At 72.6% G+C, this 55,348-nt stretch carries 53 protein-coding genes and 1 tRNA gene (2 of these 54 running past the window's edge); 26 read left to right on the forward strand and 28 right to left on the reverse strand.

Translation table 11 applies throughout. The features are described 5' to 3' along the window. Positions 1-113 carry the 5' end (the start) of a zinc metalloprotease gene (locus AB0C04_RS01370; RefSeq protein ID WP_357046769.1) on the reverse strand. The gene continues 865 nt to the left of window position 1, outside the view, so 113 of the gene's 978 nt are visible here — the first part of the coding sequence; its start codon is at positions 111-113; its stop codon lies off the left edge, out of view. 268 nt (positions 114-381) lie between these two features. Between AB0C04_RS01370 and AB0C04_RS01375 the strand changes: the two genes are divergently transcribed. Continuing rightward, a tRNA-Gly gene (locus tag AB0C04_RS01375) sits at positions 382-455 on the forward strand. A 302-nt stretch (positions 456-757) separates the two neighbouring features. Then, entirely contained in the window at positions 758-1,453 is a 696-nt protein-coding gene (locus AB0C04_RS01380; protein ID WP_357046771.1) for a HEAT repeat domain-containing protein, read from the forward strand. A gap of 102 nt (positions 1,454-1,555) precedes the next feature. Here AB0C04_RS01380 and AB0C04_RS01385 read toward each other — a convergent pair whose 3' ends face one another. The 5 genes from AB0C04_RS01385 to AB0C04_RS01405 form a co-directional block, all read right to left on the reverse strand. Next, positions 1,556-1,861, reverse strand: a complete 306-nt coding sequence (locus AB0C04_RS01385) for a hypothetical protein (protein WP_357046773.1) — start codon at positions 1,859-1,861, stop codon at positions 1,556-1,558. A 202-nt stretch (positions 1,862-2,063) separates the two neighbouring features. Next, positions 2,064-3,353 carry an MFS transporter gene (locus tag AB0C04_RS01390; protein ID WP_357046775.1) on the reverse strand — a complete coding sequence of 430 codons (1,290 nt, stop codon included), beginning with the start codon at positions 3,351-3,353 and terminating at the stop codon, positions 2,064-2,066. A 90-nt stretch (positions 3,354-3,443) separates the two neighbouring features. Continuing rightward, positions 3,444-4,223, reverse strand: a complete 780-nt coding sequence (locus tag AB0C04_RS01395) for an aminoglycoside adenylyltransferase domain-containing protein (protein ID WP_357046777.1) — start codon at positions 4,221-4,223, stop codon at positions 3,444-3,446. A gap of 58 nt (positions 4,224-4,281) precedes the next feature. After that, on the reverse strand, positions 4,282-5,040 hold the full coding sequence (locus AB0C04_RS01400; RefSeq protein WP_357046779.1) for a Stf0 family sulfotransferase: 759 nt from the start codon (positions 5,038-5,040) through the stop codon (positions 4,282-4,284). Between the two features lie 99 nt (positions 5,041-5,139). After that, positions 5,140-7,446 carry a FlgD immunoglobulin-like domain containing protein gene (locus AB0C04_RS01405; protein ID WP_357046781.1) on the reverse strand — a complete coding sequence of 769 codons (2,307 nt, stop codon included), beginning with the start codon at positions 7,444-7,446 and terminating at the stop codon, positions 5,140-5,142. 342 nt (positions 7,447-7,788) lie between these two features. On the opposite strand from AB0C04_RS01405, the gene AB0C04_RS01410 reads away from it, so the two are divergent. Continuing rightward, positions 7,789-10,263 (forward strand): choice-of-anchor D domain-containing protein, encoded by a 2,475-nt coding sequence (locus AB0C04_RS01410; RefSeq protein ID WP_357046783.1) that lies wholly within the window; start codon positions 7,789-7,791, stop codon positions 10,261-10,263. A 72-nt stretch (positions 10,264-10,335) separates the two neighbouring features. Here the strand turns inward: AB0C04_RS01410 and AB0C04_RS01415 are convergent, their stop codons facing one another. The 4 genes from AB0C04_RS01415 to AB0C04_RS01430 all read right to left on the reverse strand — a co-directional run bounded on the left by AB0C04_RS01415 (position 10,336) and on the right by AB0C04_RS01430 (position 12,803). Further along, positions 10,336-10,710, reverse strand: a complete 375-nt coding sequence (locus AB0C04_RS01415; RefSeq protein ID WP_357046785.1) for a VOC family protein — start codon at positions 10,708-10,710, stop codon at positions 10,336-10,338. A 44-nt stretch (positions 10,711-10,754) separates the two neighbouring features. Further along, positions 10,755-11,240 carry a GNAT family N-acetyltransferase gene (locus AB0C04_RS01420; protein WP_357046787.1) on the reverse strand — a complete coding sequence of 162 codons (486 nt, stop codon included), beginning with the start codon at positions 11,238-11,240 and terminating at the stop codon, positions 10,755-10,757. Positions 11,241-11,354: 114 nt separating this feature from the next. Next, positions 11,355-12,452 carry a hypothetical protein gene (locus AB0C04_RS01425; RefSeq protein WP_357046790.1) on the reverse strand — a complete coding sequence of 366 codons (1,098 nt, stop codon included), beginning with the start codon at positions 12,450-12,452 and terminating at the stop codon, positions 11,355-11,357. A gap of 30 nt (positions 12,453-12,482) precedes the next feature. After that, positions 12,483-12,803, reverse strand: a complete 321-nt coding sequence (locus tag AB0C04_RS01430; RefSeq protein ID WP_357049034.1) for a helix-turn-helix transcriptional regulator — start codon at positions 12,801-12,803, stop codon at positions 12,483-12,485. A gap of 80 nt (positions 12,804-12,883) precedes the next feature. Between AB0C04_RS01430 and AB0C04_RS01435 the strand changes: the two genes are divergently transcribed. Continuing rightward, a complete protein-coding gene (locus tag AB0C04_RS01435) occupies positions 12,884-13,762 on the forward strand; it encodes an LLM class flavin-dependent oxidoreductase (RefSeq protein ID WP_357046792.1) in 879 nt (292 codons plus the stop codon). A gap of 51 nt (positions 13,763-13,813) precedes the next feature. Here AB0C04_RS01435 and AB0C04_RS01440 read toward each other — a convergent pair whose 3' ends face one another. Next, positions 13,814-14,245, reverse strand: coding sequence for an ASCH domain-containing protein (locus AB0C04_RS01440; protein ID WP_357046794.1), 432 nt, complete (start codon positions 14,243-14,245; stop codon positions 13,814-13,816). Positions 14,246-14,359: 114 nt separating this feature from the next. Here AB0C04_RS01440 and AB0C04_RS01445 point away from each other — a divergent pair, with 114 nt between their 5' ends. Continuing rightward, on the forward strand, positions 14,360-14,887 hold the full coding sequence (locus AB0C04_RS01445; protein WP_357046796.1) for an alpha/beta hydrolase: 528 nt from the start codon (positions 14,360-14,362) through the stop codon (positions 14,885-14,887). Between the two features lie 29 nt (positions 14,888-14,916). Here the strand turns inward: AB0C04_RS01445 and AB0C04_RS01450 are convergent, their stop codons facing one another. Further along, entirely contained in the window at positions 14,917-15,468 is a 552-nt protein-coding gene (locus tag AB0C04_RS01450) for a phosphoribosyltransferase family protein (RefSeq protein WP_357046798.1), read from the reverse strand. A gap of 188 nt (positions 15,469-15,656) precedes the next feature. Between AB0C04_RS01450 and AB0C04_RS01455 the strand changes: the two genes are divergently transcribed. From AB0C04_RS01455 to AB0C04_RS01470, 4 genes are all read left to right on the forward strand, one after another. Then, positions 15,657-16,280: a septal ring lytic transglycosylase RlpA family protein gene (locus AB0C04_RS01455; RefSeq protein ID WP_357046800.1), complete on the forward strand. Its 624-nt coding sequence runs from the start codon at positions 15,657-15,659 to the stop codon at positions 16,278-16,280. 100 nt (positions 16,281-16,380) lie between these two features. Beyond that, positions 16,381-17,508, forward strand: coding sequence for a PP2C family protein-serine/threonine phosphatase (locus tag AB0C04_RS01460; protein WP_357046802.1), 1,128 nt, complete (start codon positions 16,381-16,383; stop codon positions 17,506-17,508). Positions 17,509-17,660: 152 nt separating this feature from the next. After that, the gene (locus AB0C04_RS01465; protein ID WP_357046803.1) at positions 17,661-19,517 is read left to right on the forward strand and encodes an acyl-CoA dehydrogenase; all 1,857 of its coding nucleotides are present in this window, start codon (positions 17,661-17,663) and stop codon (positions 19,515-19,517) included. Positions 19,518-20,232: 715 nt separating this feature from the next. Continuing rightward, positions 20,233-20,502: a DUF6458 family protein gene (locus AB0C04_RS01470; protein ID WP_013730795.1), complete on the forward strand. Its 270-nt coding sequence runs from the start codon at positions 20,233-20,235 to the stop codon at positions 20,500-20,502. Between the two features lie 39 nt (positions 20,503-20,541). On the opposite strand, the gene AB0C04_RS01475 is transcribed toward AB0C04_RS01470, so the two are convergent. Next, positions 20,542-21,078: a histidine phosphatase family protein gene (locus tag AB0C04_RS01475; RefSeq protein WP_357046804.1), complete on the reverse strand. Its 537-nt coding sequence runs from the start codon at positions 21,076-21,078 to the stop codon at positions 20,542-20,544. A gap of 113 nt (positions 21,079-21,191) precedes the next feature. Here AB0C04_RS01475 and AB0C04_RS01480 point away from each other — a divergent pair, with 113 nt between their 5' ends. After that, complete coding sequence (locus AB0C04_RS01480) at positions 21,192-21,482, forward strand: DUF6458 family protein (RefSeq protein ID WP_357046806.1); 291 nt, start codon at positions 21,192-21,194, stop codon at positions 21,480-21,482. 57 nt (positions 21,483-21,539) lie between these two features. Here AB0C04_RS01480 and AB0C04_RS01485 read toward each other — a convergent pair whose 3' ends face one another. Then, positions 21,540-22,217 carry a hemolysin III family protein gene (locus tag AB0C04_RS01485; RefSeq protein WP_357046808.1) on the reverse strand — a complete coding sequence of 226 codons (678 nt, stop codon included), beginning with the start codon at positions 22,215-22,217 and terminating at the stop codon, positions 21,540-21,542. 109 nt (positions 22,218-22,326) lie between these two features. On the opposite strand from AB0C04_RS01485, the gene AB0C04_RS01490 reads away from it, so the two are divergent. Genes AB0C04_RS01490 through AB0C04_RS01500 form a run of 3 tightly spaced genes read left to right on the forward strand, consistent with a single transcriptional unit; the run spans position 22,327 to position 24,573 of the window. Continuing rightward, a complete protein-coding gene (locus AB0C04_RS01490) occupies positions 22,327-22,983 on the forward strand; it encodes an allophanate hydrolase subunit 1 (protein ID WP_357046810.1) in 657 nt (218 codons plus the stop codon). Continuing rightward, on the forward strand, positions 22,980-23,837 hold the full coding sequence (locus AB0C04_RS01495) for a biotin-dependent carboxyltransferase family protein (RefSeq protein WP_357046812.1): 858 nt from the start codon (positions 22,980-22,982) through the stop codon (positions 23,835-23,837). The genes AB0C04_RS01490 and AB0C04_RS01495 overlap by 4 nt, the downstream gene beginning before the upstream one ends. Continuing rightward, positions 23,821-24,573 carry a 5-oxoprolinase subunit PxpA gene (locus tag AB0C04_RS01500; protein ID WP_357046814.1) on the forward strand — a complete coding sequence of 251 codons (753 nt, stop codon included), beginning with the start codon at positions 23,821-23,823 and terminating at the stop codon, positions 24,571-24,573. Before AB0C04_RS01495 ends, AB0C04_RS01500 begins: the two co-directional genes overlap by 17 nt. A 42-nt stretch (positions 24,574-24,615) precedes the next feature. Here the strand turns inward: AB0C04_RS01500 and AB0C04_RS01505 are convergent, their stop codons facing one another. The 6 genes from AB0C04_RS01505 to pdhA form a co-directional block, all read right to left on the reverse strand. Further along, complete coding sequence (locus tag AB0C04_RS01505) at positions 24,616-26,448, reverse strand: NHL domain-containing thioredoxin family protein (protein ID WP_357046816.1); 1,833 nt, start codon at positions 26,446-26,448, stop codon at positions 24,616-24,618. A 133-nt stretch (positions 26,449-26,581) separates the two neighbouring features. Continuing rightward, on the reverse strand, positions 26,582-29,251 hold the full coding sequence (locus AB0C04_RS01510; protein ID WP_357046818.1) for a hypothetical protein: 2,670 nt from the start codon (positions 29,249-29,251) through the stop codon (positions 26,582-26,584). Between the two features lie 343 nt (positions 29,252-29,594). Continuing rightward, on the reverse strand, positions 29,595-29,732 hold the full coding sequence (locus AB0C04_RS01515; RefSeq protein ID WP_350868483.1) for a hypothetical protein: 138 nt from the start codon (positions 29,730-29,732) through the stop codon (positions 29,595-29,597). Positions 29,733-29,953: 221 nt separating this feature from the next. Beyond that, positions 29,954-31,426, reverse strand: a complete 1,473-nt coding sequence (locus tag AB0C04_RS01520) for a dihydrolipoamide acetyltransferase family protein (protein ID WP_357049038.1) — start codon at positions 31,424-31,426, stop codon at positions 29,954-29,956. A 5-nt stretch (positions 31,427-31,431) separates the two neighbouring features. Further along, the gene (locus tag AB0C04_RS01525; RefSeq protein WP_357046820.1) at positions 31,432-32,421 is read right to left on the reverse strand and encodes an alpha-ketoacid dehydrogenase subunit beta; all 990 of its coding nucleotides are present in this window, start codon (positions 32,419-32,421) and stop codon (positions 31,432-31,434) included. Then, positions 32,421-33,596, reverse strand: a complete 1,176-nt coding sequence (pdhA, locus tag AB0C04_RS01530) for a pyruvate dehydrogenase (acetyl-transferring) E1 component subunit alpha (protein WP_357046822.1) — start codon at positions 33,594-33,596, stop codon at positions 32,421-32,423. The genes AB0C04_RS01525 and pdhA overlap by 1 nt, the downstream gene beginning before the upstream one ends. Positions 33,597-34,120: 524 nt before the next feature. Here pdhA and AB0C04_RS01535 point away from each other — a divergent pair. Next, positions 34,121-34,918: a hypothetical protein gene (locus tag AB0C04_RS01535; RefSeq protein WP_357046824.1), complete on the forward strand. Its 798-nt coding sequence runs from the start codon at positions 34,121-34,123 to the stop codon at positions 34,916-34,918. Positions 34,919-34,981: 63 nt separating this feature from the next. Beyond that, complete coding sequence (locus AB0C04_RS01540) at positions 34,982-35,608, forward strand: phosphatase PAP2 family protein (RefSeq protein WP_357046826.1); 627 nt, start codon at positions 34,982-34,984, stop codon at positions 35,606-35,608. Positions 35,609-35,739: 131 nt separating this feature from the next. Here the strand turns inward: AB0C04_RS01540 and AB0C04_RS01545 are convergent, their stop codons facing one another. The 3 genes from AB0C04_RS01545 to AB0C04_RS01555 all read right to left on the reverse strand — a co-directional run bounded on the left by AB0C04_RS01545 (position 35,740) and on the right by AB0C04_RS01555 (position 40,560). Further along, entirely contained in the window at positions 35,740-36,954 is a 1,215-nt protein-coding gene (locus tag AB0C04_RS01545; RefSeq protein WP_357046828.1) for a hypothetical protein, read from the reverse strand. A gap of 53 nt (positions 36,955-37,007) precedes the next feature. Continuing rightward, positions 37,008-38,672 carry a GTPase gene (locus tag AB0C04_RS01550; RefSeq protein WP_357046830.1) on the reverse strand — a complete coding sequence of 555 codons (1,665 nt, stop codon included), beginning with the start codon at positions 38,670-38,672 and terminating at the stop codon, positions 37,008-37,010. 73 nt (positions 38,673-38,745) lie between these two features. Further along, entirely contained in the window at positions 38,746-40,560 is a 1,815-nt protein-coding gene (locus AB0C04_RS01555) for an ABC transporter (protein ID WP_357046832.1), read from the reverse strand. A gap of 222 nt (positions 40,561-40,782) precedes the next feature. On the opposite strand from AB0C04_RS01555, the gene dnaK reads away from it, so the two are divergent. The 5 genes from dnaK to AB0C04_RS01580 all read left to right on the forward strand — a co-directional run bounded on the left by dnaK (position 40,783) and on the right by AB0C04_RS01580 (position 45,517). Beyond that, a complete protein-coding gene (gene dnaK / locus AB0C04_RS01560) occupies positions 40,783-42,645 on the forward strand; it encodes a molecular chaperone DnaK (protein ID WP_350868472.1) in 1,863 nt (620 codons plus the stop codon). Positions 42,646-42,692: 47 nt separating this feature from the next. Next, entirely contained in the window at positions 42,693-43,448 is a 756-nt protein-coding gene (gene grpE, locus AB0C04_RS01565; protein WP_357046834.1) for a nucleotide exchange factor GrpE, read from the forward strand. Between the two features lie 85 nt (positions 43,449-43,533). Beyond that, complete coding sequence (dnaJ, locus tag AB0C04_RS01570) at positions 43,534-44,721, forward strand: molecular chaperone DnaJ (RefSeq protein WP_357046836.1); 1,188 nt, start codon at positions 43,534-43,536, stop codon at positions 44,719-44,721. A gap of 28 nt (positions 44,722-44,749) precedes the next feature. Beyond that, the gene (locus AB0C04_RS01575) at positions 44,750-45,193 is read left to right on the forward strand and encodes a MerR family transcriptional regulator (RefSeq protein ID WP_357046838.1); all 444 of its coding nucleotides are present in this window, start codon (positions 44,750-44,752) and stop codon (positions 45,191-45,193) included. Between the two features lie 132 nt (positions 45,194-45,325). Continuing rightward, complete coding sequence (locus AB0C04_RS01580) at positions 45,326-45,517, forward strand: hypothetical protein (protein ID WP_357046840.1); 192 nt, start codon at positions 45,326-45,328, stop codon at positions 45,515-45,517. Between the two features lie 141 nt (positions 45,518-45,658). On the opposite strand, the gene AB0C04_RS01585 is transcribed toward AB0C04_RS01580, so the two are convergent. From AB0C04_RS01585 to AB0C04_RS01600, 4 genes are all read right to left on the reverse strand, one after another. Further along, positions 45,659-46,090, reverse strand: coding sequence for a hypothetical protein (locus AB0C04_RS01585; protein WP_350868464.1), 432 nt, complete (start codon positions 46,088-46,090; stop codon positions 45,659-45,661). A gap of 179 nt (positions 46,091-46,269) precedes the next feature. Beyond that, complete coding sequence (locus AB0C04_RS01590; protein WP_357046842.1) at positions 46,270-47,475, reverse strand: cation:proton antiporter; 1,206 nt, start codon at positions 47,473-47,475, stop codon at positions 46,270-46,272. Positions 47,476-47,480: 5 nt separating this feature from the next. Next, entirely contained in the window at positions 47,481-47,981 is a 501-nt protein-coding gene (locus AB0C04_RS01595) for a TrkA C-terminal domain-containing protein (RefSeq protein WP_357046844.1), read from the reverse strand. A 78-nt stretch (positions 47,982-48,059) separates the two neighbouring features. Beyond that, positions 48,060-48,281, reverse strand: coding sequence for a winged helix-turn-helix domain-containing protein (locus tag AB0C04_RS01600; protein WP_357046845.1), 222 nt, complete (start codon positions 48,279-48,281; stop codon positions 48,060-48,062). Between the two features lie 281 nt (positions 48,282-48,562). Here AB0C04_RS01600 and AB0C04_RS01605 point away from each other — a divergent pair, with 281 nt between their 5' ends. Continuing rightward, positions 48,563-48,826: a hypothetical protein gene (locus AB0C04_RS01605; RefSeq protein WP_357046847.1), complete on the forward strand. Its 264-nt coding sequence runs from the start codon at positions 48,563-48,565 to the stop codon at positions 48,824-48,826. A gap of 69 nt (positions 48,827-48,895) precedes the next feature. Here the strand turns inward: AB0C04_RS01605 and AB0C04_RS01610 are convergent, their stop codons facing one another. Further along, the gene (locus AB0C04_RS01610; protein WP_357046849.1) at positions 48,896-50,032 is read right to left on the reverse strand and encodes an epoxide hydrolase family protein; all 1,137 of its coding nucleotides are present in this window, start codon (positions 50,030-50,032) and stop codon (positions 48,896-48,898) included. An 85-nt stretch (positions 50,033-50,117) separates the two neighbouring features. On the opposite strand from AB0C04_RS01610, the gene AB0C04_RS01615 reads away from it, so the two are divergent. From AB0C04_RS01615 to AB0C04_RS01635, 5 genes are all read left to right on the forward strand, one after another. Further along, entirely contained in the window at positions 50,118-50,771 is a 654-nt protein-coding gene (locus tag AB0C04_RS01615; protein ID WP_357046851.1) for a helix-turn-helix domain-containing protein, read from the forward strand. Positions 50,772-50,857: 86 nt separating this feature from the next. Next, positions 50,858-53,449 carry an ATP-dependent chaperone ClpB gene (gene clpB / locus AB0C04_RS01620; RefSeq protein ID WP_357046853.1) on the forward strand — a complete coding sequence of 864 codons (2,592 nt, stop codon included), beginning with the start codon at positions 50,858-50,860 and terminating at the stop codon, positions 53,447-53,449. Positions 53,450-53,596: 147 nt separating this feature from the next. After that, positions 53,597-53,977 carry a hypothetical protein gene (locus tag AB0C04_RS01625; RefSeq protein WP_357046855.1) on the forward strand — a complete coding sequence of 127 codons (381 nt, stop codon included), beginning with the start codon at positions 53,597-53,599 and terminating at the stop codon, positions 53,975-53,977. A 71-nt stretch (positions 53,978-54,048) separates the two neighbouring features. Continuing rightward, positions 54,049-54,984, forward strand: coding sequence for a hypothetical protein (locus AB0C04_RS01630; protein WP_357046857.1), 936 nt, complete (start codon positions 54,049-54,051; stop codon positions 54,982-54,984). Positions 54,985-55,065: 81 nt separating this feature from the next. After that, positions 55,066-55,348, forward strand: the 5' end (the start) of a protein-coding gene (locus tag AB0C04_RS01635; protein ID WP_357046859.1) for a DUF4178 domain-containing protein. The gene runs 341 nt beyond the window's last position; 283 of the gene's 624 nt are visible here — the first part of the coding sequence; the start codon lies at positions 55,066-55,068; its stop codon lies beyond the right edge, outside the window.

Below are 55,348 nucleotides of genomic sequence, written 5' to 3' on the forward strand. Positions count from 1 at the left end.
AAGGCCGAAGCGGCCGGAACGACGCCCACCGCGGCGGTGCTGAGCAGCAGCGCGAGGGTCGTCGACGCGACGCCGGCGGCACGCCGGGTCAGCAGGTTGGGACGGAGTCCCATGGGCCCACCTCTTTCTGTCGGCGCGGCAGGGGGTGTGTCACGCCGTGGCTGAAACGTGTGGCCGACGTTACAACCGATCGACAGATTTGAGAACGGCTATGCCTTGTCGCGGGGAAACTTTTCCCTGCCCAACGCGCGCCGGTGACCGGCCCGGCCGGCAACCGACCCGCCTCCGCCGCCCGCCTCGCCGAACGGGCGTCCGGCGCGCCTCGCGCCGAGGGGTACCTGGGTGCACGGGGCTGGTGACTCAGGTACAGTGGTCCCGCTTGCGGGTGTAGTTCAATGGCAGAACATCAGCTTCCCAAGCTGACAGTGCGGGTTCGATTCCCGTCACCCGCTCCACGCGAAAGGCCCTGGTCAGGACGCGAGTCCCGGCCGGGGCCTTCGACGTTCTCGAGCCGCGAGCAGCGGCCGGGTCATCCACGGGCCACCAGGCACGCTTCCTACCTGTCGTCCTGCCCTGGGCCTTCGGCCTGTCCGAGGTGTCAGCCCCGCCTTCTCGCTGCTCTAGATTGTCTTCTATGCGTGACCGATCCTGGGAGCTGACTCACCGTGACCGTGAGATTCGGTTGGACGCACTGCATGCCCTCTTGACTGGGGCAGAGAGAGGGGACGCGGCTGCGAAGCAGGTCCTCAAGGAGATCGTGACCGGGTACCGGAACTTCGACCCCGAGATCTACTCCCGCGCGTTGAATCTCCTTGTGCTGTTCGGTGACGAGTCGCTGGCCGATGCGCTCCTTGCTGCGCTTGCCGACGAGGAGTACGGATGCCAGGCGTGGGCGGCGACCGGCTGCGGGATCCTGCGCCTTCAGGCGGCCGCCCCGGTGTTGATCGACCTACTTCGCCACCCGGATGCTTTCGCCCGCGAGAGCGCCTGCGAAGCCCTGGGAGAAATACGCGATCCCACTGCGGTCACGCCCCTCGCGCAGGTGCTCGATGACCCAGCTGAGCACGTCAGAGCCGCCGCCGCGTACGCCCTGGCTGACATCGGCGACGACGAGGCGATCGAGCAATTGTGGACTGCGCTGGAGTCGCCCCGCCGGCCCGTGCGTGCCGGCTACCTGTCGGCCGCACTGGCGCGCCCTGCCACCAAAACGCTCAACCGCCTGATCCAGGCGACCTCACACGACGATCCGGAAGTGCGCTTCTGGGCAGCACGAGCACTCGGCGCTACCGGCGACGATCGAGCCGAGGAACTGTTGACGCACCTTGCGGCCGAGGACCACGCCAGGGTGCGAACCGGCGCGCACGTCAGTACCGCCGCGAAGAAGGCGCTGAAGACGCTGCGGAACATCCGCGAACACCGGCGGAAAGCACGCGCCCGAGCGCCGCGCGGATGATCTCGGTTTGGTGTTGCGGGTTAGCGGTGCCGACGGCACCGCAGGCGTTTCGGGCATCGCGGTCGGTTCAGCGCGTCCTGCCAAACCGACGGTTCGGGCCGATCAAGGCTCCCGCGGCAGGGAAGCTGCGGCGGCGATAACCTCCGCGACGCACTCGTAGTCCTTCACCAGGGGGCCGACCATGCGCGGTTCGGGCTCGACCGCCTCGACTAGCCCACGCACCAGATCGTGAATCCTGGCCTCGTGCGGCGGTTGGCGGATGCGAGGGTGTCGCCGATGGAAGCTGTCCCAGCGGCGGAAGCCGATGTCGACGAGGCGCTCGCGGTCATCGGGTGAGGCGATGGGACATCCCTGATCCCACAGCTTCGCCAGCGCCACCAGTGCGGCTGCGCGAGCAGGGTTGGCCATCTCGCCGCTCCGTTACTTTCGGTGATCTCTTGCGACCGTACAGCCATCCGTACAGCCAAGCCGGCCATCAGTCAGGCGCAATAGGCGGCTACAGCCGACAGGTCGAGCAGGTCAGCAGCAGCGCTCCGCGATCAAGGCCCGGGCCAGGAAACGAGGCCCAGCCAGAGCCTTCGACGTTTTCCGTGACCTCGGCTTGCTCGCCTCAGCGGGCAGCGGCGGTCGTTTCGTCGCCGCCGGGGTGTGCCGCCGGCACCGCGGGGACGGATGCGGGCCGGGCACGGTGCCGCCACGCGTCGACGGCTAGCACCCCGAGCGCGGCCAGGGTGAGGAGCCCACCGATCAGCGCGAGCAGCCGCGGGCCCGGACCGGGCAGCAGGATGCCGCCGAGCAGCGACCCGGCGGCGATTCCCGCGTTGAAGGCGGTGCTGACGCCGGCCGAGGCGAGATCGGTGCTGCCGGGGGCGAGCTGCAGCATCCGGTTCTGCACGGCGGTGGCGAACGCCGCGTAGGCGATGCCGACGCCGGCGAGTAGGACGACCGTGGCGGGTTTTAGCGCGCCGAGCGCGTACAGGCCGAGCAGGGCGGCGGTGCCGATGCTCAGCGGTGTCAGCAGCGACGCGGTCGGGTGGGTGTCGAGGGTGCGGGCCACGACGACCGTGCCGACCACGCCCGCCGCGCCGGAGACGAAGAGCAGGGGCGCCAGCGCGGCGTCGGTGAAGCCGCTGACGTCGAGCAGGAGCGGCGTGACGTAGGTCTGCAGAATCAGGAAGCCGCCGACACCGACGGCGGTCGCGATCAGGAGCATCAGGAAGCGCCGCGCGTCGGGCGAGGTGCCCCGGGCGGCACCGCCGGACTCCGGCGAGTAGGACGGGATCAGGACGACGACCACGGCGGCAGCCACCACGCCGACCCCGGCCATCACCGCGAACGCGGTCCGCCAGCCGGCCTGCTGCCCGAGCCAGGTGCCGGCTGGAACCCCGAGCACCGGGGCGAGCGCCGCCCCGGTCGAGAACAGCGCCACCACCCGACCGCGCACGGCGACCGGGAAGAGGCCGGTCACGGCGGGCGAGACGACGGACCAGAACAGCGCCTGGGTGAGCGCGGTGACGAGACGGGCGCCGGCCAGCACGGCGTACGTCGAGGCGAGCGCGGCCACCGCGTTCGCGGCGGCGAACAGAACCATGGTGACGCCGAGCAACTGGCGGCGAGGAATCCGTTGGGTCAACCGGGCCAGCGGCACGGATGCCAGCACGACCACCACCGCGTACCCGCTGACCAGCAGGCCCACCTGCGAGCGTGAACGGTCGAGATCGGGCGCGATGAGGGTGAGCAGACCGATCGGCAACAGCTCGGTCGTGATGAACGCGAACGCGGTGAGGGACAGGACGACAAGGGCCGCCGAGGCCCTGCGCGGCGAAACCTTCGGTGCCAACTTCTGCCTTCCGGTCGCCGAGCTGGGCAGCAACTCGGTGGAACGTTCATCCAATCCCATGGCCGCCCATCTCGACCAGAGACGCTCAGCACGTGGGCGATGACCGGCGCGCGTCCAGTCCGCAAGGGTGTCAGGCGGCGGGCCAGCCTGTCACGACGACGCGAAGCGGCGCCAGGCGTCGTCGGCAACCGCGTTGACGCTGTCGGCTGCGGCGGCGAGGTCTGCGGCGGTGAACCGCTCCGCCTCGCCCGTACGCCAGCGGACCGCGCGATGGGCGAGATCCGCGTACTCCGGGAACAGTTGCGCGAGGTAGTCGCCTGCCGTGGCCTTCGAGATGATGTCACCGTGGGCCAGCGTGTAGTGCGACCGTGCGGGCCCGAGCACGAACCAGCTCACCGTCCCGGCGTCCATGGCCGCGTCGGGAGCCACGTCGGCGAGCGCTGACGGGATCGTCGCCGCTGTCGACTGCCAGTACCCCCGCAGGTTGTCGAGGTTGTAGAGGCGTAGCTGCTCCGGGTCGATCCGTAGCTCCAGCTCCGCGACAGCCGGGCCACGGACCGGGATGCCGTATCGCTGCAGGGTCAGCCACAGCACCGGCGTCAGTTCACCGCAGGGCTTGTCGGTCTTGAACTCGCCGTCGACCACGAACGGGACGCTTCGCCGGTCACTCGGCCAGGACCGTGCCAGCGCGGGCTCCAGGTAGACACCGTCGAGATGGGGCGGGCGAGGCAGCTCGGCATGGATCTGCGCGAGCTGGGCGAGGTCGTCGACTGTCGCCGGGCGCGAGGTCATGACCACCATGTCGACGTCGCTGGCCCCGGGCTGCCAGGCGCCGAGCGCGGCGGACCCGACGAGGTAGAGGCCACGCACGTAACCCGGCAGTGCCTGATCGACTGCTCGGAGATAACCCTGCGTCAGCTGCTCGACCACGGGGTGACCGTAGCAACGAGGGACCGGCCGACGTTCCGTCCAGAGGCTTCCCACGGAGTCATGGCTCCTGGTTTCGGTACCGGTCGATCCACTGCTGGTTGAGGTCGTCGGCCTGGCGTTGGTGTCGGGCGGCGATCGTGCTTCCGGCCGGCATGGCGAGCCCGAGGAAGTCGAGGATGCGGTTCGTCGTGGTGACCATGTCCGCGTCCAGCTGCTCGTATCGCACGACGTGCGGCTGAATTCCCCACGAGGCGAACCAGGCCTCCCACGCCGCGTTGTGTTCGGTGATCACTTCGACGAAGTGGCGGATGCCGTCCGCGTCGAAGCGGGGCGCCTGCCCGTTGCCGGCGCTGCCGCTGATCTCACCGTTGCCACCGACGAACCACTTGGCGGTCTGCTCCGCGCGTAGCCAGGACACCGCCTGGGCAACCAGGTCCTCGCGGCGCAGGAAGACGAAACGGGTACGGCCGAAAGCTCTTTCCAATAGCGCGACGTCGTTGCCGTTCAGGTGCGGGTGGACCGCCGCGAGCTTGCCGACGAGTTCGTCCAGGGTGCCCCACATCAGCTTCGCGCCGAACACGCCGTTGTCGGTGCGCCCGGTGGCCAGCGCGGCTCGGACGTAGTCCGCATAGTCGAACCCGCCTTCGGCGGTGCGGGCGAGCTGCCACCGGTCGGCCCACATCGGCTCGTCGGGTGAGCGGAAGTAGGCCTGCGGTTGACCGGCGACCCCGCTGGACTCCAGCAGCCCCAGCAGCAGCGAACTCCCGGTGCGCGGAGTGGCGCAGACGAAGTACGAGTCGGTGGATCCCGAAGGCATGACCGCAGGTAAATGCAGCGGGGCGGCGGCCCGCAACTCAATTGTCAGCCGCCGACGCCGGGGCCCCTCCTTTCGGAGCGGGCCCCGGCTCGACGCGGATCAGCTCGCGTGCGGTGACGAGTGGGCCATCGAGTTCACCCGGAAGCGGTTCCGGCCCGGCCAGTCGCGGCCGAGTCGCACGGTCCCGGAGGTGGTGAGGGCCTCGCCCTGACCGTCGGCTGGCGTTGCGGTCAGCGTCCAGGCGTAGGCGCCGTTGGGCACCACCTGTCCGGAGCCGTCCGTGCCGTTCCACGCAGTGGCCACCAGGCCGCGCGCCAGACCGCCGGAGAGGGTACGGACGGTCGCGCCGGTGCCCTGGTTCCTGATCACGAGCGTCCAGGAGGCGGCCGGCTTGGACAGCCACCACTTCGGGGTCCACTGCCGGGCGCCGCCCCGGACGTCCACCGACGTGGCGACGGTGGCGTCGAGCTGCGAGAGGGGCGGGACCGGGATGCCGCTCGGTACCAGATGGATGCCGCCGTCGGCGCCGAGGTGGGCGATCACCCCGGTGTACGGGTCGACGTCCCAGGGACGCCACGACGCGAACTCCCCGGCGGTGTGCGGCACCGGCATTCCGCTGCGCACGTCGGTCACCGTCAGCTTCCCGTTCGACTCGAACGCGACGAAGCCGTCACCCAGTTTCGCCGGCCTCCAGTTGGGCCCGGAGAAGAGGGTCACTTTCATCCTCCGGACCGTGTCGTAGGCGCCCTGGCCCGCCGCCGGGCCCACACAGGTCCAGAGCAGCCACCGCCCGACGGCCTGGAGATCCTCCAGGAGACAACCCGGCCCGAACCACACCCCGGCGCCCCGCTGCCCGGTCAACAGGTCGATCGGGGCGACGCCATCGTTGCCATCCCTGACCCACATGGTGGTGCCCCAGATGGCCTCGACGTCGAGCGCCGTGGTGAACACCGCCTGCCCGGTGTCGAGGTCGACGATCCGGGTTTCAGCCGCGCCGCCGGACGGCATCGTGAGCGCCGCGAACCGGCCGCTGGTGGCCGGCACCGACTGGTAGCTGCGGGTGCTGTCGATCCGGGTGCCGGGCAGCGACTGGGCCGGCTCCAGGAGGTGGGGCTGCTGGTCGACGGGAGTGAAGCCCTGGCCTGCGCCCGAGACGACCGTCCGGCCGTCGCCGGTGTCGTGCAGGGCGGGACAGGCCGTGCCGGAGCAGCTTTCGGGGGCGCCACCGCGGGCGACGCGCGCCCCGACAGTGAGAGAACCGCTCACCCCGATGTCCCGGGTGTGCAGGTAGCGCCGGTCCTGCCAGGGTTCGTACTCGAGAGTGTTCAACCGGCCCTGGGTGAAGGTCAGCCCGTCGACCGCCTGGATCCGCTGCGGGTACGCATTGGCGATCTTGCGGACGGTGACCGCGCCGCCGTCGGCGGACTCGACGAGGGAAACCCCCCACTGGTCTGCGGCGGGGCCGCCGGTCACCAGGAGCCCGCCGTCCGGGGTCGGCATGGCGATCCCCTGCGACCTGGGCAGCAGCACCTTCGTGGTGGAGCCGTCGAGGGCGACGGCGTCGACCCGCCAGACCGGCATCCCGAAGTTGAGCGTGCCCAGGGCGGCGTCGTGTCGGGCCACCACGAGCGTCTCGCCGACCAGGCCCAGCAGTTGCGCGTCGCCGGTCAGCGGCACCGTCCGGGGCGTGGCGGCCAGATCGTCGCGCGAGTGGATGAAGACGGTGCCGTCCTGCCACCACAGCAAATGGCTGGCGGTGAGCACGATCCGACCAGGGTACGTACTCATTCGGTATGGCAGCGGGACGAAGCGGCCCTGTTCGGCGTCGAGCCAACCGGTGTGCGACCCCGCATCCGTCCGATACTGCACGACCTGCCCGTGCGCGTCCGCGAGCGGAGCGTGAGTGACGAACGTGCCGGCAACGTCGTCAGGGACGCCCTGCACGGCCCGGGTCGTGAAGGAGCCGTCGTCGTGAGCATCGAGCAGATGCCACGTGAAGTCAGCGTCGGAGACGGTTCCCGTCCTCGTCACGACCGTCCACCCCAGGGCGCTCACGTATGAGTGGCCGGTGGGCGGCACGACCGTACGGCTCTGCCCGGTCGCCATGTTCCGCAACCGTACGGTCCGGCTGGTCTGGTCGTAGTGGGCCACGACATCCGAGCCGGCACCGAATTGCGGGACGGAGGAGGTCTCCGTGGCGGACGCGTCGACGACCGTGTCGGCGCCGGTGTACGTCGTCCACAGGTGGCCGCGTCCGTACTCGTAGCGGAGGAAACCCGAGGGACCGGCGCTCAGCAGGGCCGTCTGGGGGCGCAGGGCGATGACGGCCGGGACGATTACCTCGCCGGCGACCGGATTGGCGTGCGCGGGGCCGGCGGTCAGCGGGACCAGGCCCGCAGCCAGCATGATCGACATTGCGGCGGCGACACTGGCGCGTATGGGCGCACGTCTGGCCACGCTCGTCCTTTCTGAAGACAGCAGGTTGAGGCTGCGAAAGGCTGTCCGCGCGGCACACCGACACGCCACCAGGGACTGAGCGGCGACTCAGGTCCGGCGGCTGCGGACAAGTTGCCGGAGCCTAGCAGCCAACTCGGCGCCACCTTGGACACCGTCGCAGCTCGCCGTAATCGGGCTCGATCGCTGCCCAGGTTCGTCCGGTCGGCCATTGTCGGAGATCGTTTCGGCTCTCTACGCTCCCGAGGCCCGGCACCTGTCCGGGCCTCAAACCCTGACCGTCATGGGGGATTCGTGCGTACCCTTCGCGGTGCCCTGGTGGGCGCCATCGCACTTCTCGTCATCACCACAGCATCGGCCGGGCCGGCACAGGCGGCGGACGTCACGCCGCCGTCGGCTCCCCATACCGCCCTGACCATGAACTTCGAGGGCCTGGGCTACATCGACGGGAGCTTCTCGTACGAGGCGTCCCGGAACACGCTGGAGCTCTACCAGCAGAACGCCAATGGCTACGCGCTCGTGATGCGCGGCTTCGCTGCGAGCCACTGGCACTACCTCGACGTGACACCGCCCATCGGCACCCGCTTCGTGGCGGGACAGACCTATCAGACAACGGCGAACTTCTCTCCCCAGCAGTCGACCACCGTCCTGAACGTCAGCGGGGACGGCCAGAGCTGCGACTGGAGCAGCACCCCGGGAACCCTCGACGTCACCCAGGCAGAGTACGGCGACGACGGGAAGTTCACCGCCTTCGCCGCCACCTACTCCGCCCCCTGTGGCACGAGCGGCCGGGCGAAGGGTGAGATCCGCTTCCAGTCCAGCATCGGCTACCGGGCGACGGACAGCTGGGAGTACCGGCTCCAGGCGGGGCAGCAGCCGGCCGGTATGCCCGGCACACCGAAGGCCGTCACGGTCGAGGTCAACGGAAGCGAGCCGACCACGTTCGGCGCCGCCTCCCTCTCCGGCGCGGACCCGGGCGCCTTCGAGATCACGGCCAACACCTGCTCCGGCAACACCCTGACGTACGGGCAGACCTGCCAGCTGACCGTCACACCGAAGGCCTCGGTCCTCGGTGAGCAGACCGCCCTGCTCACGCTGGTCGAGAACTCGGTCGCCGGCAAGGTCAGGCGGCTGCTGTCGCTCACCGGCTACGACCCCCGTGACACCACCGCCTCTCCGCCGTACGTGAGCTTCGGTTACGTGCCCGCGTACGACACGTCGGCGCCGCAGACCGTGACGCTCACCGGGGCCACCGATCTGCCGATCACCTTCGGCAAGGCCAGCGTCCAAGGCGACAACGCCGGCATGTTCAAGATCACCAGCGACGGTTGCTCGCAGAAGACCCTGAACAAGGGGCAGACCTGCTCGATGAGCGCGGTGGCGCGCCCGTCGACGGAGCAGGTCGGGGCGATGCTGACGCTTCCGGACAACAGCTTCACCGGCAAGACCGAGGTGTCGCTGGGCGTCAGTGGCTACTCCGACGACCGCGGCACCTACTACCCGGTTTCGCCGTACCGCATCATGGACACCCGGTACGGCAAGGGCGCTCCGAAGCGCCCGATCGGGCCCGGCTCGGTGGTCGGACTCCAGGTGACCGGCTCGGGCGGCGTGACGACCGAGGCCGGGACGGTGGTGCTGAACGTGACGGTCACCGGCCCGACCACCGATGGATTCGTCACCGTCTACCCGGCCGGTCTGTCGCGCCCGACCGCCTCCTCGGTGAACTTCACCAAGGGGTGGACCGGCGCGAACTCGGTCACGGTGAAGGTCGGCACCGGCGGCAAGGTGAACGTCTACAACAACACCGGCTCGTCGCACGTCATCGTCGACGTCGTCGGCTACTACTCCAAGGGCCACGAGTGCTGCTCGGGGTACATGGGCGGCCAGTACCATCCGCTGGCCAAGCCGGTCCGCCTGACCGACACCCGGACCTGGGGTGACGGCCGCATCCCCGGCAGGCACTACATCAACTCGGCGGCGAACTGGGGAACGATCAACTCGAAGATCCGGGCGTTCGCGGTGAACATCACGGCGACCCAGCCGTCGTCGGCGGGCTTCCTGACCGCGTGGAACGGTTACGCGGACGGCCAGCCCGACACGTCGACGCTGAACTACACCACCGGCGCCACCGTGCCGAACTTCGCGATCGTGCCGACGAGCCCGTGTGACCGGTGCGGCAGCGCGACCGGTTGGCCCTCCATCGGGGTGTACACACACGCGCCGGCGCACATCGTGGTCGACATCGTCGGGTTCTACGACGACGGCTCGCTCCCCGACGGCCTGCGGTTCCAGTCGACCGCGCCGACCCGGATCGCGGACACGCGTAGTGGTCAGGGCTGGCCGTCGCGGCTCGGCCCGGGCGGCGTCGCGACGATCCCGACGCCGGCGACGATCGCGGGCACCGACACCTGGGCTCTGGCGACGAACGTGACGGCGGTCAAGCCCACCTCGACGACCGTCCTCACGGTGTGGCCGTCGGGCGCGACCCGACCGGGCACGTCGAACATGAACCCCCGGGCGGGCTCGCTGGTGTCCAACGCCGTGCAGACGATGATCGGTGCGGACAACAAGTTCAACGTCCACAACCTCTCCGGATACTCGAACGTCGTGGTCGACGTCGTCGGCACGTTCTACCTCTATCCGCCGACGCCGCCCGCAGGCTGGGGTACCGGGCTCAGGTCCGTCGCCCCATCGTCAGGCGCCCGGACCGCGACCCCCGGAGCCGCCGCGCCGGAGGTGTCGACAGTTCCACTGGTGAAGCGGTCCTAGCGACCGCGACACCGCAACGGTAGGAGAGCGGATGGCCTGCGGCAGCATCGCCGCAGGCCATCCGCGTTCCGTTCAGAGGTAGAGGCAGAACGGGTGGCCGGCCGGGTCGAGATGCACCCGTACGTCGTCCTGGGGCTGGAAGTCGGCCAGGGCGGCACCCGCGGCCACCGCGTGGGCCGAGGCCGCCGCCAGATCGTCGACCTTGATGTCGAGGTGGGCCATCATCTGCGGATCGTGCGGACCGGCCGGCCAGACCGGTCGTACGTAAGCCGGTTCGCTCTGGAAGGCCAGGCCGGCGCCGCCGTCCGGCGCGCGCAGCGTCACCCAGTCCGGCTCGTCCTCATGCCGCGACCACCCCAGCAGGCGTTCGTAGAACGCGGCGAGTTCCCGGGCGTCGGGCGCATCCAGCACGGTGGTGGTCAGACTCAGCCGAGGTCGATCTGCCATGCCACCGTCCGTACCCACATCCGGGCAGGTCGCAACCACCCCGACTAGTTCGCCAACTCGCGGAGGTGGCGCAGCCCGGGGCGACCGTCGAGCACGACGTCGCCGATCGGGGTGAACCCGGTCCGCCGGAGCACTCCGAGCGAACCGGCGTTCTCCAACGCGGCCGACGCGACCAGCCGGCGCAGTCCGTACTCATCGCGGGCCAGTTCGCAGACGCGGCGGACGCCACCGGTTGCGACCCCACGCCCGGTGGCCCGCTCGGCCACCCGGAAGCCCAGCTCGGCGCCGCCGTCGGCGACGTCGACCAGGTTGAACCGGCCGAGCACGGCCCCGTCGTCGTCGACCAGGACGTGGAAGTGGATCAGGCCGGCCGACTGCTCCGCGAGCAGCGCCGCGTGCCGGGCGGCGAAGCCGGTGAAGTAGTCGTCGCCGCGGTCCGGCACCGATCGTGCGAAGAAGGCCCGGTTCTCCCGCTCGAAGCGGAGCAGTGCGGGGGCGTGCCGTGCGTCGAGCCGCTGGAGTTCGGGCATCGCGTGACGGTAGCAACCGGTGCGGCCCGCCCGCCGTCCGATCGGGGCGACGGACGCTCTGCTGGACGTGGTCGACGAGATGCTCGGCCCCAGGTGACCGGATCGGTGATCCGCTCAGCCGGTGGCGGTGGTGGTCAGCGGGCCGGGATCTCGTCGCGGCAGGGTGGCGAGCGCCAACCCGCAGAGGGCGCAGCCGGCGCCGACCACGAAGAAGAGCGAGAGCGCGGGCTGGCCGAGCCACTCCCAGAGCGGGTGCCACACCGGGTGCGGTTCGTCGCGATGGTGCTGTAGCAGCTGCGGCGCGGCCAGCACCGCCGGCGACCACCAGAGCAGCAGGGTGATCGTGTGCAGGACGGTGACCGCGTCGGCGGCGAAGTGGGGTCGTTCGGTGCGGCGGCTGGCCCAGCCGAACACCAGCCAGCCGGCGACGGCGCCAATCAGTCCACCGAGGACACCGGCGGGCAGGACGGCGGGCGGGGTCGCCCGACGCAGGGCCACCGTGACGGGGGTGCTGTCGACGGAGGGCCGGGCGGGCAACCGCAGGTCGAGGCCGGTGTCACCCCGACGGGCGAAGATCGTGGTGTCGCGGGCCGCCGGGTCGCAGCTGATGCCCGTGCACGTCGGGCCGGGCACGACGTATGGCGGGTACACCCGCCAGCCGGTCTCCCGGAGCCGGCGCTGCGCGAGCGCGAGGGTCTCCTGCTGCGAGGCGGGGGGTACGGCGGTCACGACCGCCACGACGGCCCCCTGCTGGTACTCGCCGCCGTCGCCGAGCAGCAGGGAATCGAGGTTCTCCAGCCGCAACGGCTGGCTGTAGTAGGTGAAGAGCGCGGTCGGGGCATCGACCTCCTTGGCGTCGTACCCCGGCAGCACCTCGGCGACGAGCGCGGTGGTCTCGGCCCGGTCAGGCAGCGGCCGGGCGGTCTGCCAGGCGACCCAGCTGGCCAGCGCGGCGCTGAAGAGCCCGCAGATCACGGCGGTGAGCACGGCGCAGGCGACGACGCTGTAGCTGGCCGGCCGGCCGAGTCGGCTGCGCAGGCCGTGCCGGAGCAGGTTGACCGTCTCACGCGGCGTCGGCCGCGTCCGCCCCGGCGTGGCGGACGCCAGCAGCACCGCCACCATCTCCTCGCCGCGCAGCCGCCGCCACTTCCGGGGATAGCAGAGCAGCAGCCTCCGGTAGCGGTTGGCGAGGGGGTCGCCGGTCGGCGGCATGGCCGTCCCTTCGTCTCGGGTGGCGCGAGGTCAGGCGGTATGGGGCCGGAGGGTACGCAGCCGGGCCTCGGCGGCGTTGGTGAGCTGCCGGAGCCGGGCGGTCTCGACGTCGAGGGCCTGGAGCCCCTGCTGGGTGAGCCGGTAGTAGCGACGCAGCCGCCCCTCGACCTGCTCGTCCCGATCGTGCGCGACGAGCCCCTGCGCGACGAGCCGGTCCAGTGCGGTGTAGAGCGTCCCGGGCAGCAGGTGGACGCGGGCCTCGGAGATCGCGGCGACGTCCTGGATGATGCCGTAGCCGTGCCGGGACCCGCCGGCGAGCGCGGTGAGGATGAGGAAGGTCGGCTCGCGCATGGAGGCCACGGGCTGACGATAGATAGTTGATCGATACATGGTCAAGGCCCGTCCCCGGCCATCCGGCTAGGCTGGCGATCATGCGGATTGGCATCGTGATCCTTCCCGACCAGCGTTGGTCCGAGTCGCAGCGGCGCTGGCGGCAGGCGGACGAGTGGGGCTTCGACCACGCCTGGACGTACGACCACCTGGGCTGGCGGGACCTCGTCGACGGGCCCTGGTTCGACTCGATCACCACCCTGACCGCGGCAGCGACGGTCACCTCCCGGATCCGCCTCGGCACCCTCGTCGCCTCGCCCAACTTCCGGCACCCGGCCGCCTTCGCCCGGCAGATCACCGCGCTCGACGACGTCTCCGACGGGCGGCTGCTGCTCGGCATCGGCGCCGGCGGCATCGGCTTCGACGCCACCGTGCTCGGCGGCGAGACCCTGCCCCCACGGCAGCGGGTGGACCGGTTCGCCGAGTTCACCGAGCTGCTCGACCTGGTGCTGCGGCAGGACGGCACCACCTGGCGCGGCGAGTGGTTCGCCGCGGTGGACGCCCGCAGCAACCCGGGCTGCGTGCAGACCCCACGGGTGCCGTTCGTGCTGGCCGCGAACGGTCCGCGTTCGATGCGGCTGGTGGCCCGCTTCGGTCAGGGCTGGGTCACCACCGGCACCGATGCCGACGACCTGGCGGCCTGGTGGGACGGGGTCGCCGAACTCTCGGCGCGACTCGACCGGACGCTGGACGAGGCCGGCCGCGACCCGGCCACCCTGGACCGGTACCTCTCACTGGACGCGGCCCCGGTCTTCTCGCTGAGCAGCGCCGACTTCTTCGCCAGCCAGGTCGAGCGGGCGGCCGACCTGGGCTTCACCGACGTGGTCACCCACTGGCCCCGGGCCAGCAGTTGGTACGCGGGGGACGAGGAGATCCTGGCGGACGTGGCCACCCGCCTCCTGCCGGAGCTGCGCGGCTGAGACGCGCGGGCGGCCCCGCGACCTACCTCCCCAGGTTCCCGCGCGGGTTGCTCAGGTGCCGAGGTCGCCGGTGCCGATGCCGCCCTCGTCGGCGGAGGTGAGCCGGAAGCGCAGGCAGGCTATCTCCGTGTCCTCGGTGACCCTCGTGCCGAGACGTGCCCAGTAGGCGGCGTGGCCGGATCGCCAGTCCTCGATCGAGCGGTCCCCCTCGCCCTCCGACCGGGCGAAGTCCCAGCTGACGTCGGCGAAGCGGACCACCTCGACGCCGGTGATCTGCACGACCCCCACCAACTGGTCGTCGTCGTCGACCAGGACCAGCCGCTCGCCGACCTGCTCCAGCTCCTCGCCCTCCGCGGTGTACTCGGTGAGCAGCCCGGCGGTCGCGGTCTTCACCCCGGCGAGCACCAGGGCGTTCAGGTTCGTCCGCAGCTCACCGGGGGTGCCGAGAGCGAGGGTGCGCAGTCCGCCGATCCGAGGCCACATCCTGCCGAGGCTAGGCGAGAGCCCTCGCCCTCGCCGCCGGTTTTCGTCCACCCCCGCGCCGCCGCCCCGCGGCGTACGGTGACGGAGCGGCAGTCGGAGGATGTGGAGGCGGTCATGGCGGATCGGCGGGCGGTGCTCATACCTGGGCAGGCCTACGACACCCAGGCCCCGCTCTTCGCCTACATCGGCGAGGCGCTCCGGCGCTCCGACTTCGACCTGCACGAGATCTCGTGGCAGGTGCCCGAAACGCTCGGCCAGGACCAGATCGGCGCCTGGGTGGCCGAGCAGGTCGCCCCGAGCCTGGCCGAACCGACCGACCTGGTGGTCGGCAAGTCGCTCGGCAGCCTCGCCGCGCCGCTCGCCGCCGAGCGGCAGGTGCCGGCTGTCTGGCTCACCCCGCTGCTGCAGATGCCGGGGGTGGTGACGGCGTTGGAGCGGGCCAGCGAACCGTTCCTGCTCATCGGTGGGGGCGCGGATCCGTTGTGGGACGGCCCGCTGGCCAGCCGGCTCACCCGACACGTGCTGGAGATCCTGGACGCCGACCACTCGCTGCTGGTACCCGGCCCGATGGCCGCCTCGGCCGACGCGCTCGGCCGGGTCTGCACGGCGGTCGAGGAGTTCGTCCGGATCACCTCGGTCTAGCGGGCGCCGCCACGGCGACCGGGAAAGCCTCAGTCGGGCAGGTCGGTGGCGGTGACCAGGGCGCGGACCCGCAGCTCCGCGGCTACCTCGGGCGGGCAGTCGACGGCGACGGCGGCGGTGCCGACCGGCTCGGCCCCGCGGGCCGCGCAGATCTCGTAGAGGGCGCGTACCTGGGCGCCGGTGGCCACCCAGTCGTCCACGACCAGCACCCGGTCGCCCGGCGCGAGGTGCCGGTCCCGGATGGCCAGGTCGACCCGGCGGCCCCGGAAGTCCGGTGGGCTCTGCGCCCAGGTCAGCGGGCCGGCCGGCAGTCGACCGTCGCCCGGTTTGTGCGCGGCCACGAATCCCACTCCGAGCGCGGTCGCGGCCAGCGGGCCGACCAGCAGACCGGTGACCGCGGGAGAGACCACCACGGTCGGTCGGGCGGCGCGGAACGGGGCCACCAGGGCCGGCCCCAGCGCGGCCAGCACCGTCGGGTCCCGCCACCAGCCGGACACGTCGCTGACCAGGTGGCTGGCACCGGGGCCGGGGTCGATCCAGCGGATTAGTTGGGCCAGACGTTCGGTCAGCTCGGCGGGCATCTGTCCATCTTCGGCCACCGGCCGGGCGCGGGCGGGGAGCGGGGGCCGGCCGGCCGACGGTGGGTCGGATGATCGGCTACACGTATCCCTGCATATCCGGGCATACCACCATGATCACGTTGACTTCGGAAGTACTTCTCTCGTTACGGTCCGACCCGGCTTGTTGGCATGACGAAAGGACCGGGCTGGTGGCTGGTAGGCACCTCCGTACCCGCAGGATCTCCTCGCCGGTCGGCATCGCGGCCACGGCGGCGGTCGGGGTGGCGCTCGCCATCGGCGGCACCGTCGGCACCGTCCAGCTGACCTCGGGTTCGGCCGAGTCCCGCCCGGTCGCCGTCGACCTCACACCCACCACCGCGGCGAGCACGCCGGCACCCAGCTCGCCGGCCGCGTCACCGAGTGCGAGCAGCACGCCGAGCCCGACCGCCAGCCGCTCTGCGCAGGCGGCCTCGCGCGGCAAGGCGCGCACCGCCGCACCGAAGCCCTCCCCGACCAAGCGGAAGACGACGGCGCCGGCTCCGAAGGTGCTGGAGAGCGGCAGCTGCGGCGCATCGTTCTACTCCGACGGGCAGCTGACCGCGAACGGCGAGAACTTCAACCCGGACGAGCTGACCGCGGCGCACAAGACCCTGCCGTTCAACACCAAGGTCCGGGTGACCAACCCGGCCAACGGCAAGTCCGTCACGGTACGGATCAACGACCGCGGGCCGTTCATCGACGGCCGCTGCCTCGACCTGTCCCGGGCCGCCTTCGCCACCATCGCCTCCCTGGACGTCGGCGCGACGACGGTCCGGTACGAGGTGCTCGGCTGACCCGGTGCGCGACGGCGATCGGACCGGTGTCGCGATCCAGCCGGGCAGAACCTCCTCGGACGACGGGCCAGGTTCATTCACCCGTTCACGTCAATCAGGCATGCTGTCCCTCGTACGCACGCATCCCTTCCAGTCGGGCCGTAGCCCGCTGAGCCCCGGATCCCGCGCCGGCCTCGGCGCGGCCCTCGCCCTGCTCGTGATCGTCTCGGCGATCGAGCTGGCGGACGGCCGGCCGGCGCACTACATCGCGCTGATGGTGGGGGCCCCGTTCCTCGCGGCGGCGCTGGCGTCCTGGCGGGTGGTGCTCGGCGTGGGCATCGCGGCCACCGCGATCGGGACCGCCTTCGCGCTCTGCGACTGGTCGATCTCGCTGGTCAACGGCGTGAACGTGGCGGGCATCGCGCTGGCCACCGCGATTGCGGCCTCGGTGGCCTCGGTCCGCCAGCGGCAGGCGGAGCGGATCGCCGAGCTGACCAAACTCGCCGCAGTCGCCCAGCAGGCGGTGCTGCGTCCGCTCGGCCCGCAGGTCGGCACGCTCTCGGTCGCCGGCCGCTACATCTCCTCCACGGCCACCGCAGAGATCGGCGGTGACCTGTACGAGGCGATCGACACCCCGTACGGCGTCCGCATGATCATCGGTGACGTGCGCGGCAAGGGCCTGGACGCGGTCCGGTTGGCCAGCATCGTGCTCGGTTCCTACCGGCACGTGGCCTACGAGCGGGCCGACCTGCGCGCGGTCGTCGCCGACCTGGACCGGGCGGTGGCCCGCAGCGTGGGCGACGAGGATTTCGTGACCGCCGCGCTGGTCGAGGAGCGGGGTGGCACCCTCACGATCGTCAACTGCGGGCACCCGCCGCCGTTGCTGCTGCGGCGCGGCGCGGTGATCCCGCTCGAACCGCCCGCGCCGGCGCCCCCGCTCGGCTTCATGCCGGTGGTACGGCCCCGGGTCGAGCGGCTGGAGCCGGGTGACCGGCTGCTGCTCTTCACCGACGGGCTGGGCGAGGCGCGCCGGGACGGCGAGTTCTTTCCGACCGCCGACCGGGCCTGGCGGCTGCTCGGCCACGGCACGGTCGCCGACGGGCTGGCCTCGCTGGAGACCGCGCTGGTGGAGTGGGTGCACGGCCGGCTCGACGACGACATCGCGCTGGTCCTGATGGAGTACGCCGGTCCCCGTACCGGGGCGACGGCGGCCGTGCCGAGCTGGGAGGTCGGTGCGGCGGAGAGCTGAAATTCGCTCGCCTGACGTGCCCGGGGGGACACCCGAACCGGAAGTGTGTAATGGCTGTCACTTCGGCGATCATCTTGTCGCTGCCTACCCACCGGTAATACAGTCGGGGTTACTGATCGGTAACACGTGTCCGGAAGCGGGGGCCAGCGAGCATGACCCACTACAAGAGCAACCTTCGGGACCTCGAGTTCAACCTTTTCGAGGTCTTCGGGGCGGACCGGGCGTTCGGCCAGGAGCCGTACTCCGACCTTGACATCGACACCGCGCGCAGCTTCCTCGCCGAGGTCGACCGCCTCGCCCGCGAGGATCTGGCCGCCAGCTACACGGACAGCGACCGGAACCCGCCGGTCTTCGACCCGGCCACGCACACCGCGCCGCTGCCGGAGTCGTTCAAGAAGTCGTACCGGGCGTTCATGGAGTCCGAGTTCTGGCGGCTGGACCTCCCGCCGGAGCTGGACGGCACCAACGCGCCGCGGGCCCTGTGGTGGGCGCTCGCCGAGCTGGTCCTCGGCTCGAACGCCCCGGTCTGGATGTACGCCTCCGGCCCGTCCTTCGCCCACGTGCTGCACGTCGAGGGCACCGAGCGGCAGAAGAAGTGGGCCAAGCTCTTCATCGACAAGCAGTGGGGCTCCACGATGGTGCTGACCGAGCCGGACGCCGGCTCGGACGTGGGCGCCGGCCGCGCCCGCGCCATCCAGCAGCCGGACGGCTCGTGGCACATCGAGGGCGTCAAGCGCTTCATCACCTCGGGTGAGCACGACCTGACCGACAACATCGTGCACTACGTGCTGGCCCGCCCGGTGGGCGTCGAGGGCGTCGGCGGCCCGGGCACGAAGGGCCTCTCCCTCTTCGTCGTGCCGAAGTTCCACTTCGACGAGGAGACCGGCGAGCTGGGCGAGCGCAACGGGGTCTTCGCGACCAACGTCGAGCACAAGATGGGTCTGAAGGTCTCGAACACCTGCGAGATGACCTTCGGTGAGCACGGCGTACCGGCCAAGGGCTGGCTGCTCGGTGACAGGCACGACGGCATCCGGCAGATGTTCATGATCATCGAGTACGCCCGGATGATGGTCGGCACCAAGGCGATCGCCACCCTCTCCACCGGCTACTTGAACGCCCTCGAGTACGCCAAGAACCGGGTCCAGGGCGCCGACCTGATCCAGCAGGCCGACAAGGCAGCGCCTCGGGTGACCATCACCCACCACCCGGACGTGCGGCGTTCGCTGCTGATGCAGAAGTCGTACGCCGAGGGCCTGCGCGCGCTGGTCCTGTACACCGCGTCCTGGCAGGACAAGGTCGCCATCGCCGAGGCGGCCGGTGACGAGAAGGTCACCGCGCTCGCCAAGCGGGTCAACGACCTGCTGCTCCCGTTGGTCAAGGGCGTCGGCTCGGAGCGCGCGTACGAGCTGCTCGGGCACGAGGCGCTGCAGACCTTCGGCGGCTCGGGCTTCCTGCAGGACTACCCGCTGGAGCAGTACGTCCGGGACGCCAAGATCGACACCCTGTACGAGGGCACCACCGCGATCCAGAGCCTCGACCTGGTCTTCCGGAAGATCGTCCGGGACAACGGCAAGGCGCTGATGGCGGTCGCCGGCGAGATCCAGGAGTTCATCACCTCCGAGGCCGGCAACGGCCAGCTCAAGGAGGAGCGTCAGGCGCTCGGCAAGGCGCTCGCCGAGATCCAGACCATGCTGGGTGTGATGACCGGCTGGCTGGGCGAGGCGCAGGGCGGCGACGCCCGGGCGCTCTACAAGGTCGGGCTGAGCAGCCGGCGGTTCCTGCTGGCGATCGGCGACCTGGTGGTCGGCTGGCTGCTGCAGAAGCAGGCCGACGTGGCCCTGCGCGCGCTGAGCGGCGAGGTCTCCACCGCCGACCAGGCGTTCTACACCGGCAAGGTGGCCGCCGCCCGGTTCTTCGCCCGCGAGGTGCTGCCCCGCATCGGCGCCGACCGGCGGATCATCGAGGGTGCCGACCTGGAGATCATGGACCTCCCGGAGGAAGCCTTCTGAGGCGTGGCCCGCGCTCCGGCGCGGGTGCACGGCCGGACCTGCTCCGGCCACGAACCGGCACTCCGGCCGGCGGGCAGCAGCCCGCCGGCCGTCGCCGTCCCGTCCCGGGGGCGCGCTGTGCCCCGCGGGGGCGACCCGGTTGTACGCGGGGCGGTGGCAGGTCTCCGGCCGCCTTGCTCTGCTTCAGCGGAGGTAACAGGCCGAGGTGTGGGATGGCGCTGGACTGCCTTTCGCCGTCTTGCTCTGCTTCAGCCGAGGCGACAATCCGAGGTGCGGGCGGGCGGCGGCAGCCCAGGTGCTCGGGGTGCGGCCGCTCGATCCGCTGTCCTTTCGCCGCCTTTGCTCTGCTTCAGCAGAGGCGACAGTCAAAGCCCGAAATTGTTGCCGCCGCTGAAGCAGAGCAAAGGGTGCGAGCAGGTCGCCCGCCGCCGCGCCCATCCCTATCGAGCCGCAGCCAGCAGCCAGCCGCCAACCCCCGCCCCGCCAACCCCCGCCCCGCCGACGCCGGGCCGCCGACCGCCGCCGGCCGGCAGTCGTTCCGGCCGTCGATCGGCCGTCTGAGTAGATCCATCCGTTCTGTGCCCGCCATCCCGATTCCCGGGGCCGGCGGTGCATTCGGTTAGCCGAGCCGGGTAGCCCGTGGCCGTGGCGGGTAACCGTCGCCGGACCACGTCGGAACGCGCCCGGAGCCACCGCACGGGGGAGTGCAGCGCACATGGGCATTGGTAGTGGGATCTTCCTGATCGCGATCGGCGCGATCCTGACCTTCGCCATCAGAGCTAACGTCTGGTGGGTCGACCTGCGCGCGGTCGGCTGGGTGTTCATCCTGGCCGGGTTGGGCGTCCTGCTCACCACGCTCTGGTTCTGGCAGGACCGGCGCAAGCGGGCCCGCACCCTGATCGTGGAGGAGAACCGGCTGTCTCATCCGACCGCGATGATGCCGCCGCCTCCGGACCCGCCGCCGCCGACCGCACCACCCTCCTGAGCCACGTGACGCCGAGCCACCCGCCGACCGGCGGGTGGCTCAGCCGCGTGCGGTGTGCCGTTCGGTGATCTCCGCGCCGCCCCGGTCCAGCTCGGCCCACGGCTGCGGGCCGCGGTGCACGGCCAGGTCGGTGGTACGCAGCCCCTCGGGGTCGGCCCGCTGAGGGTCGAGCAGCGCCGACAGCAGCGAGATCCCCGGGTTGTGCGCGACCATCAGCACCGTGCGGGCCATCGGATCCACCCGGCGGATCAGCGCCAACAGGTCCTCCGGGTGCGCCTCATAGGCGTCCCGCTCAAACCGTACGTCGGGGCGGGGACCGGCGGAACCGCCCTCCGGTGGCGCACCGGTCATGCCCATCGCCACCCCGTGCCAGGTCTCCCGGGTCCGCAGGGCGTCGGAGCAGAGCACCACGTCGGGCAGCAGACCGTGCTTGGCGAGCCAGGCGCCCGCGGCCTCCGCGTCGGCCCGCCCTCGGCTGGTCAGTGGTCGATCCGCGTCCGGAGTCTCCTCGGACTGCACGGCCTTCGAGTGCCGCAACAGCACCAGTGTCCGTCCCCCGGTGTACGCGTCCGTCATGCCCCCAGCTTGCCCGATTGGCGATCACGCTGCCTGGGTAAGTCGATGGGTGCCGCAACCTCACCGATGGCCGCGGCGGGAAGAAACGCCAGCTGACAGCCGAGGAGGCGACGATGGGCATTGGTGGCAGCATTTTCCTGATCGCACTGGGTGCGATCTTCGCGTTCGCCGTGGAAGCCGACCTGGGCTGGCTCAACCTGGCCGTCGTCGGGTGGGTGCTCATGCTCGCCGGCGTCGCCGGCCTGCTCGTCACCCTCTACTTCTGGAACAACCGCCGGCGCACGGTGGTCACCTCCGCCCCCGTCCGCGAGGACCGCGTGGTGACCGACCGGGTGGTGCCGGCGCAGGACGACCGGGTCGTGCAGGAGTACCGCGAGGTGCGTCGGCCAGGCCGCACGGTCTGAGCCACCCCCTGCTCCCGAGGGCCCCGCAGCGTCGCGGGGCCCTCGGCGTGCCCGGGCTCAGGCGAAGAGCGCGAAGTAGATCGCGATGTGGTGGCAGATCGCGGCCACCAGGGTGCAGGCGTGGAAGAACTCGTGGTGGCCGAAGACCGTCGGCCAGGGGTTCGGCCGGCGTAGCGCGTAGAAGACCGCGCCGACGCTGTAGATCGCGCCCCCGGTCAGCAGCAGCACCAGCGCCGTCACCCCGCCCTGGTGCAGGATCTGCGGCAGCATCGCCACCGCAACCCAGCCCAGCGCCAGGTAGAGCGGGGCGGAGAGCCAGCGGGGGGCGTGTGGCCAGATCATCTTCAGCGCCACGCCGGCGAGCGCGCCGCCCCAGACCACGGCGAGCATGATGGTCGCCAAGCGCCGCTCCAGCAGCAGCACGCAGAACGGCGTGTACGTCCCGGCGATGAACACGAAGATCATCGAGTGGTCCATCCGGCGCATGATCTGGTAGCCCCGCTCCGACCACACCCGACGGTGGTAGAGAGCGCTGGTACCGAAGAGCCCGCAGACGGTCAGGCTGTAGACGACGCAGCTGACCAGGGGCGCCCAGCCCGGCCGGGTGGCGGCGATCGAGCAGAGCACGATCCCGCAGACCAGGGCGACGAAGAACGCGTACGCGTGCAGCCAGCCGCGCATCCGGGGTTTACCGATGTCGACCGGCTTGAGCCGAAGCGGTGCGGAGGTGGTCACCACAACAGGTTACGACACCGTAGGTTACTTAGAAGTAGTGCGTCTCGTCACGCGCATCCACCCGCAACGGTCGGTACCGCGCGCGGCAGTGGTCGGCGAAGATGGCGGGATGCGGATCCGGCCGGTCGGGGCGCACGCCCTGCTGCTCGACTGCGCGGAACCCGGTGCGCTGGCCGGGGTCGACGTCGCCGGTCGGGTGGAGGCGTGGCGGGCCGAGCTGTCCCGCCGCCGCGATCTCGGCGAGCTGACCGCCGTCGAGATCGTCCCGGCGGCCGCCACCGTCCTGCTCGACGGGGTACCGGACCCGGCGACGACTGCCCGGTTGATCGCGAGCTGGGTTCCGCGTCCGGCCGCCACGGCAGGCGCCGTGGGGACGATCGAGGTGCCGGTGACGTACGACGGCGCTGACCTGCCGGTCGTCGCGGAGCACTGGGCCACCACCGTGCCGGCGGTGATCGAGCGGCTGGCCGGCACCGAGTTCCGGGTGGCCTTCTGCGGTTTCGCGCCGGGGTTTCCCTACCTGACCGGGCTGCCGGCCGAGCTGGCGCTGCCCCGGCTGCCCACCCCCCGCCCCCGGGTGCCGGCCGGCTCGGTCGCGCTGGCCGGCCCGTACGCCGGCATCTACCCGAGCGCGTCGCCGGGTGGCTGGCTGCTCGTCGGACGGACCGGGATGGTGCTCTTCGACGTCGCTGCCGACCCGCCGGCCCGGCTGGCCCCGGGTGCCCGGGTCCGCCTGGTGGCCGGTGAGCGGGAGGAGCGAGCATGACCGGCACCCTCGAGGTGCTTCGGGCCGGGGCGCTCACCACGGTGCAGGACCTGGGCCGGCCCGGCTTCGCCCACCTCGGGGTGCCCCGCTCCGGCGCACTGGACCCGGCCGCGATGAGGCTGGCGAACCGGCTGGTCGGCAACCCGGAGACGGCCGCCGGGCTGGAGGTCACGCTGACCGGGTGCGCGCTGCGGCTGTCCCGGGCGGCCACCGTCGCCCTCACCGGCGCCGAGGTGGAGGTCCGGGTGGACCAGCGTCCGGGCGACGCGGGCCGGCCGCTCTCCGTACCGGCCGGGGCGGTGCTGCGGATCGGCCCCGCCCGGCGAGGTCTGCGCAGCTGGCTGGCGGTCTGCGGCGGGATCGACGTGCCGCCGGTGCTGGGCAGCCGCTCCACCGACACGCTCTCCGGGCTGGGCCCGCCCGCGCTGCGCGACGGTGACCGGCTGCCCCTCGGCGTGCCGGTCGGGCCGCCCGCGCCGGTCGACCTCACCGTCGGCCCGTCGCCGGGCCCCGAGCTGCGGCTCGCCGTCCGGCTCGGCCCGCGCGACGACTGGTTCACCCCGGCCGCGTTCGAGCGGCTCTTCGACACCGCGTACACGATCAGCCCGGTGAGCAACCGGGTCGGCGCGCGACTGGTCGGCGCGGCCCTGCCCCGCGCGGTGCCGGGCGAGCTGCCGAGCGAGGGGATCGTGCTCGGCGCGGTGCAGGTGCCGGCGGACGGCCAACCGTTGATCTTCCTCGCGGACCACCCCACCACCGGCGGGTATCCGGTCATCGGGGTGGTGGCCGACGTGACCCCGCTCGCGCAGGCCCGGCCAGGTACTACCGTCAGATTCCATGGACCTCAACGCTGACCTGGGCGAGGGATTCGGCATCTGGCGGCTCGGCGACGACGAGGCGCTACTGGGCCTGGTCACCTCCGCGAATGTCGCCTGCGGCTTCCACGCCGGCGACGCGTCCACGATGCGTCGAGTCAGCGAGGCCGCGGCGCGCCGCAGTGTCGCGGTGGGCGCCCAGGTCGGCTACCGGGACCTGGCCGGGTTCGGCCGGCGACACATCGCGTACGACTTCGCGGAGCTGCGTGACGAGGTCCTGTACCAGCTCGGGGCGTTGGACGCGTTCTGCCGGCTGTTCCGCACCCAGGTCCGCTACCTGAAGCCGCACGGCGCGCTCTACCACGCGGCGGCGCGCGACGAGTCCCAGGCGGCGGCGCTGGTCGCGGCGGTCGGCGAGTACGACGATCAGCTGCCGCTGCTCTGCTCGTCCGGGTCGGTGCTCGCCCAACTGGCGGTCGGTGCCGGGCTGCGGGTGGTCGCCGAGGGGTTCGCCGACCGTGGCTACCTGCCCAACGGCACCCTGGTGCCCCGCGGCGCGCCGGGTGCCCTGGTCACCGACCCGGAGCAGGTCGCCGAGCGCGCGCTCCGGATGGCCACCGAGCAGACCGTGGTGGCGGTGGACGGCAGCGTCGTCCCGTGCCCGGTCGAGTCGATCTGCCTGCACGGCGACAGCCACGGGGCGGTCGCCGCCGCGGAGATGGTCCGCGCCTCGCTGATCGATGCCGGCGTCCAGCTCAGCCCCTTCACTGGCTGAGCGCGGGCCCCGGCGCTCAGCACCGGGGCCCGGAGTCGGGTCTCAGGCGTCCAGACCGCGCAGGACCAGCGGCAGGCGGGCGACGCCGGTGTCGACCACCCGGACCGGCACCCCCCAGTCCTGCCGGGTCAGGTGGCAGGCCGCGTGCTCGACGTCCGCGTCGCAGGTCGCCGCCTGCGCGGTCACCTGCAGCACGCCGCCGGCGACCTCGCCGTTGACCACCAGTCGGCGGGACAGGTCGGTACCGCTGCCGGCCCCCTCGACGAGCAGCTCCGGTGGCGAGGCGGAGATCACCAGCCGGGTCGACGGGCCGTACGTCTCGTCCAGCTTCTGGCCGGGCGCCGGGGTGAAGATGATGTCCAGGGTCAGCTCGCCGGCGGTGACGTCGGTCGGCTTCCGTTCGGTGCGGTGCCGGGGGCCGTCCACCGTGCTCGCGCCGGCCGCGGAGAGCGCGCCGGGAGCCAGCCGGGTGAGCCGGTGCGCGGCGGACTCGACCACCAGCACCTCGCCCTCCGGGGTGAGCACCAGATCGCTCGGCTCGGCCAGGCCGTCGGCGACCGTGGAGACCTGGGCGGTCTCCGGGTCGAAGCGCCGGACCGCCCCGTTGTACGTGTCGGCGACCAGCACCGACCCGTCGGGCAGCGCGCACACCCCCAGCGGGTGCTGGAGCAGCGCCGTCTCGGCCGGCCCGTCGACGTGGCCGAAGTCGAAGAGCCCCTGCCCGACCGCGGTGCCCAGCACCCCGTTCTCGATGTAGCGGATCGCACTGGTCTCGCTGTCGGCGATCCACAGCCGGGTGCCGTCGGCGGAGACGGAGAGGCCGGAGGGCTGCGCCATCCACGCCTCGGCCAGCAGGCCGTCGCGGAGCGCCTCGACGGTGGTGCCCGCGTACATGCCGGCGGTCCGCTTGATCGGGTCGAACCACCAGAGCTGGTGGATGCCGGCCATGGCGATGATCAGCTTGTCGTCGTACCAGGCCAGGTCCCAGGGGGAGGAGAGGTCGACCGAGAGCGCGTCGTGCGCGTGGTCGTCGACCGTCGAGCGCCACTGCCGCCCGCTGCCGGCCACCGTGACCACCTCGCCGGTCGCGAGCCGTACGCCGCGCAGCAGGTGGTTGACGGTGTCCGCGACGACCAGGTCGTAGCCGGCCACCTCGGCCACGTGCGTCGGGAGCAGGCAGAGCCCCTGCGGCTCGGAGAAGGTCGCCGCCGCGGCCGGCCCGTCGACCCGGCCCCGGCTGCCCGAGCCGATCCGGCGGACCAGCCGCTCGCCGTCCGGTGCCAGCTCGGCCAGGGAGTGCCGGGCCGAGTCGGAGACCAGCAGGTTGCCGGAGTCGAGCAGCACGGCCTTGCCGGGGAAGCGCAGCGTGGTCTCCGGCTCGGTGGGCGGGACGTAGGGGCCGTCGCCCCGGTGCAGCGTGCCCTTCGCCTCGTGGGTGGCGATCAGCTCGTCGATCAGCCGAGCCAGGCCCTCGGCGTGACCCTCGCCGGCCATGGTGGCCACCACGTAACCCTCGGGGTCGATCACCGACAGGGTCGGCCAGGCGCGGGCCGCGTACTGCTGCCAGGTGATCAGCTCGGGGTCGTCGAGGACCGGGTGGTGAACCCCGTACCGCTCGACCGCCGCCGCCAACGCGTCCGGGTCCTTCTCGTGCTCGAACTTCGGCGAGTGGACGCCGATCACGACGAGCACGTCGCCGTACTTCTCTTCGAGCGGGCGCAGTTCGTCGAGCACGTGCAGGCAGTTGATGCAGCAGAAGGTCCAGAAATCGGCCAACACGATCTTGCCGCGGAGGTCGGCGAGCTTCAGCTCACGCCCGCCGGTGTTCAGCCAGCCCCGACCGCGCAGCTCGGGGGCCCGTACTCGTGCGCTCATGCGTCCAGTCTGCCGGAGACCGGTGGCCGGGTCGGCCGGTACCTCGAGCGGGCTCGATCACACTCCGGGAGCGACCGGCGGCGGACGCGAACGGCGGGGCCACGGAGGTCCGTGGCCCCGCCGTCGGATGGTTCTACTGTCCGGCCGGCTTCAGGCAGAGCACCCGGTTGGACCCGCCACCCGACAGCTCCACCCGCGGCTGGGCCGGGTCGGCGCACTTGTCCTTGTTGTCCACCTTGGAGGTCACCGTGAACGCGTTGGCCTCGCCGCAGTCCGCCGCCACGGCACCCTCGCCGTCCTGCTTCACGCAGGTGCCGACGGCCGGGTCGAACGCCGGCGCCTCGTTACCGCCGCCGACCTTGCCGAGCAGCATGAGCAGACCCAGCGGCACCGCCAGGATGAGCACCGCGGCGACCAGCACGGCTGCCAGCACACGGCCGTTGCGCACCTTCGGCGTCGGCGCCTCGACCTTCGGCTCCTCGTCCGGCTTGAACGCGTCGAAGCGTCCCTGGTCGGACTCCGAGGCGTTCGGCGTGCTCGGCCCCCAGGACGGCAGGGGCTGCTGCTGCGGAGGCGGCGGGAACGGCGGGGGGAACCCGCCAGGTGCCGGGTCGGCCGCGCCGGGCGGGCCGTAACCGGGGATCCCACCCATGCCGGCGTCGCCGTGCGGCGAAGCCGGCGAGCCGAACGGGTCAGCCGGCCGCTCCGTCCCGGGGTGCGGGCGCACGCCGTTCATCGGTCGGTTGCTGCTCGGCGCGTCGACGAACGACGGCACGCCCGGCGGGAACGCCGGTGGGGCGGACGGGCCGGAGTTCAGCGGCGGGTTCTCGGCGAAGCCGCTCGGCGGCGGCACCCGGTCGTCGAAGCGAGGCTCCGGCCCGGACTCGGGCCGGTGCTCCATGCCGTACGGATCGGGCTCGGCCTGCGCCGGCTCGTCCGCGGTCTCGGGGCGGGCCGGCCGGCCGTAGACCCGGGGCTGCGGGGCGGGTGAACCCGTCGGCCGCATGGCCTGGTCGGTCGGTGGCATCACCCGGCTGGCCAGCGGCACCGAGGCGCTCGCTGCCGCCCGGCCCACGGCGTCGGCCTGCGGTACGGACGCGCGGGCGGCCGCACCCGACTCCGGCGAGGTACGCGGCGCGGGCACCACGGGCCCGGCCGAGGACGGCTCCTCGTTGCGCGCCTCGGCCTGACCCCAGCCGGACTGCTCCTGCTCGTACGACTGCCCGGCACCGTCGCCACCGGCCCGCTCGGGCCAGTCGGCGCGCTCGCCCGCCGGGGCGCCGTACGGGGCCGGCGAGCCGAACTCGGCCGGCGGGGCGTAGTCGGCGGGCGGGGCGGCGGCCAGACTGGCGCCGGGTACCCGCTGCTCCTGCGGGGGCAGCGGCACCGCGTTGGCCGGTGAGATGCCCGGCGCGGGGCCGGGCTGGTAGACGGGCTGCTCCTCGGCCTGTTCCGGGGCCCGGCCAGCCGCGGCGTCGGCTCGGCCCCACGCCTCGCTGGCCGACCACGGCTCGACCTCCGACGCGGCGGGCCGCTCGGCGCCGGTCCACTGCGCTGGGTTCTCCGCACCCCAGGCCGGGGCGGCGTCGGCGCCGGGCACGCTCGCGCTGGCCCGGGCCGGCGCGCCGTTCGGCTCCGCGGCAGCCCAGCCGCCGGAGCGGGCGGCGTCGTCCTGAGCCGAGCCGGCAGGGCTCTCGCCCCAGGCGCCCGGGGCGGGGTTCCCCTGCGGCCGCTCGTCGTTCTGCGCGAGCATCCAGTCGGGCTGCCCCGGCCGGTCCTCCGGCGCGGCGGTGGTACCCCAGCCGGCCGGCTGCGCGGCCTCGTCCGGCTGCGCCCCGGCCGCTGCCGGCCAGCCGCCGGAGCCGGCCGGGTCCTGCTGGCTGGCCCAGCCGCCGGAGGCTGCCGGGTCCTGCTGCGCGGCCCAACCGCCGGAGCGGGCCGGGTCGTCCGCCGCCGACACCTGCGCGGCGCCGCGCGCGGCGGGCTCGGGCTGGCCCCAGGCCGGGACCGACTGCTCGGCCTGTCCCCAGGTCTGGCCGGACTGCTCGGCCTGGCCCCAGGCCTGCTGACCGTTCTGCTGCGCACCGTCGGCCCAGCCGCCGGCCTTCGCCGGGGCGTCCTGCTGCGCGGGCCCGTCGGCCCAGCCGCCGGCGCGGCCCGGCGTGTCCTGCTGCCCACCGTCGGCCCAGCCGCCGTTGGCCGTGCCGGGCTGCCCGGTGCCGGCCCAGCCGTCGGCGCGGCCCGGGTCGTCCTGCGGTGCGGTGCCGGCGGCCTCCTGCTGGGCCCAGCCGCCGGAGCGGGCCGAGTCGTCCTGGGGCCAGGCCTGCGTGGCCGGCGCGGGGGCCGGCACCTGCGCCGCACCCCGGGCGGCCGGCTGAGACTGCGCCCAGGCGGGCTGCTCGGCGCCGGCCCAGGCCGGGCCGGGCTGCTGCTCAGGCTGTGCACCCCAGCCGGGCTGGGCGGTGCCGGTCGCGGCCCAGGCCTGGTCGGGTTGCTCGGGCTGTGCGCTGCCGGTGCTCGCCCACGGGCCGGGCTGCCCCGCCTCGGCGGGCGGCGGCACCTGCGCGGTGCCCCACTGCGGAACGGGGGGTTGGTCCTGCTGCCCCGCCCAGGCGGGGGCGGGCGGGTTGGATCCTGCCGGCGGCGGCGGCGGCGGCGGGGGCGCCCAGCCCAGGTCCGGGCCGGCGGCGCCGTAGCCGTTCCCCGGCTGCGCCGGCCGGTCGCCGTACGGCGCCGGTCCGCCGGCGCCCGGTGACACCTCGTCCGGCTCCTGGCCGGGGTGGTGCGGGCCCTCGGACGTCATCGGTGCGCCTCCTCCATCACATTCGGCCGCCCGTGCCGATCGGTCTCCTCGGCAGGGCTGCCGGCGTCGCCGGCATGCCGGCCGTGCCGGGCTCCCCGCACCGTATCCGGTGGCCGCCCGCGGCCTCCGGGGAGCACCGGTCGTCACTCCCCGTGGCCGGACGATGTCGAACTGCTTCTATCGGCTCGACCTCGCCGGGTCGGCGGGCGACGACCGAAGCCCACCGTACCGGGCGCTGCGGCTAGGTGGAATCCCGGTGCCGACGGGTGTGAAACGCCGATGACCCGCCCGGGGCGTCCGGGCGGGTCATCGATCTGGAGGAGAAGAGGAACGTCGTGGCGCGTCAGCTCATGTGACGCTGGGCGATGGCGAGGAGCTCCTCGCGGACCGCCGGCGAGTTCGCCGAGCGCAGCGCGTGCTCGATGGCACGCGCGCGGCGGGTGGCGTCGCGACGGGTCCGGATCCGCTCGATCATGCTCATGGTGTCTCTCCTCCTGGCTATTCGGTTGTCAGCCCCTGGTGTCTCTATTTAACCGCACCAGGGGGCCAACTTCCATCGATTATTAGGTGAGCTGAGACACCAGCCGAACAATCGAAGGTAAAACCAGCCGGCCGCTTAGGTTTCCGTCTGCCAATGGACACGGCCGGTGTGCCGGGCGTTAACCCGAGGCACACCGGCCGTGGCTGGCGCGGAAGGACCGGTCAGGTCCAGGCGAGCAGCGCCGCCTCCGGGTCGGCGAGGAAGTCGCCGATGTCGCGGAGGAACTTCGACCCGAGCTCACCGTCGATGATCCGGTGGTCGAAGGAGAGGCCCAGCGTGGTGACCTGGCGCGGGCGGACCTTGCCCTTGTGCACCCAGGGCATCTCCCGGACGGCACCGAAGGCCAGGATCGCCGACTCGCCCGGAGGCAGGATCGGCGTGCCGGTGTCCACCCCGAACACCCCGACGTTGGTGATGGTCAGGGTGCCGCCGGACATGTCCGCCGGCGAGGTGCGGCCGGCCTTCGCCGTCTGCACCAGCCCGGTCATCGCGTCGGCCAGCTCGCGCAGCGTGAGCCGCCCGGCGTCCTTGATGTTCGGCACGATCAGGCCGCGCTCGGTGGCCGCCGCGATGCCGAGGTTGACGTACTCCTTGACCACGATCTCGTCGCCGGCCCAGGTCGAGTTGACCATCGGGTGCCGCTTGACCGCCAACAGCACCGCCTTCGCCACCAGCAGCAGCGGCGAGACCCGGACGTCGCGCCACTCCCGCCGGCCGCGCAGCCGGTCCAGCGCCTTCATCGCCCGGGTCATGTCTACGGTCAGGAACTCCGTCACGTGCGGCGCGGTGAAGGCCGACCGGGACATGTTCTCGGCGGTGAGCTTGCGTACCCCCTTGACCGGGATGCGCTGCTCGCGGTCCGCGCCGAAGCTCGGAGCCGTCGTGCCGACCACCGTCGCCGCGATCGGCTCGGCCGTCGCCACGGCCCCGCTCGCCGCCTGCTGCACGTCCTCCCGGGTGATCGAGCCCAGCGGGCCCGACCCCGTCAGCGTGCTCAGGTCGACCCCGAGGTCCTTGGCGAGCTTGCGTACCGGCGGCTTGGCGAGCACCAGCCCGCCGACCGCCGTACCGCCCTGCCCGTTGCGGCCCTGTGCCGGCACGGCCGCCGGCTGCGGGGCCGGCGCGACCGGCGCGGGGGTCGTGACGGCCTGCGCCGGGACGGCGCCCTTGCGCGGGCGGCGCTTCGCCGCGGTGGTACGCGGGCCGTAGCCCACCAGCACCGCGGTCCGCCCGCCCGGGGCGGGGCCGCCGATCAGACCCGGCTCGACCATGCCCTCGGCCGGCGCCACCTCGACCGCCGCCAACGACGCGGCCGACGGAGCGGGCAGGTCGCCGCTGGGCTGACCGGTGACCGACGGCGTGTCCGGGGTGTCCAGCGGGCCGGCGTCCGGGTCGGTGTCGATCGCGATGATCGGCGTGCCGACCTCGACCGTGGTGCCCTCCGGGTGGAAGAGCCGCTGCACCCGCCCGGCCCACTTCGCCGGGATCTCCACGGCCGCCTTGGCCGTCTCCACCTCGACGATCGGCTGGTTCAACTCGATGACGTCGCCGACCTTGACCAGCCAGCTGAGGATCTCGCCCTCGGTCAGCCCCTCGCCCAGGTCGGGCAGGTTGAATTCCTTGATCCGGGACATGCCGCTCACCAGCCGAAGGTGCGGTCGACGGCGTCGAGCACCCGGTCGAGGTCGGGCAGGAACTCCTCCTCCACCCGGGCGGCCGGGTAGGGGATGTCGAAGCCGGTCACCCGCAGCACCGGCGACTCCAGCGAGTAGAAGCACTGCTCGGTGATCCGGGCGGCCAGCTCGGAGCCGAGACCCAGGTTGGACGGGGCCTCGTGCACCACCACGGCCCGGCCGGTGCGCTTCACCGACTCGTAGACCACGCCCAGGTCGAGCGGGGAGATCGTCCGCAGGTCGATGACCTCCAGCTCCCGACCGTCCTCGGCGGCGGCGGTCGCCGCGTCCAGGCAGGTCCGAACCATCGGCCCGTACGCCAGCAGGGTGACGTCGGTGCCGGGCCGGACCACCCGGGCCGAGTGCAGCGGGTACGCGTCGGACAACGGCGCGTCCAGGTCGACCGGGCCCTTCTCCCAGTAGCGCCGCTTGGGCTCCAGGAAGACGATCGGGTCGTCGGAGGCGATGGCCTGCTGGATCATCACGTAGGCGTCCTGCGGGTTGGCGCAGGAGACCACCTTCAGGCCGGCCGTGTGTGCGAAGTACGCCTCCGGCGACTCGGAGTGGTGCTCCACCGCGCCGATGCCGCCGCCGAACGGGATCCGGATCACCATCGGGATCCTGAGCTTGCCCCGCGAGCGGTAGTGCATCTTCGCCACCTGCGACACGATCTGGTCGTACGCGGGGTAGACGAAGCCGTCGAACTGGATCTCGCAGACCGGCCGGTAGCCCCGGATGGCCAGGCCGATCGCGGTGCCGATGATGCCGGACTCGGCGAGCGGGGTGTCGATCACCCGCTGGTCGCCGAAGTCCTTCTGGAGCCCGTCGGTGATCCGGAAGACGCCGCCGAGCTTGCCGACGTCCTCGCCCATGATGACGACCTTGGGGTCGTTCTCGAGAGCGCGGCGCAGGCCGGTGTTCAGGGCCTTGCCGAGGGTGAGCGTCTCCGTGGCCATCAGTGGGCGCTCCCCTCGAACGACTCCATGTAGCGGCTGAACTGCGCGCGCTGCTCGTCCAGCAGCGGGGACCCGGTGGGGTAGACGTGGTCGAACATCGTCACCGGCTCGGGGTTGGGCATGGCGAGCACCCGCTCGCGCAGGTGCACCGACTCGCGGCGGGCCTGCTCGTCGACCTCGGCGAAGAAGTCCGCGTCGGCGATCTGCTGCTTCTCCAGGAAGGCCTTGACCCGGGCGATCGGGTCCTTGGCCTGCCAGGCCTCGACCTCGCTGGCGATCCGGTAGCGGGTCGGGTCGTCGGAGGTGGTGTGCGCGCCCATCCGGTACGTGTACGCCTCGATCAGGCTCGGGCCCTGCCCGTGCCGGGCGTTGTCCAGCGCGGTGCGGGTCACCGCGTACGAGGCCAGCACGTCGTTGCCATCCACCCGGACACCGGGGAAACCGAAGCCGGCGGCCCGCTGGTAGAGCGGGATCCGGGTCTGCCGCTCCAGCGGCTCGGAGATCGCGTACTGGTTGTTCTGGCAGAAGAAGACCATCGGGGCGTTGAACACGCCGGCCCAGACGAAGGCCTCGTTGACGTCACCCTGGCTGGTGGCGCCGTCGCCGAAGTAGGCGATCACCGCCTCGCCGTCCTCGGTGCCGGTCTTGCCGTCCATCGTGATGCCCATGGCGTAGCCGGTCGCGTGCAGGGTCTGCGCCCCGATCACGATCGTGTACATGTTGAACTTGAACTCGTTCGGGTCCCAGCCGCCCTGGTCGACGCCGCGGAACAGGCCGAGCGGCATGATCGGGTCGATGCCCCGGCAGTAGAGGACGCCGTGCTCCCGGTAGGTCGGGAAGGCCATGTCCTGGGTACGCAGCGCCCGGCCGGAGCCGACCTGCGCCGCCTCCTGCCCGAGCAGGCTGGCCCAGATGCCCAGCTCACCCTGACGCTGCAGGGCGGTGGCCTCGGCGTCCAGCTTCCGTACCAGCACCAGGTCGCGGTACAGGCCGCGGTACTCCTCGTCGGTGAAGTCGACGCGGTACACGGTGCCGTCCCGCCCGGTGAAGCTCTCGATCCGCTCACCCTCCGGGGTGAGCAGCTGTACCAGGTCCGGGTCGCCGACCGCGGACTTCCTGGAGCGGGGTGCGGCCCGCCTGCCGCGGGTGGTGACCCCGGGGTCGCCCTTTGCCATCCGTCTCTCCCTGTCGTCTCTGCGTCGGCACCGGGGGGTGACCCGGCCGCGCAAATCCTGCACCTGTCCGGCCGGTGCCGGACGGGTTCCTGGCGGCCGCGCCTAGCCCGGGTGGGGGTTGCCGCGCGGCGCGAGCCGGATTCGGTGCCGAACCCGGTTCGGGAGCGCCGGCGCCCAGCCGTACCTGCCGCGAGGGTGCGCGGAGGCCGCGGCTGCGTTGCCGTCGTGGTCCATATTCGCAGAGCAGGTGAGTGGGCCCACAAGTACGCCCGCCCTTCCGGCTGGCACCCAATTGCTTCGCGGCATTTGTCAACATCAGGCCCGTCGGGTGCCGCTCGACGATCCGGTGCTGATTCGTCACCGTTCGGCCAGTTGGGTGTGTCGACACGCTGTGGAGGGCTGGTCAACGCAGCGTTACTGGGCCAGGCTGATTGCCGCGGGATCGCCACGATCGGGTGGTTTGCCGCATCTCCGGGTCACGTCCGCGTCCCGGTCCGTCCACGGTCGACAACGAGGGAGGCGTGGTGTCCGAGCCAGCCGACGGTCCCGGTACGCCGCTGCTCGGTCGGCACCGCTCCACCAACGGCGGCTACCGCCGGGTGGTCGGCGCGCACCGTGCCCGCGGCTCGGCCGCGCCGGCCAAGGGCTACCTCTTCACCGTCGCGCTGCTCGCCGGCACCGCGTCGATGCCGATCCTGGCGGCGATCAGCGCCGGCTCGGCCACGGTGGGCAGCACCGCCCTGCCGGACAACAGCACCCCGTTCATCCCGACGCCGTCGGTCGGGCCGGTGGTCATCCCGCTGCCGGTGACCAGTCAGCCCGCGCTCCCGCCGGCCCGCCCGGTGATCACCCCGTCGGCCGCCAACGGCTGGTCGCCCGGGGTCGCGCTGGAGACGCCGGACCGCCCGGAGCAGGCCGTGCCGCCTCCACCGGGCCCCGGCCGGCCGGTGCCGCCCGCCCCGGTGCCGCGCCCGCCCCGGCCCACCCCGCCCTCCGCCTCGCCGAGCCCGTCACCGACGTCGACCGGGTCGCCGACCGGCGGGCCGTCGCCCACGGCGTCCGCGACCAGCACCATCTCGGTGCCGCCCCGTCCCACCCCCACCGGGACGGCCAGCCCCACCCACTCGACGCCACCGGAAGGTCCGCCGGAGCCGACCGATCCGCCCGCGACCCACCCGACACCCGTCGACCCGCCGGCGACCCTGACCGCCGGCCCGACTCCCAGCAGCGCCGGGAGTCCGACCCCGCCGGCCACCAGCAGCGTTCCGCCGCCCCGGGAACCCGTGGACCGGCACCCGGCCACCTCCCCGCCGGTACGGTGACGATCAGAAGCGGCTGAGCCGCCCCGGCCCGTGCCGGCCGGCGTGCGGAGCGGAGGAGACGGCGTGGGCGGCGGTGCGGAACCCCGTCCGGGCACCGTCGCCCGGCCCGGCCCGACGTTGCGACTGGCCCGGCTGGTCACCGAGCTGACCGCGCCCGCGGTGCTGGTCTCGGTGCTGATGCTCATTATCGGCTGGCACAGCGCCCGGGGCGGCGCCCACGGGCTCGCCTGGGGGCTGCTGGCCACCGTCTTCGTCAGCGGCATCCCGTTCGCGTACATCCTCGGCGGGGTCCGTCGGGGCCGGTTCACCGATCACCACGTGGGGCTGCGCGAGCAGCGCCGGGTGCCGCTGCTCTTCGGTCTCTGCTCGGTCGCCGCCGGGCTGGCTCTGCTCGCGGCGCTCGGCGCCCCGCGTCCGATGCTGGCGCTCGCCGCGGCCGGCGTGGTCGGCCTGGTGGTCGCGGTGACCGTGAGCCATTGGTGGAAGATGTCCATCCACTCGGCCGTCGCCGCCGGCACCGTGGTCGTCCTGGTGCTCACCTTCGGGGCCCGGCTGCTGGTCACCGCGCCACTGATGGCTCTGGTCGGGTGGTCCCGGGTGCGGCTGGGCGACCACACCACCACCCAGGTGGTGGCCGGCGGCCTGGTCGGCGGCCTGGTCACCGGCGTGGTCTTCGCCGCCCTCCGCTGACCCACCCCACCCCACCCCACCCCGCCCCGTCCCCGCCCCCGCCGATCATGAGGTCTGCGGCGGTGTCGATCTCCTTCGTCGCCGCAGACCTCATGATCAACCCGATCGAACGGGTGGGTAGAGGTGGGTGGTCAGTCGTCGGCCAGCCGGTGCCGATTGGCCTCGATCCAGGCGTCCAGCGCGGCCGGGTCGTCCGGGTCCACCCCGTCGGCCATCAGCTGCGCCACCGCGGCCGTCGCCGGGCTGCGCCGTTCGCCGGTGCTGTAGAGCCGGGCGAACTCCGGCACCATCTCCTCGATCGCCGCGTCGGTCTGCTCCGCCGCCGACTCGGGCAGGCCGCGCCGGTGGGCCGCGTAGCCGGCCCAGGCCCGCAGCACCCGGGGCAGCATCGCGGCGTCGTCCATGTCCAGCACCGCCCGCCGGTGCACCCAGTCGAGCAGGAACAGCCCGGCGACCGCCGGGCTCCACCGCAGCGGATCGGCGTCCGGGAAGGTCGCCGCGTGGTCGAGCAGCAGGCTGAGGCAGAAGTGCAGCGAGGCCAGCTCGGGGCCGTCGACGGTGTCCAGGCCGGCGCGGGCCGCCTCCGGCGAGGCGAGGAAGCGCCGGACCAGCTCGGTCCGGTCGTCGGCGGAGAGCTGTTCGGGCTCCCGGGGCGCCGGCAACGCCGCGCCGGGCAGCAGCGCCAGCCGGGCGCCGACCAGCGCCCGGTCGGTGGCGAGCGACCCCTCGCCGGGCAGCTCGCCGAGGTCGTCCGTGATCAGCAGGTGCCGGGCCACCTCGCTGCGCATCCGGGCCGGGTCCTCCTCCCGGAACCAGGTCAGGTCGTCGCTGGCGCACATCTGCCGGACCTGCTCCAGGATCCGCTCGGCGGGGCCGCCGACGAAGACGTCCTTGGTGATGCCGATGTTGTGGTCGACCAGGGCCACCAGCGCGTGCTCCGGGCCGCCGACCGCGTCGTCGTAGGCGAAGGTGGCCAGGTAGGAGGTCTGGTCGCCGTACACGTCGCCGTACGCCCAGCTGCCGGTGAGGTGCACCCGGCCGAGCTGACCGGACCACGCCGGCGCCTGGCTGCCCGGGCGGACCCGGCCGGCGCCCTCGGCGTCCGGCACCAGGGTGGCGAAGACCGAGCGGATGGTGGTCGCCGCGGCCGTACGCCGGCGCGCGGTGGCGACGAGGAAGCCGGCGACGAACTCCCGGACGGCGGCGCTGCGGTCGGTCTCGGCGATCGCGTAGACGCTGCCGAGCAGCGCGGCGCCGAGCATCTCGGCGTCCAGGGCGCAGTCGAGCTTGGTCACGTCGCGTGCGGCGTGCAGCACCGCGTCGTAGGGGGTCTGAGGCGTGGCCATGCTCCGACCCTACGCCCGGGGGGCGCTCCGGCGAGCGGTAGCGATCGGCCGGATCAGCGGCGGGCGGCGTCCTTCAGCGCGTCCCGGGCCTCGGCGTAGGAGGCGAGCACGACCCGGACGGGGGTGAGCACGTACTCGTCGCCCACCGTCGCCACCGCGGCGGTCAGCCGCCGCTCGGCCCGGCGCCGCGCCCGCCGGGCCGCCCAGCGGACGACCGGCCGGGTCAGCGCGGAGATCAGCAGCCCGGCGAGCAGGCCGCCGAGCAGCAGCACGGTGGGTAGCGGCACCTCGCCCACGGCCGGGTTGTCCAGCTTCGGCAGGCCGAGCGCGCGCAGCGCGTAGCCGAGCACCAGCCAGCCCAACCCGACCAGCGCGGCCAGGGTGACCAGCCACTGGAGCGCGCCGACCACCCGCCACCAGACCGGCCGGTGGCCCATTCCGAGATCGGTGCCGGCGACCGCGCGGTCCAGCTCGTCCGGCAGGTCGCCGAGGCGCGACCGGGCCGCCGTGGTCACCGCCGCCGGCCAGTCCGCCGGCAGCTCGGCCGCGGCCCGGTCGGCCACCGCCCGGATGGCCAGCCCGAGCGCGGAGCGCTGGGCGGCGGTGGGATCCGGTACCGAGGTCGCGGCGACCAGGCTCTCCGCCGGGTCGGCGGTCTCGCCGCCCGGCCCGGGCAGGTGCAGCCGGCGCAGCGGGTCGGGGCGCAGCCGCCGCCAGCCGCGGACCAGTGGCCAGCCGGTGCTGGCGACGGCCCGGTGCCGGTACGCCCGCTGCACCGCGTCGGTCACCGCCGGCACGCCGGCCGCCCCGGCCAGCGCCCGGGTCAGCCCGTCGACCGTGGCGTCGTCCGGGCCGCCCGCCGGCCGGGCGGAGCCGACCAGGTCGTCCAGCTCGCTCACCACCGTGTCGACGTCCCCGGCGAGCCGGCGCAGCGCCGCCTGCCGTTCGGCCACCGTCCGCTCCAGCGCCGCGCGCAGGTCGCCGATCCCGGCTGGGTCGATCGCGGTGGTCGCCAGCAGCGGGACGCCGTCCAGCCCGTCCGCGTCGAGCAGCCGGCGCAGGTCCGCCAGGACCCGGGGCAGCTCGGCCGGGGGCAGCCGGTCGGCCTGGTTGAGTACGACCAGGGTGACGTCCCGGTGCCGGTGGAACTCGCGCAGGTAGCCGGTGTGGATCACCCGGTCGGCGTACTTCTGCGGGTCGACCACCCAGATCACCTGGTCGACCAGGCCGAGCAGCCGGTCCACCTCCATCCGGTGGGACCGCTGCACCGAGTCGAAGTCGGGCAGGTCGAGCAGGACCAGGCCGTGCAGGGCCGACTCGTCGTCGCCGTCCAGGGCGCTCTCCCGCACGAACCGGTGCCGGGGCAGCACGCCGACCCAGTCGAGCAGCCGGACCGCGCCCTCCTGCTGGCCCCAGACGCAGGCGTGCGTCACCCCGGTGGTCGGCCGGCGTACCCCGACCGGAGAGAGCTCCAGCCGGGCCAGCGCGTTGAACAGGCTGGACTTGCCGCTGCCGGTGGCGCCGGCCAGCGCGACCACGGTGTGGTCCCGGGAGAGCGCCAGCCGGGTGCCGGCCCGCTCGACCAGGGTGTGCGCCGGGACGAGCTGAGAATCGGGCAGGTGCCCGTCCGCCGCGTCGAGGAAGCGGCGAACCGCGTCCAGGCGGGCGAGCAGCGTGTCCGGGTCGACCCGCTGGTCACCCCGGAAGGCCTCACGCATCCGACCGACGACATTGCTCACCGGGCCGGCCTTTCGTTCGCGACTGCGGGGCTCGCAAGCTCACTCCTCGCGCTCACCGGTCGCCCTCCCCGGTGGTGAGGCCGCTGCGGTGCCGGGCGATCTCCACCCGGGTCGCGGCGCGCCGCAGCGCGTCGGCGGTCTCCGGCCCGGGCCGGGCCTCTTCCGTCCGGGCGAGGTAGCGGGCGGCCTCCTCGTCCAGCAGCGTCCGCACCCGGTCGAGCAGGTCGACGCGGGCCTTGCCGGCGAGCGTACGAACCGCTTGGTCGCCGAAGATCGCCTGAAGCACGGCCTGCGCGGCCACCGTGGTGCCGGCCCCGGTGGCCACCTCGAGCCCGGTCGGGATGAACGCGGTGGAGGCGAACACCGCGATCATCACCGCCAGCCCGGTGGCGTTCACCGCGTACGCGGCGGTGCGGGCCACGAAGCGCTTGTCGCCGCCCTCGGCGCGGACCAGGTCCAGCACCCCGCGCTGCCACTCCCGAACCAGCCGCTCGGCCCGCTCGGGCAGGTCGTCACCGGGATGGGCGAGCCCGGGTTCGAGCAGCGCCGCGCCGGCCGGGTGCGCCTTCCACCCGGTGTACGCGTTTTCGGCCGCCTCGGCGGCGACCCCGCGCAGCAGCGTCACCAGCTGGGACTCGATCGCGGTACGCAGCTCGGCGGCGGGTGCCGGCCGCCCGGTCACCGCGGCGATCAACCGGTCGCGCAGCCGCCCGATCCGGGCTTCGAGGGTGCGGAAGAACTCGCCGGTGCCGACGAACTCCTGCCAACGGGCGAGCACCTCGCCGCGGAGCAGCCGGCCGTCGGTCAACCCCTGCTCCACCGTGCGGTGCGCGCCCCGGTAGGCCGCCTGGACCCGCTCGTCGAGCGCGTCGGCCGTGGCGACCTGCTCGTCGGCGGCGTCGGCGAGCCCTTCAATGGCGGGGTGCACCGCGGCCAGCGCCCCGTCGAGGGTCTGGCGCACCACGGCGGCCCGGGCGTCCGCGTCGGCGGCCAGCCGGGCGAACCAGTCGGCGAGCGGGGCGGTGACCCGCCCCGGCAGCAGCCCCTGCCCGTCGACCCAGGTCTCCGGGAGCACGAAGAGCGGCGCCTGACCGAGACCCTGCTCGGCGAGCATCTCGGAGAGGTGGGCGGCGATCTCGTCGCTCGCCTCGGCCGGCACCCGGTCGAGCACCATCGCGATCACGGCGCCCCGGGACCGGGCGCTGCGCAGCAGCTCCCAGGGGACGGCGTCGGCGTAGCGGGCGGCGGTGGTGACGAAGAGCCAGAGGTCCGCGGCGGCGAGCAGTTGACCGGCGAGCGCCCGGTTGGCGTCGACGACCGAGTCGATGTCCGGCGCGTCGAGGAAGGCGAGGCCGGGCGGGAGCGCGGGGGCGGTGACGAGCTGGAGGGTGCCCGGATCCTCACTCGGCTCGTTGGTGCGGGTGAGGCCGGGCAGCAGCTCGCCCTGACGGAACCAGGACGAGTCGGCCGGGCTGCAGACCAGCACCGGTGAGCGGGTGGTCGGGCGGAGCACGCCGGCCGCGCTCACCCGGGCCTGGACCAGGCTGTTGACCAGGGTCGACTTGCCGGCGCCGGTGGAGCCGCCGACCACCACCAGCAGGGGGGCGTCGAGCCGGGTGAGCCGGGGCAGCAGGTAGTCGTCGAGCTGGTCGGTGAGCCCGGCGGCGGTGCGCCGGGCCGGCTCGGCCGAGGGCAGGGTCAGCGGAAAACTGGTCGCCCCGATCGCGGCCCGCAGGCCCTCCAGGGCGGCGGGGAGGGTGTCGTCCCCGGTGGTGGCGGGCGGGTCCTCCGCGTCATCCGGCGGGCCGGTGCGGGCTGCGACGGCGGGCGCGCCGGACTGGGTGGCGGGATCGCCGTGCGTCGTCACCGCTAAAGCGTGCCCGACCGATGCAAGGGAAGACAACCGATCGGTAGCAAACGAAGGTTGCGTCGGGTTCACTCAACCCCGACTTGACGATCTGCGGACGCGTGGCACTATTGAGTCCGGTTCACTCAACTTGCGGTGGGGCCCGCTGCGGCGGCGCCCGCCGGGCAGCTCAGCGGGCGGTGCCCGTCACCTGCTCAACCTTTACGAAGCGAGGAAGCGAAGATGGCACGTGCGGTCGGTATCGACCTCGGCACGACGAACTCCTGCGTCAGCGTTCTCGAGGGCGGTGAGCCCACCGTCATCGCCAACGCTGAGGGCTCGCGGACGACCCCGTCGATCGTCGCGTTCGCCCGCAACGGTGAGGTGCTCGTCGGTGAGGTCGCGAAGCGCCAGGCGGTGACGAACCCGGACCGGACGATCCGGTCGGTCAAGCGGGAGATCGGCACCAACTGGTCGGTGGACATCGACGGCAAGAAGTACACCCCCCAGGAGATCTCGGCCCGCACGCTGATGAAGCTCAAGCGGGACGCCGAGGCGTACCTGGGTGAGCAGATCACCGACGCGGTGATCACGGTTCCGGCCTACTTCAACGACGGCCAGCGCCAGGCCACCAAGGAGGCCGGTGAGATCGCCGGCTTCAACGTGCTGCGGATCGTCAACGAGCCGACCGCGGCCGCGCTGGCGTACGGGCTGGACAAGGGCTCCAAGGAGCAGACCGTCCTGGTCTTCGACCTCGGCGGTGGCACCTTCGACGTCTCCCTGCTGGAGCTGGCCGAGGGCGTCATCGAGGTCAAGTCGACCAGCGGTGACAACCACCTCGGTGGTGACGACTGGGACCAGCGGATCATCGACCACCTGGTGAAGACCTTCCGTGGCGAGCACGGCATCGACCTGGGTCAGGACAAGATGGCCCTGCAGCGGCTGCGCGAGGCCGCCGAGAAGGCCAAGATCGAGCTGTCCGCCGCCACCACCACCAACATCAACCTGCCGTACATCACGGCGGGCTCCGCCGGCCCGCTGCACCTCGACGTGACGCTGAGCCGCGCCGAGTTCCAGCGGATGACGCAGGACCTGCTGGACCGCTGCAAGGGCCCGTTCGAGCAGGCCGTGAAGGACGCCGGGATCAAGGTCTCCGACGTCGACCACGTGATCCTGGTCGGCGGCTCGACCCGGATGCCGGCCGTCACCGACCTGGTCAAGCAGCTGACCGGCCGTGACCCGAACAAGGGCGTCAACCCGGACGAGGTCGTCGCCGTCGGCGCCGCGCTCCAGGCCGGTGTGCTCAAGGGCGAGGTCAAGGACGTCCTGCTGCTCGACGTGACCCCGCTGAGCCTGGGCATCGAGACCAAGGGCGGCATCTTCACCAAGCTGATCGAGCGCAACACCACCATCCCGACCAAGCGCTCCGAGGTCTTCACCACGGCGGACGACAACCAGCCGTCGGTGCTGATCCAGGTCTTCCAGGGTGAGCGGGAGATCGCGTCCTACAACAAGAAGCTCGGCACCTTCGAGCTGACCGGCCTCCCGCCGGCGCCGCGCGGCGTGCCGCAGATCGAGGTCACCTTCGACATCGACGCCAACGGCATCGTCAACGTGCACGCCAAGGACCTTGGCACCGGCAAGGAGCAGAAGATGACGATCACCGGCGGCTCCTCGCTGCCGAAGGACGACATCGAGCGGATGCGCCGGGACGCCGAGGAGCACGCGGACGAGGACAAGCGCCGCCGCGACGAGGCCGAGACCCGCAACGTGGCCGAGGCGCTGCAGTGGCAGACCGAGAAGTTCCTCGCGGAGAGCGGCGACAAGCTGCCCGCGGAGAACCGCGACCAGCTCAACGAGGCGCTCGGCGAGCTGCGTAGCGCCCTCGGTGGCCAGGACATCGAGAAGATCAAGTCGGCGCACGAGCGGCTGGCGCAGGTGTCCCAGCAGGCCGGTTCGCTGCTCTACTCCCAGCAGGGCGAGCAGGGCCAGCAGCCGGGCGGCGAGGCCGGCCCGGGTGCCGCCGGGGCGACCGGCCCGCAGGCGGCCGGTGGCGCCGACGACGTGGTCGACGCGGAGATCGTGGACGAGGACGGCAAGAAGTGACCGTCGGCCTCCGACACGTGTCCACGGTGAAGGGATGAGGTAGCCGCATGACGGAGAAGCCACGAGCCGCCGACCGGGGCAAGACCGGGTCGACGCCGGGTGGCTCCGCGCCCGCCGAGCCGGCCACCGGTGACGCGCCGCGGGTCGTCATCCGCAACAACCGCAAGATCAGCCGGCCCGCCGAGCCGGAGGGGACGGCCGCCGACGCCGCCACCGACGTCTCGGCCGAAGGGCTGGTCGAGGACGCCGAGGTCGTGGTCGACGAGATCGAGGTCGAGACCGGCACGATCGACGGCGCGACCGCCGGCGGCCCGCCGGTGGTGGACGCGCCGGCCGAGCCGGTCGACGCCGCGACCAGCACCAGCCTCGGCGCCGAGCTGGAGGCGCTCCGCGCCGACCTGGACGAGCGGACGCGGGACCTGCAGCGGGTGTCGGCGGAGTACGCCAACTACCGCAAGCGGGTGGACCGGGACCGCGGCGTGGTCACCGAGCAGGCGACCGGGTCGGTGCTCGCCGCGCTGCTACCGATCCTGGACGACCTGGACCGGGCGCGGGAACACGGCGACCTGGTCGGGCCGTTCGGAACGGTGGCGGAGCAGCTCACCACGGCGCTCGGCAAGTTCGGGTTGACCCCGTTCGGCGAGCAGGGCGACCCGTTCGACCCGACGCTGCACGAGGCGGTGGCGCACCAGACCTCCGCCGACGTGACCGAGCCGACCTGCGTGCAGGTGATGCGGCGGGGCTACCAGCTCGGTGAGCGTCTGCTGCGGCCGGCTCTGGTCGCGGTCGCGGAACCGGAATAGTGCGAAGCAGTGACCGGGTCGCCCCGTCCGCCGTACGACGGCGGGCGGGGCGACCGGGCCACCACGGTCGGAAGGGGGTGGACCGGTGAGTTCCAAGGACTGGATCGAGAAGGACTTCTACGCCATGCTCGGCGTGGACAAGGCTGCCTCCGCGGACGAGATCAAGAAGGCGTACCGAAAGGTGGCCCGGGAATCGCATCCGGACCACAATCCGGGCGACCCGAAGGCCGAGGAGCGGTTCAAGGCCGCGTCCGAGGCGAACAACGTGCTCTCCGACCCGGGCCGACGCCGGGAGTACGACGAGATGCGCTCCCTCTTCGGTTCCGGGGCGTTCCGGCGTAACGCCCGGGGTGCGGGCGACGCCGGGGGCGTTCCGTTCGACGTCTCCGACCTGTTCGGCGGCGCGACAGCCGGCGGCGGGGGCGACCGCCGCTTCGGCGGCGCCGGCTTCTCCGACCTGTTCAGCTCGATCTTCTCGGGTGGGCAGGCCGGCTCGACCGCCCCACGCGGCCCGGCCCGCGGGCGGGACGTGGAGACCGAGGTGGCGCTGGACTTCGGCGACGCGGTGCACGGCGTGACCCTGCCGTTGACCCTGCGCGCCCCCGGCGTCTGCGACACCTGCCACGGCAACGGCGCCAAGCCGGGTACCCAGCCGCGCACCTGCCCGGTCTGCCACGGCGCCGGCGTGACGACCCGCAACCAGGGCTCGTTCAGCTTCTCCGAGCCGTGCCGCAACTGCCAGGGCGTGGGCACCGTGGTCGAGGAGAAGTGCCCCGAGTGCCACGGCACCGGCGGGGTGACGAAGACCCGCACGTTGAACGTCCGCTTCCCCGCCGGGGTCGCCGACGGCCAGCGGATCCGGCTGGCCGGGCGAGGCGAGCCGGGCGAGCGCGGCGGGCCGGCCGGCGACCTGTTCGTGCACGTCAAGGTCCGGCCGGACGAGCTCTTCGGGCGCAGCGGCGACGACCTGACGCTGACCGTGCCGATCACCTTCGCGGAGGCCGTGCTCGGTACCGACCTGCGGGTGCCCACGCTCGACGGCGCGGTGACCCTGCGGGTTCCGCCGGGTACCCCGAGCGGTCGGATCCTGCGGGCGCGGGGCAAGGGCGTGACCCGCCGGGACGGGCAGGCCGGCGACCTGCTGGTGACACTGGACGTGGTGGTGCCGGCACGGGTGTCGGACGAGGCGCGCGCGGCGCTGGAGGAGTTCGCCGAGCAGACGGCGCCGGCGGCGCGGGAACATCTCGACGCGCGGGTGCGTCGAATCGGTTGACGCGGTCAGTGACGCGGAGGTGAGCGGGATGTCGGATGGGTTCGCCGGTTCGGCGGGTGACCCGGCCTACGAGGCCAAAGTGCTGATGATCTCGGTCGCGGCGCGGATGGCGGGGATGCACCCGCAGACCCTGCGCCAGTACGACCGACTCGGCCTGGTGCAGGCCGGGCGGGCGGCCGGCGGCGGTCGCCGCTACAGCGTCCGGGACGTGGTGCTGCTGCGCGAGGTGCAGCGGCTCAGCCAGGACGACGGGATCAACCTGGCCGGGGTCAAGCGGATCATCGGGCTGGAACGCCTGGTCGAGCAGGCGCAGCAGCGGGTGGCCCGGCTGGAGGCGGAGTTGGACGCCGCGTACCACCGGATCGCCGAACTGGAGTCGCTGGCCCGCTTCCCGGGCCGCGACCTGGTGCCGACCAACCGCACCTCCACCGCGTTGGTGGTCTGGCGCCCGCGCCGCGGCCCCGACCGCTGACCCGACACTCACCTCCGGGACCTGAACGGCCCGGCCCGCTAGCTGGTTTTCCCGGCGCGGGCCGGGCCGTTCCCGTTAGTGTGCAAATGAGGTCCTTTCCGCGCAAAGCAGACCCACTGGCATGGGGGAGCGATGACGGATGCGGCGAAGCAGGTGGCCCAGCAGGCGGAGGACCGGCTCGACAAGATCACCGAGACGGTCCGGGAGCGGTTCGAAGAGATCATCAAAGGACGCTTCACCGACGTGGTGAAGGAGGGGCGCTTCGCCGACCGGCCGGACCACGGGGCCGACCGGGAGCGAGCGGAGAGTCGATCGGGAGGGTAGGGCGGGCCGGGCCGAGGACCGGACGCCGACGTGCGGGCCGGGACCCACGGGGGGTCCCGGCCCGTTCGCCTCAAAAACGGGGGCCGGGACGCGGTGACGTCCGGGCTGGGGGTCCCGGCCCGTTCGCCTCGAAAACGCGGGTCAGCCGATCCGGCGGTTCTCCCGGACCAGGCCGCCCTCGCACCAGTCCCGGTAGACGAAGAGGTCCTGCCGGGCCAGCAGCACCCGGCTGTTGTGCGCCCAGGTCCGCATCATCTCGTCGCCGGTCTTCTCGGCCTGCTCGACCAGCTTGCGGAAGCGGCGCTTGGGGTGGGCACGGAAGTTCGTCCGGATGCCGTCGGCCGCGTAGATGTAGAGGCAGTGCAGGGCGAACCGGCGGGCCGGGCAGCTCGGGTCCATGGCCAGGTCGAAGAGGGTCAGCACCAGCCGGTCGCCGGAGACCAGCAGGTCCCAGTCGGGCGGCATCGACGCCAACGGCACCGAATCGGGTTGGTAGGCCCACGCGCGCAACTCCGCCGGCGATGGATCGACGGGGTTGGCAAAGCCGTGGAACGTCGACTCCTGCACGCTCACCGGCCAACCTTCCACTCTGCCCGCGGTGGCACAGCCGCCTGCGGACCTTGGGCTGCTGGGGCGACACGCTAATCGCAACCGGACAGCGGCGGTAGCCCCTCAGGGGAGCAATTCAGCAACCGTTGGCCTAGCCGGGTCGACCGTACGGCCGACCCGGCTCGTGAGGGCAGCGACGGACGTCAGTCCCCCACCGGCACCGGCTCGCGCCGTTGCAGGGCGGCACGGCGGCGCAGCCAGCGCTTGAACCACGGGAAGTCGGGCAGCCTGGCCAACATCGGCCCGGTCACCACCGTGATCAGAACGTACGCCGTGGCGAGCGCGGCCAACCGCGGCTCGACGCTGCCGGCCGCCACCGCGAGCCCTGCGATGACGATGGAGAACTCGCCTCGGGGGACCAGCGCGAGCCCGGCCCGCCAGCGACCGGGTTCGGCGATGCCGACCCGCCGGGCCGCCAGATAGCCGGTCAGCGTCTTCGTCCCCATGGTGACCACCGCCAGCGCGAGCGCCGGCAGCAGCACCGGCGGGATGTCGCGTGGGTCGGTGACCAGCCCGAAGAAGACGAAGAACACCGCGGCGAAGAGGTCCCGCAGCGGGCTCAGCAGCTCGGTGGCGTGGTGCGCCACCGGGCCGGAGAGCGCGATGCCGACCAGGAACGCACCGACCGCCGCCGACACCTGGAGCTTCGCCGCGACGCCGGCGATCAGCAGGGTCAGACCGAGTACGCCGAGCAGCAGCGCCTCCGGATCCTTCGCGGACAGGGCGGCGGAGATCAGGTGGCCGTAGCGGATGGCGACCAGCAGCACCAGCAGCACGGTGCCCACCGCGACGGCGAGCGCGATGCCACCGCCGAGCAGGCCGCTGCCGGCCAGCACCGCGGTGACCAGCGGCAGGTAGAACGCCATGGCCAGGTCCTCGATCACCAGGACCGAGAGGATCACCGGGGTCTCCCGGTTACCGAGCCGGCCCAGGTCGGCGAGGACCTTGGCGATCACTCCGGAGGAGGAGACCCAGGTGATGCCGCCGAGCACCAGCGCGGCCACCCAGTCCCAGCCCAGCAGCAGGGCGAACGCCGCGCCGGGCAACGCGTTGAACAGACCGTCGATCAGGCCGGCCGGGGCCGCCGAGCGGAGGTTGCCGACCAGTTCGTTGGCCGAGTACTCCAGGCCGAGCATGACCAGCAGCAGGATCACGCCGATCTCGGCGCCGACCGCGAAGAACTCCTCGCTGGCGTTCAGCGGCAGCAGGCCACCGTGCCCGAACGCGAGACCGGCGAGCAGGTAGAGCGGGATGGGTGAGAGGCCGACCCGGCGGCTGAGCCGGCCGAGGAGCCCGAGCAGCAGCAGCAGCGCGCCGACTTCGACGAGCAGTGTGGTGGATTCGTGCATCCGCCTCAGCCGTCCGGGTCACTGTCGGCGAGGATGGCGGACACGCCGTCGAGACCCTTGCGGGTCCCGACCACGACCACCACGTCGCCGGCCGCGAAGCGGAAGGTGGGAAGCGGCGAGACGATGACCTCGCCGTCGCGCAGCACCGCCACGATGGAGGCGCTGGTGCGGGTACGCGCCTTCGTGTCAGCCAGCTTCCGGTTGACGTACCGCGATCCCGCCGGGATGGCGATCTGCTCGGTGAGCAGACCGGCGGCCTGCTCGCGCAGCCCGGAGAGCTGACCGAGCATCAGCGACGCGCCGAGGATGTCGGCCAGCGCCTCCGCCTCGTCGTCAGTCAGCGGGATGTCAGCCTGGCAGGAGTCGGGGTCGTCGGGATCGTAGAGGACAAGATCCCGGCGGCCGTTGCGGTGGGAGACGACGCCCAGGCGGCGTCCGGACTCCGTCACCAGATCGTGGCGTACCCCGATCCCCGGTAAGGCAATCTGCTCGACACGTACTCGCACCAGCCAAGGCTACCGCTTGCTGAACGGGGGGTAGATCTTGGTCGAACTCGGCCCTCCAGGGCCGCTCCGCACCAAGGTCTACTTCTGCTCAGCGACGTATGTGCCCTTGCCCTGGTGCCCCTCGATCAGGCCCTCAGCCTGCAGGATCAGCAGGGCCGAACGGACCGGCTCGGCGGACACGCCGTAGTGCGCGACCATCTCGCGCAGCGAGGGCAGTTTGTCGCCGGGGGCGTATTCGCCCGAACCGATCTTGTCGCGAATGTCCTGGGCGATGCGTTGGCGGTCCGAAACTCGGGGCATGGGGCAACTCCTGGTAGGCCCCAAGATCCTCCCATGAGTGTGGCCGGTCGGCCAACACTTCGCGTGCTAAGCATGGTCACTGGTTGTCTTATAATGCTTTGCGTTGTATGTTGTCCGAGCGGACGTTCGGGAGCGGAAAGCCTGGTAGGCGCCGGCCTCCTCGGCCGGGACGTCCGTGTCGCGCTGGCACGGCCGGGCGCACCCCCGAGTGAACGGCCGTGCCAGCGATCCGCACCCGCGAGGAGAGGACCACGACTCATGCCTGACCTGGGGCGGCGGCGATGAGCGGGCGCTACGTCATCCATCTGCCGGTCGCCGCGCCGGACCTGGCTCGCGCCAAGATGTTGGGCCGGACCGCCGGCCGGTCGCTGGCCTTCCTCGCCCGGATCGACCTCGGCGGGATCACCGTCTCCACCGAGGACAACCAGGGGGTACGGCACTGGGTCTTCTGCGATCGACGGCTGGACGATGGCCGCCGTTGCGTGCTGCGGGCCGACCACGAGACCCCCTGCACCGCCCGCCTGCCCCGGCGACCCGGCCGGTGATCGCACCCGCGTCGGACGCGCCGGTGCCCGCCCCGGCGGGGAGCGGGGCGGGCACCGGGTACGACATGGTCAGCGCAGGCTGGCGAAGAACTCGCGGATGTCGGCGGTCAGCACGTCGGTGGCCTGGTGGGCGGCGTAGTGGCCGCCGACGTCGCCGCGCCCGTCGACGTCCGTGTCGTACGCCGTCCACCGCACGATGTTCGCGTGGTCCCGGTCGGCGAACCGGCGGATCGACTGGAAGTCGCCGGGGAACATGGCCAGCGCGGTCGGCACGGTGGTCGGGTCGGTCGGCGGCTGGCCGGCGTGCGCGTCCTCCCAGTAGAACCGGATCGCCGAGGCGGCCGTGCCGGTGAACCAGTAGAGCGCCACGTTGGCCAGGATGAAGTCCGCGTCCAGACTCTCGTCGAAGAGCTGGGCGTTCCAGGCCAGCAACGCGACCGGCGAGTCGGCCAGCCCGAACGCCAGGGTCTGCGGCTGCTGGCTGTGCACCTGGTTGAAGGAGAACTTGTTCTCGTAGAACCACTGGAGGTGCTCGAGCGCCGCCTGGTCGGCCGCGGAGAGCCCGGCGAACTCGGCCGGGTCTCCGGAGGGGAACGAGAAGAGCTGGGTGACGTGCACCCCGAGCACGTGCTCCGGGTCGATCCGGCCCAGCTCCGGCGCGACCATCGAGCCGGCGTCGTTGCCGACCGCGCCGTACCGGTCGTACCCCAGTCGGTTCATCAGCTCGGCCCAGGCGCGGGCGGTGCGGAACCGATTCCAGCCGGTGCTGCGGGTCGGGCCGGACGGCCCGAAGCCGGGCAGCGACGGGATGACCAGGTGGAAGGCCGGCGCGTCCGGTGCGGTCGGCTCGGTGAGCGGGGCGATCACGTCCAGGTACTCCAGCACCGAGCCGGGCCAACCGTGGGTGAGCACCAGCGGGGTGGCGTCCGGCCGGGAGGACCGGACGTGCAGGAAGTGGATCTGCTCGCCGTCGATCTCGGTGACGAACTGCGGGTGGGCGTTCAGTCGGGCCTCGACGGCCCGCCAGTCGAACCCGTCCCGCCACCGGTCCACGAGGGCGCGCACCCGGTCGGTGCTCATCCCGTACGCATCGCCGACGCCGGGCAGCTCGGCGGGCCAGATCGTGCGGCCCAGCCGGGCGGCCAGGTCGTCGAGGGCGGTCTGCGGGATCTCGACGCGGAACGGGCGGATCGCGGTGCCGGTCATCTCGGGACTCCTTCGGAACGGAATGTTTCGTTCTGTAATGACAGTAGCAGACCGGAACGATCCGTTCCACTGTTAGTCTGAAGTCATGCCGACTCCCCCCGGAAAGACGGACGCGCCGCTGGCCGGTCGCCGTGCCCAGGCCGCCCGCAACGACGAGGTGATCCTCGAAGCCGCCCGCGCGGTCTTCCTCGACGACCCCAAGGCGCCGATCGCCGCCGTCGCCGAACGCGCCGGCGTCGGCATCAGCGCGCTCTACCGGCGGTACGCGGGCAAGGAGGACCTGCTGCGCCAGCTCTGCCACGACGGGCTACGCCGGTACGTCGCCGAGGCCGAGGCGGCCCGCGCCGAGCCGGACGACTGGGCCGCGTTCAGCGGGTTCCTGGGCCGAGTGGTCGACGCCGACGTGCACTCGCTCACCGTCCACCTGGCCGGCACGTTCACCCCGACCGAGGAGATGGGCCGGGACGCGATGCGCGCCAACGAGCTGGCGACCGCCCTCTTCGACCGGGCGCGGGCAAGTGGTCGGCTCCGACCCGACGTCGTGGTCCAGGACCTCGGGCTGGTGCTGGAGTCCTGCGCCGCGATCCGCGTACCTGATCCGGATCGGACTCGGCAGCTGCGCCGGCGGCAGCTCGCGGTGCTGCTGGACGGCCTCACCGCAGACGGCGACGCCGAGCCGTTGCCCGGCCCGCCGCCCGCGGCCGGCGAGTTCGACTGGCGGTGGCGACCGCGCGAGTGATGGGCGTCACAGCACCGGAGTTGAGCGGAATAGGCTCAACTCTGGTTGTGTCATTTCCCAGTGGACACGCCTATCCGGGGGAGCCCATGAACACGGAACGTCTCACCACCAAGAGCCGCGAAACCATCACCGGTGCCGTCGCGCTGGCGAACCAGCGCGGCCACGCGACCGTGGAACCCTGGCACCTGCTGCTGTCACTGCTCGACACCGAGGGCTCGACCGCCGCCGGTCTGCTGCGCGCCGTCGGGGCCGACCCCGCCGAGCTGCGCCGGGTCACCCAGCGCGCGGTCGACGCCCTGCCCGCCGCGCGCGGGTCCAGCATCGCCGAGCCCACGCTGGCCCGGGAGTTCGTCAACGCCATCGGCGCCGCGGAGCAGATCGCCCGGCCGCTCGGCGACGAGTACACCTCCACCGAGCACCTGCTGGCCGGCCTGGCGCAGGTGGGCGGTGCGGTGGCGAACGCGTTGAAGAACGCCGGCGCCACCGAGGAGAACCTGGTCGCCGCCTTCCCGGCCGTACGCGGCGGGGACCGGCGGGTGACCACGGCGGATCCCGAGCAGACCTACCAGGCCCTGGCCAAGTACGGCGTCGACCTGACCGCCAGCGCGCGCGACGGCAAGATCGACCCGGTGATCGGCCGGGACTCCGAGATCCGCCGGGTGATCCAGGTGCTGTCCCGGCGTACCAAGAACAACCCGGTGCTGATCGGGGAGCCGGGCGTCGGCAAGACCGCGATCGTCGAGGGCCTCGCCCAGCGCATCGTCGCCGGCGACGTGCCCGAGTCGCTGCGGGACAAGAAGCTCGTCTCGCTCGACCTCGGGGCGATGGTCGCCGGCGCGCAGTACCGCGGCCAGTTCGAGGAGCGGCTGAAGTCCGTGCTGGAGGAGATCAAGAACTCCGACGGGCAGGTCATCACCTTCCTCGACGAGCTGCACACGGTCGTCGGAGCCGGCAAGGGCGAGGGCTCGATGGACGCCGGCAACATGCTCAAGCCGATGCTCGCCCGTGGTGAGCTGCGCATGGTCGGCGCCACCACGCTGGACGAGTACCGCGAGCACATCGAGAAGGACCCGGCGCTGGAGCGTCGCTTCCAGCCGGTGCTGGTCGGCGAGCCGACCATCGAGGACACCATCGGCATCCTGCGCGGGCTCAAGGAGCGCTACGAGGTGCACCACGGGGTCCGGATCACCGACGCCGCCCTGGTCGCCGCCGCGTCGCTCTCCGACCGCTACATCACCGACCGGTTCCTGCCGGACAAGGCGATCGACCTGGTCGACGAGTCCGCGTCCCGGCTCCGGATGGAGATCGACTCCCGGCCGGTCGAGGTGGACGAGATCGAGCGGGCGGTGCGCCGGCTCGAGATCGAGGAGATGGCGCTGGCCAAGGAGCCGGACGCCGCCTCCGCCGAGCGGCTGGAGCGGTTGCGCAAGGAGCTGGCCGACAAGCGCGAACAGCTCACCGCGCTCTCCGAGCGTTGGCAGACCGAGAAGAGCCACATCACCAAGCTCTCCACGGCCAAGGAGGAGTTGGAGCGGCTGGGTGGCGAGGCCGAGCGGGCCGAGCGTGACGGCGAGCTGGAACGCGCCGCCGAGCTGCGCTACGGCCGGATCCCCGCCCTCAAGGTCGAGCTGAAGCAGGCCGAGGAGGAGCTGGCCCGACTCCAGGCCGACGGCGCGATGCTCAAGGAGGAGGTCGGCGCCGACGACATCGCCGCCGTGGTCGCCTCCTGGACGGGCATCCCCGCCGGCCGGCTGCTGGAGGGCGAGACCGCCAAGCTGCTCCGGATGGAGGAGTCGCTGGGCGGCCGGGTGGTCGGCCAGGCCGAAGCGGTCGGCGCGGTCTCCGACGCGGTCCGCCGCGCCCGGGCCGGCGTGGCCGACCCGGACCGGCCGACCGGCAGCTTCCTCTTCCTCGGCCCCACCGGCGTCGGCAAGACCGAGCTGGCCAAGGCGCTCGCCGAGTTCCTCTTCGACGACGAGCGGGCCATGGTCCGCATCGACATGAGCGAGTACGGCGAGAAGCACTCCGTCGCACGGCTGGTCGGTGCCCCGCCCGGTTACATCGGCTATGAGGAGGGCGGCCAGCTCACCGAGGCGGTGCGCCGGCGGCCGTACTCGGTGATCCTGCTGGACGAGGTGGAGAAGGCCCACCCGGACGTCTTCGACATCCTGCTCCAGGTGCTCGACGACGGTCGGCTCACCGACGGGCAGGGCCGGACGGTGGACTTCCGCAACGCGATCCTGATCCTCACGTCCAACCTCGGGTCGTCGGTGATCAGCGACCTGACGCTGACCGACGAGCAGCGTCGCGAGGGGGTGCTGGCGGTCGTCCGCACGCACTTCAAGCCGGAGTTCCTGAACCGGCTGGACGACATCGTGGTCTTCGCCGCCCTGCGCGGTGACGACCTGCGGTCGATCGTGGACATCCAGCTGACCCGGTTGGGCCGTCGGCTCGCCGACCGCCGGCTGGGCATGGAGATCACCGAGGCGGCCCGCGGTTGGCTGGCCGAGCACGGCTACGACCCGATCTACGGTGCTCGCCCGCTGCGCCGGCTGGTGCAGTCGGCCATCGGCGACCAGCTCGCCAAGGCCCTGCTCGCCGGCCAGATCCGCGACGGCCAGACCGTCAAGGTCGACCTGGCCGACACCAAGGACGCCCTGACCGTAACCCCCGCCTAACCCCACCGACCCCACCCTCCCTCCTCCTCGCTGAGCGCGTTGATCATGAGGTTTGCGGCGAATTTGATCTCCGTAACTGCCGCAAACCTCATGATCAACCGTCTGGGGGAGGGGTGGGGCGGGTCGGGGCGGGGAAAGGATGGGGGCATGTTCGGGATCGGTGGGAAGCGGGACCGGGAGCTGGCAGCCGCCGTCGAGGAGCTGGCCCGGGCCGACACGGTGGCCTTCGGCGGGGTGGGGTTCGCCGGCACGCTGCTGCCGGTCACCGAGGCGTACCAGCGGGTCGCGGCCGCGCTGGCCGAGCGCCCCGAGGAGGTACGCGAGCAGGTCGACAGACTGCTCGACCGGGGTACGCCGGCCGGCCGGGCGTACGCGGCGACCCTGCTGGAACGGGTCGACCCGGCGGCGGCGCGCGCCGCCTGGACGGCGCTGCGCGACGATCCGGCCGAGTTCACCACCTTCACCGGCTGCGTGATGGACCGCGCCACACTCCGCGAGTACGCCGCGCAGCGGCTCACCGAAGCGTGATCCTTTCTCCGGTGGAGGCTGCCCGATCGGGTCTGCCGCCGCCGGGCCGGTGAGCCGTAGCTTTCCGAGCCATGACCCCGTCCGCCGACGCTCCGGCACGCCCACCCCGACCCGTCACGGTCACCATCGCCTTCTGGGTGCAGCTCGCCACCGTTCTGGTCCTGCTCGCGCTGGTCGCGTTGGTCATCGCGCAGGCGGTGCAGTGGGACGGCCAGATCGACCGGGCGGTGCGGCTGGTGCCCGACGCCGACCCGGACGAGGTACGCGGCGAACGGTGGATCAACATCACCATGGCGCTGATCCTCGGCATACCCACCCTGGTGCTGGCGCTCTGGCTGGCCGCCACCGCGCTGCCCCTGCGTCGCGGCGGCAACACCGCCAGGATCCTGGTCTTCGTGGCCGGCGGCGCCCAGTTGCTGATCTGCCTGGCCCAGGGCTGCTCCGGGGCGTTCTTCGTCCCGCTGATCTTCGCCGGCGGCATCGAGGGCGAGCCGTTTCCGGAGGAGGGCTACCCGGAGGAGACACCGACCGGGCCGGACGCCGACTCCTGGCAGGAGTCGCCGTTTCTGCAGGCCCTCTACGACAGCTCGGATCCGTTCGACGCCGTGCTCTTCCCGCTGGCCGGGATCGGGATCCTCACGGTGCTGGTGCTCACCGTGGCGCTGGTGCTGCTGGTGGCGCTGCCGCCGGCGCACCGCTGGTTCGTGCCCCGGACCGCGTCGCCGGCCCGGCCGGTCCCGCCCGCCGGCTACCCGCTGCCAGCGATCTCCTATCCCGTGCCGCCGGGCTATCCCGTGCCGGGGAACGCCGTGCCGCCGGGCTATCCCGTGCCGGGCTATGCCGTGCCGCCGGGCTATCCCGTGCCGCCCGGCTACGCCGTACCGCCCGGTTATCCCGTGCCGCCGGGCTACCTGATCTGCCCGGATCCGGCGGTGCACCTGGCCCCCGCCGCGCCGCCCGCCGGGCCGGAGGGCCCAGCCTCGGATCGGCCGCCCGCCGGTGACTGAGTGCTCAGTCGAGCGTCAGCGGGCGCTCACCGGTGCACGGGGTTGTTACCGTCTGCGCCGACGTGACAGGGGAGGTGGTCGGTGAACGGCTCGGTGGCGTACCTGGTGACGGCCGTGGGCTGCCTGGTCGGGGTGGCCGGGGTGGTGGTCGCCGTGCTGGCCGTGCGCCGGTCCCGCACCCGGCCGTCCGGCCGGATGCAGGCGGGTGACCCGCTGCGGGACGCCGACGCCGACGTGCTGCGCGGTGACCCGCGCCGGCTCCGCGCCGGCGACGTCGTGGAGATCCGCCAGGTGTCCTACGTGGTACGTGGCACCATCCGCCTGGTCGAGGGGGGCTGGAGCTGGGCGGAGCACCTGCTCGACG

The organism is Micromonospora sp. NPDC048909 (assembly GCF_040649635.1).
Lineage (GTDB): Bacteria > Actinomycetota > Actinomycetes > Mycobacteriales > Micromonosporaceae > Micromonospora.

Coding starts and splice junctions, on each gene's coding strand:
- AB0C04_RS01385 (WP_357046773.1), bottom strand. CDS start 1,861: ATGGCCAACCCTGCTCGCGCAGCCGCACTGGTGGCGCTGGCGAAGCTG.
- AB0C04_RS01390 (WP_357046775.1), bottom strand. CDS start 3,353: ATGGGATTGGATGAACGTTCCACCGAGTTGCTGCCCAGCTCGGCGACC.
- AB0C04_RS01400 (WP_357046779.1), bottom strand. CDS start 5,040: ATGCCTTCGGGATCCACCGACTCGTACTTCGTCTGCGCCACTCCGCGC.
- AB0C04_RS01405 (WP_357046781.1), bottom strand. CDS start 7,446: ATGCTGGCTGCGGGCCTGGTCCCGCTGACCGCCGGCCCCGCGCACGCC.
- AB0C04_RS01415 (WP_357046785.1), bottom strand. CDS start 10,710: ATGGCAGATCGACCTCGGCTGAGTCTGACCACCACCGTGCTGGATGCG.
- AB0C04_RS01420 (WP_357046787.1), bottom strand. CDS start 11,240: ATGCCCGAACTCCAGCGGCTCGACGCACGGCACGCCCCCGCACTGCTC.
- AB0C04_RS01425 (WP_357046790.1), bottom strand. CDS start 12,452: ATGCCGCCGACCGGCGACCCCCTCGCCAACCGCTACCGGAGGCTGCTG.
- AB0C04_RS01430 (WP_357049034.1), bottom strand. CDS start 12,803: ATGCGCGAGCCGACCTTCCTCATCCTCACCGCGCTCGCCGGCGGGTCC.
- AB0C04_RS01435 (WP_357046792.1), top strand. CDS start 12,884: ATGCGGATTGGCATCGTGATCCTTCCCGACCAGCGTTGGTCCGAGTCG.
- AB0C04_RS01440 (WP_357046794.1), bottom strand. CDS start 14,245: ATGTGGCCTCGGATCGGCGGACTGCGCACCCTCGCTCTCGGCACCCCC.
- AB0C04_RS01445 (WP_357046796.1), top strand. CDS start 14,360: ATGGCGGATCGGCGGGCGGTGCTCATACCTGGGCAGGCCTACGACACC.
- AB0C04_RS01450 (WP_357046798.1), bottom strand. CDS start 15,468: ATGCCCGCCGAGCTGACCGAACGTCTGGCCCAACTAATCCGCTGGATC.
- AB0C04_RS01460 (WP_357046802.1), top strand. CDS start 16,381: ATGCTGTCCCTCGTACGCACGCATCCCTTCCAGTCGGGCCGTAGCCCG.
- AB0C04_RS01465 (WP_357046803.1), top strand. CDS start 17,661: ATGACCCACTACAAGAGCAACCTTCGGGACCTCGAGTTCAACCTTTTC.
- AB0C04_RS01470 (WP_013730795.1), top strand. CDS start 20,233: ATGGGCATTGGTAGTGGGATCTTCCTGATCGCGATCGGCGCGATCCTG.
- AB0C04_RS01475 (WP_357046804.1), bottom strand. CDS start 21,078: ATGACGGACGCGTACACCGGGGGACGGACACTGGTGCTGTTGCGGCAC.
- AB0C04_RS01480 (WP_357046806.1), top strand. CDS start 21,192: ATGGGCATTGGTGGCAGCATTTTCCTGATCGCACTGGGTGCGATCTTC.
- AB0C04_RS01490 (WP_357046810.1), top strand. CDS start 22,327: ATGCGGATCCGGCCGGTCGGGGCGCACGCCCTGCTGCTCGACTGCGCG.
- AB0C04_RS01495 (WP_357046812.1), top strand. CDS start 22,980: ATGACCGGCACCCTCGAGGTGCTTCGGGCCGGGGCGCTCACCACGGTG.
- AB0C04_RS01500 (WP_357046814.1), top strand. CDS start 23,821: ATGGACCTCAACGCTGACCTGGGCGAGGGATTCGGCATCTGGCGGCTC.
- AB0C04_RS01505 (WP_357046816.1), bottom strand. CDS start 26,448: ATGAGCGCACGAGTACGGGCCCCCGAGCTGCGCGGTCGGGGCTGGCTG.
- AB0C04_RS01510 (WP_357046818.1), bottom strand. CDS start 29,251: ATGACGTCCGAGGGCCCGCACCACCCCGGCCAGGAGCCGGACGAGGTG.
- AB0C04_RS01515 (WP_350868483.1), bottom strand. CDS start 29,732: ATGAGCATGATCGAGCGGATCCGGACCCGTCGCGACGCCACCCGCCGC.
- AB0C04_RS01520 (WP_357049038.1), bottom strand. CDS start 31,426: ATGTCCCGGATCAAGGAATTCAACCTGCCCGACCTGGGCGAGGGGCTG.
- AB0C04_RS01525 (WP_357046820.1), bottom strand. CDS start 32,421: ATGGCCACGGAGACGCTCACCCTCGGCAAGGCCCTGAACACCGGCCTG.
- pdhA (WP_357046822.1), bottom strand. CDS start 33,596: ATGGCAAAGGGCGACCCCGGGGTCACCACCCGCGGCAGGCGGGCCGCA.
- AB0C04_RS01545 (WP_357046828.1), bottom strand. CDS start 36,954: ATGGCCACGCCTCAGACCCCCTACGACGCGGTGCTGCACGCCGCACGC.
- AB0C04_RS01550 (WP_357046830.1), bottom strand. CDS start 38,672: ATGCGTGAGGCCTTCCGGGGTGACCAGCGGGTCGACCCGGACACGCTG.
- dnaK (WP_350868472.1), top strand. CDS start 40,783: ATGGCACGTGCGGTCGGTATCGACCTCGGCACGACGAACTCCTGCGTC.
- grpE (WP_357046834.1), top strand. CDS start 42,693: ATGACGGAGAAGCCACGAGCCGCCGACCGGGGCAAGACCGGGTCGACG.
- AB0C04_RS01575 (WP_357046838.1), top strand. CDS start 44,750: ATGTCGGATGGGTTCGCCGGTTCGGCGGGTGACCCGGCCTACGAGGCC.
- AB0C04_RS01580 (WP_357046840.1), top strand. CDS start 45,326: ATGACGGATGCGGCGAAGCAGGTGGCCCAGCAGGCGGAGGACCGGCTC.
- AB0C04_RS01590 (WP_357046842.1), bottom strand. CDS start 47,475: ATGCACGAATCCACCACACTGCTCGTCGAAGTCGGCGCGCTGCTGCTG.
- AB0C04_RS01600 (WP_357046845.1), bottom strand. CDS start 48,281: ATGCCCCGAGTTTCGGACCGCCAACGCATCGCCCAGGACATTCGCGAC.
- AB0C04_RS01605 (WP_357046847.1), top strand. CDS start 48,563: ATGAGCGGGCGCTACGTCATCCATCTGCCGGTCGCCGCGCCGGACCTG.
- AB0C04_RS01610 (WP_357046849.1), bottom strand. CDS start 50,032: ATGACCGGCACCGCGATCCGCCCGTTCCGCGTCGAGATCCCGCAGACC.
- AB0C04_RS01615 (WP_357046851.1), top strand. CDS start 50,118: ATGCCGACTCCCCCCGGAAAGACGGACGCGCCGCTGGCCGGTCGCCGT.
- clpB (WP_357046853.1), top strand. CDS start 50,858: ATGAACACGGAACGTCTCACCACCAAGAGCCGCGAAACCATCACCGGT.
- AB0C04_RS01625 (WP_357046855.1), top strand. CDS start 53,597: ATGTTCGGGATCGGTGGGAAGCGGGACCGGGAGCTGGCAGCCGCCGTC.
- AB0C04_RS01630 (WP_357046857.1), top strand. CDS start 54,049: ATGACCCCGTCCGCCGACGCTCCGGCACGCCCACCCCGACCCGTCACG.